The sequence below is a fragment of the Streptosporangium sp. NPDC049376 genome, assembly GCF_044466505.1.
GTDB lineage: Bacteria > Actinomycetota > Actinomycetes > Streptosporangiales > Streptosporangiaceae > Streptosporangium.
The window spans coordinates 2,429-59,379 of the sequence record NZ_JBITMT010000015.1; the positions used below are offsets into that span (position 1 = coordinate 2,429).

At 70.3% G+C, this 56,951-nt stretch carries 52 protein-coding genes (1 of these 52 cut by a window edge); 35 read left to right on the top strand and 17 right to left on the bottom strand.

Annotated features, from left to right (window positions below; translation table 11 throughout):
• A partial coding sequence (locus ACIBVQ_RS29795) for a hypothetical protein (RefSeq protein WP_399181530.1) occupies positions 1–1,344 on the top strand: 1,344 nt, incomplete at its 5' end.
• A 51-nt stretch (positions 1,345–1,395) separates the two neighbouring features.
• Here the strand turns inward: ACIBVQ_RS29795 and ACIBVQ_RS29800 are convergent.
• On the bottom strand, positions 1,396–2,271 hold the full coding sequence (locus ACIBVQ_RS29800; protein ID WP_362915984.1) for an MBL fold metallo-hydrolase: 876 nt from the start codon (positions 2,269–2,271) through the stop codon (positions 1,396–1,398).
• 162 nt (positions 2,272–2,433) lie between these two features.
• Here ACIBVQ_RS29800 and ACIBVQ_RS29805 point away from each other — a divergent pair, with 162 nt between their 5' ends.
• On the top strand, positions 2,434–2,988 hold the full coding sequence (locus ACIBVQ_RS29805) for a single-stranded DNA-binding protein (protein WP_399181532.1): 555 nt from the start codon (positions 2,434–2,436) through the stop codon (positions 2,986–2,988).
• 26 nt (positions 2,989–3,014) lie between these two features.
• Here ACIBVQ_RS29805 and ACIBVQ_RS29810 read toward each other — a convergent pair whose 3' ends face one another.
• A complete protein-coding gene (locus ACIBVQ_RS29810) occupies positions 3,015–4,361 on the bottom strand; it encodes a DUF1015 family protein (RefSeq protein WP_399181534.1) in 1,347 nt (448 codons plus the stop codon).
• Positions 4,362–4,568: 207 nt separating this feature from the next.
• Here ACIBVQ_RS29810 and ACIBVQ_RS29815 point away from each other — a divergent pair, with 207 nt between their 5' ends.
• On the top strand, positions 4,569–4,910 hold the full coding sequence (locus ACIBVQ_RS29815; RefSeq protein ID WP_352013224.1) for a tetratricopeptide repeat protein: 342 nt from the start codon (positions 4,569–4,571) through the stop codon (positions 4,908–4,910).
• Between the two features lie 25 nt (positions 4,911–4,935).
• On the top strand, positions 4,936–5,955 hold the full coding sequence (locus tag ACIBVQ_RS29820; RefSeq protein WP_399181536.1) for an HAD-IIA family hydrolase: 1,020 nt from the start codon (positions 4,936–4,938) through the stop codon (positions 5,953–5,955).
• Between the two features lie 29 nt (positions 5,956–5,984).
• Here the strand turns inward: ACIBVQ_RS29820 and ACIBVQ_RS29825 are convergent, their stop codons facing one another.
• Positions 5,985–6,332 (bottom strand): SCP2 sterol-binding domain-containing protein, encoded by a 348-nt coding sequence (locus tag ACIBVQ_RS29825; RefSeq protein WP_352013222.1) that lies wholly within the window; start codon positions 6,330–6,332, stop codon positions 5,985–5,987.
• 351 nt (positions 6,333–6,683) lie between these two features.
• On the opposite strand from ACIBVQ_RS29825, the gene ACIBVQ_RS29830 reads away from it, so the two are divergent.
• The 12 genes from ACIBVQ_RS29830 (at position 6,684) to pssA (ending at position 19,256) form a co-directional block, all read left to right on the top strand.
• Positions 6,684–6,857 carry a hypothetical protein gene (locus tag ACIBVQ_RS29830; RefSeq protein WP_352013221.1) on the top strand — a complete coding sequence of 58 codons (174 nt, stop codon included), beginning with the start codon at positions 6,684–6,686 and terminating at the stop codon, positions 6,855–6,857.
• Positions 6,854–7,672, top strand: coding sequence for a TlyA family RNA methyltransferase (locus ACIBVQ_RS29835; RefSeq protein WP_352013220.1), 819 nt, complete (start codon positions 6,854–6,856; stop codon positions 7,670–7,672). Before ACIBVQ_RS29830 ends, ACIBVQ_RS29835 begins: the two co-directional genes overlap by 4 nt.
• Positions 7,673–7,697: 25 nt before the next feature.
• Entirely contained in the window at positions 7,698–8,603 is a 906-nt protein-coding gene (locus ACIBVQ_RS29840; protein ID WP_352013219.1) for an NAD kinase, read from the top strand.
• Positions 8,604–8,693: 90 nt separating this feature from the next.
• On the top strand, positions 8,694–10,406 hold the full coding sequence (recN, locus tag ACIBVQ_RS29845) for a DNA repair protein RecN (protein ID WP_352013218.1): 1,713 nt from the start codon (positions 8,694–8,696) through the stop codon (positions 10,404–10,406).
• A 165-nt stretch (positions 10,407–10,571) separates the two neighbouring features.
• Positions 10,572–11,783, top strand: a complete 1,212-nt coding sequence (gene steA / locus ACIBVQ_RS29850; protein WP_399181540.1) for a putative cytokinetic ring protein SteA — start codon at positions 10,572–10,574, stop codon at positions 11,781–11,783.
• Positions 11,780–12,745: a copper transporter gene (locus ACIBVQ_RS29855; RefSeq protein WP_362777285.1), complete on the top strand. Its 966-nt coding sequence runs from the start codon at positions 11,780–11,782 to the stop codon at positions 12,743–12,745. Before steA ends, ACIBVQ_RS29855 begins: the two co-directional genes overlap by 4 nt.
• Before the next feature lie 5 nt (positions 12,746–12,750).
• A complete protein-coding gene (locus ACIBVQ_RS29860; protein ID WP_352013215.1) occupies positions 12,751–13,614 on the top strand; it encodes a hypothetical protein in 864 nt (287 codons plus the stop codon).
• Positions 13,614–15,317, top strand: coding sequence for a murein biosynthesis integral membrane protein MurJ (gene murJ / locus ACIBVQ_RS29865; RefSeq protein WP_399181543.1), 1,704 nt, complete (start codon positions 13,614–13,616; stop codon positions 15,315–15,317). Before ACIBVQ_RS29860 ends, murJ begins: the two co-directional genes overlap by 1 nt.
• Positions 15,310–16,416, top strand: coding sequence for a glycosyltransferase family 4 protein (locus tag ACIBVQ_RS29870; protein ID WP_399181545.1), 1,107 nt, complete (start codon positions 15,310–15,312; stop codon positions 16,414–16,416). The genes murJ and ACIBVQ_RS29870 overlap by 8 nt, the downstream gene beginning before the upstream one ends.
• 222 nt (positions 16,417–16,638) lie before the next feature.
• Entirely contained in the window at positions 16,639–17,658 is a 1,020-nt protein-coding gene (locus ACIBVQ_RS29875; protein WP_399181547.1) for a TerC family protein, read from the top strand.
• 100 nt (positions 17,659–17,758) lie between these two features.
• Positions 17,759–18,433 carry a phosphatidylserine decarboxylase gene (locus ACIBVQ_RS29880; RefSeq protein ID WP_352013211.1) on the top strand — a complete coding sequence of 225 codons (675 nt, stop codon included), beginning with the start codon at positions 17,759–17,761 and terminating at the stop codon, positions 18,431–18,433.
• Positions 18,420–19,256 (top strand): CDP-diacylglycerol--serine O-phosphatidyltransferase, encoded by an 837-nt coding sequence (gene pssA, locus ACIBVQ_RS29885; protein ID WP_352013210.1) that lies wholly within the window; start codon positions 18,420–18,422, stop codon positions 19,254–19,256. The genes ACIBVQ_RS29880 and pssA overlap by 14 nt, the downstream gene beginning before the upstream one ends.
• Before the next feature lie 72 nt (positions 19,257–19,328).
• Here the strand turns inward: pssA and ACIBVQ_RS29890 are convergent, their stop codons facing one another.
• Positions 19,329–19,970, bottom strand: coding sequence for an MBL fold metallo-hydrolase (locus ACIBVQ_RS29890; RefSeq protein ID WP_362915957.1), 642 nt, complete (start codon positions 19,968–19,970; stop codon positions 19,329–19,331).
• Positions 19,967–20,770: a maleylpyruvate isomerase family mycothiol-dependent enzyme gene (locus ACIBVQ_RS29895; RefSeq protein WP_399181550.1), complete on the bottom strand. Its 804-nt coding sequence runs from the start codon at positions 20,768–20,770 to the stop codon at positions 19,967–19,969. Before ACIBVQ_RS29895 ends, ACIBVQ_RS29890 begins: the two co-directional genes overlap by 4 nt.
• A 223-nt stretch (positions 20,771–20,993) precedes the next feature.
• Between ACIBVQ_RS29895 and uvrA the strand changes: the two genes are divergently transcribed.
• The 12 genes from uvrA to ACIBVQ_RS29955 all read left to right on the top strand — a co-directional run bounded on the left by uvrA (position 20,994) and on the right by ACIBVQ_RS29955 (position 34,117).
• Complete coding sequence (uvrA, locus tag ACIBVQ_RS29900; RefSeq protein ID WP_362777296.1) at positions 20,994–23,834, top strand: excinuclease ABC subunit UvrA; 2,841 nt, start codon at positions 20,994–20,996, stop codon at positions 23,832–23,834.
• A 152-nt stretch (positions 23,835–23,986) separates the two neighbouring features.
• Positions 23,987–24,412 carry a Rieske (2Fe-2S) protein gene (locus tag ACIBVQ_RS29905; RefSeq protein WP_399181553.1) on the top strand — a complete coding sequence of 142 codons (426 nt, stop codon included), beginning with the start codon at positions 23,987–23,989 and terminating at the stop codon, positions 24,410–24,412.
• Positions 24,413–24,560: 148 nt separating this feature from the next.
• Complete coding sequence (locus ACIBVQ_RS29910) at positions 24,561–25,010, top strand: Rieske (2Fe-2S) protein (protein WP_399181555.1); 450 nt, start codon at positions 24,561–24,563, stop codon at positions 25,008–25,010.
• Between the two features lie 130 nt (positions 25,011–25,140).
• Entirely contained in the window at positions 25,141–27,081 is a 1,941-nt protein-coding gene (uvrC, locus tag ACIBVQ_RS29915) for an excinuclease ABC subunit UvrC (RefSeq protein ID WP_399181670.1), read from the top strand.
• On the top strand, positions 27,078–27,950 hold the full coding sequence (rapZ, locus tag ACIBVQ_RS29920; protein ID WP_352013204.1) for an RNase adapter RapZ: 873 nt from the start codon (positions 27,078–27,080) through the stop codon (positions 27,948–27,950). Before uvrC ends, rapZ begins: the two co-directional genes overlap by 4 nt.
• Positions 27,947–28,882 carry a uridine diphosphate-N-acetylglucosamine-binding protein YvcK gene (yvcK, locus tag ACIBVQ_RS29925; protein WP_352013203.1) on the top strand — a complete coding sequence of 312 codons (936 nt, stop codon included), beginning with the start codon at positions 27,947–27,949 and terminating at the stop codon, positions 28,880–28,882. The genes rapZ and yvcK overlap by 4 nt, the downstream gene beginning before the upstream one ends.
• 90 nt (positions 28,883–28,972) lie before the next feature.
• Complete coding sequence (whiA, locus tag ACIBVQ_RS29930; RefSeq protein ID WP_012892507.1) at positions 28,973–29,953, top strand: DNA-binding protein WhiA; 981 nt, start codon at positions 28,973–28,975, stop codon at positions 29,951–29,953.
• Between the two features lie 293 nt (positions 29,954–30,246).
• Positions 30,247–31,251, top strand: a complete 1,005-nt coding sequence (gene gap / locus ACIBVQ_RS29935; protein WP_352013202.1) for a type I glyceraldehyde-3-phosphate dehydrogenase — start codon at positions 30,247–30,249, stop codon at positions 31,249–31,251.
• A complete protein-coding gene (locus ACIBVQ_RS29940) occupies positions 31,251–32,438 on the top strand; it encodes a phosphoglycerate kinase (RefSeq protein ID WP_352013201.1) in 1,188 nt (395 codons plus the stop codon). The genes gap and ACIBVQ_RS29940 overlap by 1 nt, the downstream gene beginning before the upstream one ends.
• 109 nt (positions 32,439–32,547) lie before the next feature.
• Entirely contained in the window at positions 32,548–33,333 is a 786-nt protein-coding gene (tpiA, locus tag ACIBVQ_RS29945) for a triose-phosphate isomerase (protein ID WP_352013200.1), read from the top strand.
• A gap of 126 nt (positions 33,334–33,459) precedes the next feature.
• Positions 33,460–33,690, top strand: coding sequence for a preprotein translocase subunit SecG (gene secG, locus ACIBVQ_RS29950; RefSeq protein WP_352013199.1), 231 nt, complete (start codon positions 33,460–33,462; stop codon positions 33,688–33,690).
• A gap of 79 nt (positions 33,691–33,769) precedes the next feature.
• Complete coding sequence (locus ACIBVQ_RS29955; protein ID WP_012892502.1) at positions 33,770–34,117, top strand: RNA polymerase-binding protein RbpA; 348 nt, start codon at positions 33,770–33,772, stop codon at positions 34,115–34,117.
• A gap of 98 nt (positions 34,118–34,215) precedes the next feature.
• Here ACIBVQ_RS29955 and ACIBVQ_RS29960 read toward each other — a convergent pair whose 3' ends face one another.
• Positions 34,216–34,896, bottom strand: a complete 681-nt coding sequence (locus ACIBVQ_RS29960) for a TetR/AcrR family transcriptional regulator (protein ID WP_352013198.1) — start codon at positions 34,894–34,896, stop codon at positions 34,216–34,218.
• 223 nt (positions 34,897–35,119) lie between these two features.
• On the opposite strand from ACIBVQ_RS29960, the gene ACIBVQ_RS29965 reads away from it, so the two are divergent.
• Positions 35,120–35,599, top strand: coding sequence for a GNAT family N-acetyltransferase (locus tag ACIBVQ_RS29965; RefSeq protein WP_362915946.1), 480 nt, complete (start codon positions 35,120–35,122; stop codon positions 35,597–35,599).
• Positions 35,600–35,844: 245 nt separating this feature from the next.
• Positions 35,845–37,005 (top strand): UDP-N-acetylglucosamine--N-acetylmuramyl-(pentapeptide) pyrophosphoryl-undecaprenol N-acetylglucosamine transferase, encoded by a 1,161-nt coding sequence (locus ACIBVQ_RS29970; protein WP_362915944.1) that lies wholly within the window; start codon positions 35,845–35,847, stop codon positions 37,003–37,005.
• Between the two features lie 184 nt (positions 37,006–37,189).
• On the opposite strand, the gene ACIBVQ_RS29975 is transcribed toward ACIBVQ_RS29970, so the two are convergent.
• A complete protein-coding gene (locus ACIBVQ_RS29975) occupies positions 37,190–37,549 on the bottom strand; it encodes a transposase (RefSeq protein ID WP_352013195.1) in 360 nt (119 codons plus the stop codon).
• Positions 37,550–37,876: 327 nt separating this feature from the next.
• Here ACIBVQ_RS29975 and ACIBVQ_RS29980 point away from each other — a divergent pair, with 327 nt between their 5' ends.
• The gene (locus ACIBVQ_RS29980; RefSeq protein ID WP_399181560.1) at positions 37,877–38,941 is read left to right on the top strand and encodes a M4 family metallopeptidase; all 1,065 of its coding nucleotides are present in this window, start codon (positions 37,877–37,879) and stop codon (positions 38,939–38,941) included.
• A 154-nt stretch (positions 38,942–39,095) separates the two neighbouring features.
• Here ACIBVQ_RS29980 and ACIBVQ_RS29985 read toward each other — a convergent pair whose 3' ends face one another.
• Positions 39,096–40,709 carry an amidohydrolase gene (locus ACIBVQ_RS29985; RefSeq protein ID WP_399181562.1) on the bottom strand — a complete coding sequence of 538 codons (1,614 nt, stop codon included), beginning with the start codon at positions 40,707–40,709 and terminating at the stop codon, positions 39,096–39,098.
• 67 nt (positions 40,710–40,776) lie between these two features.
• A complete protein-coding gene (locus ACIBVQ_RS29990) occupies positions 40,777–42,177 on the bottom strand; it encodes an FAD-binding oxidoreductase (RefSeq protein ID WP_362777313.1) in 1,401 nt (466 codons plus the stop codon).
• Positions 42,178–42,343: 166 nt separating this feature from the next.
• Between ACIBVQ_RS29990 and ACIBVQ_RS29995 the strand changes: the two genes are divergently transcribed.
• Entirely contained in the window at positions 42,344–43,378 is a 1,035-nt protein-coding gene (locus ACIBVQ_RS29995; RefSeq protein ID WP_386190418.1) for a GNAT family N-acetyltransferase, read from the top strand.
• 59 nt (positions 43,379–43,437) lie between these two features.
• Here the strand turns inward: ACIBVQ_RS29995 and pgl are convergent, their stop codons facing one another.
• The 6 genes from pgl to tkt all read right to left on the bottom strand — a co-directional run bounded on the left by pgl (position 43,438) and on the right by tkt (position 51,737).
• Positions 43,438–44,211, bottom strand: coding sequence for a 6-phosphogluconolactonase (gene pgl, locus ACIBVQ_RS30000; RefSeq protein WP_399181565.1), 774 nt, complete (start codon positions 44,209–44,211; stop codon positions 43,438–43,440).
• Between the two features lie 109 nt (positions 44,212–44,320).
• On the bottom strand, positions 44,321–45,232 hold the full coding sequence (locus ACIBVQ_RS30005) for a glucose-6-phosphate dehydrogenase assembly protein OpcA (RefSeq protein WP_399181567.1): 912 nt from the start codon (positions 45,230–45,232) through the stop codon (positions 44,321–44,323).
• On the bottom strand, positions 45,233–46,900 hold the full coding sequence (zwf, locus tag ACIBVQ_RS30010; protein ID WP_352013188.1) for a glucose-6-phosphate dehydrogenase: 1,668 nt from the start codon (positions 46,898–46,900) through the stop codon (positions 45,233–45,235). It abuts the gene before it with no gap.
• Positions 46,901–48,529, bottom strand: coding sequence for a glucose-6-phosphate isomerase (locus tag ACIBVQ_RS30015; protein ID WP_362777322.1), 1,629 nt, complete (start codon positions 48,527–48,529; stop codon positions 46,901–46,903).
• Between the two features lie 5 nt (positions 48,530–48,534).
• Positions 48,535–49,638 carry a transaldolase gene (tal, locus tag ACIBVQ_RS30020; protein ID WP_352013186.1) on the bottom strand — a complete coding sequence of 368 codons (1,104 nt, stop codon included), beginning with the start codon at positions 49,636–49,638 and terminating at the stop codon, positions 48,535–48,537.
• A 2-nt stretch (positions 49,639–49,640) separates the two neighbouring features.
• Positions 49,641–51,737, bottom strand: a complete 2,097-nt coding sequence (gene tkt, locus ACIBVQ_RS30025; RefSeq protein WP_399181570.1) for a transketolase — start codon at positions 51,735–51,737, stop codon at positions 49,641–49,643.
• 321 nt (positions 51,738–52,058) lie between these two features.
• Between tkt and ACIBVQ_RS30030 the strand changes: the two genes are divergently transcribed.
• Complete coding sequence (locus ACIBVQ_RS30030; RefSeq protein ID WP_352013184.1) at positions 52,059–53,012, top strand: heme o synthase; 954 nt, start codon at positions 52,059–52,061, stop codon at positions 53,010–53,012.
• A gap of 126 nt (positions 53,013–53,138) precedes the next feature.
• A complete protein-coding gene (locus tag ACIBVQ_RS30035) occupies positions 53,139–54,365 on the top strand; it encodes a PrsW family intramembrane metalloprotease (RefSeq protein ID WP_352013183.1) in 1,227 nt (408 codons plus the stop codon).
• On the opposite strand, the gene ACIBVQ_RS30040 is transcribed toward ACIBVQ_RS30035, so the two are convergent.
• Together ACIBVQ_RS30040 and ACIBVQ_RS30045 are read right to left on the bottom strand one after the other, a co-directional pair.
• A complete protein-coding gene (locus ACIBVQ_RS30040; protein WP_399181572.1) occupies positions 54,347–55,060 on the bottom strand; it encodes a vancomycin high temperature exclusion protein in 714 nt (237 codons plus the stop codon). The genes ACIBVQ_RS30035 and ACIBVQ_RS30040 overlap by 19 nt on opposite strands.
• A gap of 49 nt (positions 55,061–55,109) precedes the next feature.
• Positions 55,110–56,078, bottom strand: coding sequence for a heme A synthase (locus ACIBVQ_RS30045; protein ID WP_399181574.1), 969 nt, complete (start codon positions 56,076–56,078; stop codon positions 55,110–55,112).
• A 182-nt stretch (positions 56,079–56,260) separates the two neighbouring features.
• Here ACIBVQ_RS30045 and ACIBVQ_RS30050 point away from each other — a divergent pair, with 182 nt between their 5' ends.
• Positions 56,261–56,951: the 5' portion of an NAD(P)/FAD-dependent oxidoreductase gene (locus ACIBVQ_RS30050; protein WP_399181576.1), read on the top strand. 470 nt of this gene lie beyond the right edge of the window; the window shows 691 of its 1,161 coding nt (coding positions 1–691); it begins with the start codon at positions 56,261–56,263; the stop codon falls past the right edge of the window.

Below are 56,951 nucleotides of genomic sequence, written 5' to 3' on the forward strand. Positions count from 1 at the left end.
CAGGCTCGTGGTCCGCGTCCGGGGGGGGATCGTCGTCCGTTCAACCGTGACGACCGTCCCGGCGGTGGCTACCGCGACGACCGCGGCGGAGAGCGCCGTCCCTACGGCGACCGCGACAACCGTGGTGGCGAGCGCCGTCCCTACGGTGACCGTGACAGGCCTTCCTATGACCGAGGTGACCGGGGCGACCGGGGCGGCGCGTTCCGCGGCGAAGGCGAGGGTTCCCGCACGCGCTACAGCAGGAACCAGGAGCCCGGCGAGCGCGGCGAGACCCCGGCCAACGCGCGCGAGGAACTGCCTGCGATGGCTCCCGACATCACCGCCGAGGAGCTCGACAAGGAGGTCAGGGAAGAGCTGAGCTCCCTCCCGCTCGACCTCGCGGACCTGGTCTCCCGCCACCTCGTGGCGGCGGAGCGGGCCCTCGGGGAGGACGAGGCCGAGCAGGCCTACGAGCACACGAAGGTGGCTCGTCGTTTCGCGGCCCGCATCGGCGTGGTCCGCGAGGCCGTCGGCATCGCCGCCTACCGGGCGGGGCACTTCGCGGAGGCGCTCAGCGACCTGCGCGCCGCCCGCCGCATGACGGGTTCCGACTCCTTCCTGCCGGTCATGGCGGACTGCGAGCGGGGACTCGGTCGTCCTGAGCGGGCGCTGGACCTGGCCCGATCGAAGGAGGCGGAGCGTCTCGACAGGGCCGGCAAGATCGAGCTCGCCATCGTGGAGTCCGGTGCCCGTCGTGACCTTCACCAGAAGGACGCCGCGGTCATCACCCTCCAGCGTCTGCCTGAGCTGCGTGACACGCGTCCGCACCCCTGGTCGGCGAGGCTCGCCTTCGCCTACGCCGACGCGCTCGCCGACGCGGGGCACGAGGAGGCCGCCACCGAGTGGTTCGGCCGTGCCATGGCCTTCGACGAGGACGGCGAGACCGACGCGGCCGAGCGGTACGCGGAGCTGACCGGAACGATCATCGACGACATCGAGGATCTTGAGAACGACGAGGACCTCGACCTCGACGGGCTGGACGCCGACGAGGTGTCCGACCTTCCCGAAGCGGAGGACGAGGGAATCGTCGTGGAGACCGTCATGATCGACGACGCCGCCGTCCTCGACGCGGAGATCGAGGCTGAGGACGACCTTCAGGACCTTGAGCCTGTGGGCGACCTCGCCGCTGGAGAGCCGCTCCTCGGCGAGGCCGAGCTCAAGCCCGAGGGCGAGGAGGACAAGGTGACGGAGCGGATCGAGCCCGGCGTCGGTCCTGCCTTCATCGAGCCCGACTTCGGTGACACGCTCGGTGACTCTCCGGCCGACGACGACGATGACGTCACCAAGGACGAGAAGAAGAAGTGACCCGTACCCGTCCCGGGTGAGGCGCCTGCCCGCCCGGGACGGGACGTCGTCTCACGGCTGGACGCGGTCCAGCCAGTGGATGATCCCCGCCACGTTGGACGGAGCGCCGCTGAGCAGTTCGAACTGTTCGGCTGTCGCGTCGTCGGCCTGCAGTGCCGCGTATCTCTCCCGGGTGCGTTCCCTGACCATCGCCACGGCGTGGTCCAGGTCCATACCGGCGGAGTGCGCCTGGCGGGTCAGGTCCACCCAGACGCGTAGTTCCTCAGCGGAACGCTCCAGAGTCTCCTGGACGTCGTCAACGGGCCCGTAGTGGCTGAACAGTAGCCGCTGCGGGCCCAACGCCTCGAACAGGGCGATCGAGTCCAGCGCGGTCCGCAGGTCGAAGTCCGGCGGGGGAGTGGCCGGACGCAGATCTCCGGTCTGCGGCAGGTAGACCCCGGCGGCGTCGCCGACATACAGGTCGCCGGTCCCCGAGTCGATCAGTCCCACATGGTGTTTGGCGTGGCCCGGCGAGTAGTGGCTGCTGAGCGTACGGCCGTTGCCGAGGTCGACGCTTCCCGTGTCGCCGAGCGCGCGGATTCTCGCAGCCTCGGTCGGGGACATCTCGCCGAACAGGACGTCCAGCTTGTCACCCCACACCATTCTCGCGCTGGCCATCAGCCGGGAGGGGTCGGCGAGGTGTCTGGCGCCTTTCTCATGAACCACGATCTCCGCCTCGGGATAGAACCCCGCCAGATCGCCGACCCCACCGGCGTGGTCCAGATGGATGTGCGTCACCACGATTGTCGCGAGATCACCGGGGCCGACGCCGAGGGAGGCGAGGGCGTCGCGGACCACGGGAGCGGAGGTCGCGGTTCCTGTCTCCACCAGACAGGGACGATCTCCCAGAATCAGGTATCCAGCCGTGATACCTGAGTATCCCGCCATCCTTGTGTCGATCTCATAGACCTCTCCGCCGAGGGCGGTGATGTTGTCCACAGGCCACCTCAGAACTGGAACGGTTATCCCCAGAACGGCGTTCTAGTCGTTCCGGCACAGCTCACATCGTAAAGAGTGGTCCTCGGTCGGCAGAGATCGAAGGAGGATCCGATGGACCGTAACGAGGTCACACTTGTGGGTCGACTGCCCGAGGCGGTGCGCATCCGGTCACTGCAGAGCGGCGGCACGCTCGGCACCTGGCGGATGATCGTCAGACGGCAGCGCCGTGGCAGAGGAGGCCAGGTGGACACCATTCCGTGCGCGTCGTTCGAGCCTGAGGTCACCGTGACCGCAGCCGAGTGGCTCGCCGACGACATGGTGGAGGTGGAGGGAGCACTGCGTCGCCGTTGGTGGGGAAGTGAGGGTTCGAAGTCGTCGGGTTACGAGGTCGAGGTCCGCTCGGCCAGACGTCTCGGGCATCCGGGCGAGCCCGCAGGTGGAAAAGAGGGCGGAGTTTCCGGCCCGGAGCAGCCCACGCCGGTGATCACGTCGTCGTCGGCTCCGGGGCAGGCGTCTGAAGGCGGGGCCGCTCTTACGAAGGGCGCTCACGAACCGGCCTCGCCTGGGCACCCCCCGGAGGGCGTAGATCCGGTGTCCTTTCCCGGGGCCAGGAGAGCGGGGCGGGCCCGTCTGGTCACGGGCATGAGCCGATCGGATGGTGGCTGACCGGGAGTCTTCTTTCGTACGGAGCCTCAGCCGAGGGACAGCACGCGCAACACCAGTCCCGTGCGGGGTTTGGGGCCGAAGGAAGTGGACTTGCGCGGCACCCTCTCCGCCTGGGCCGCGACCGCGAGCACGTCGTCGACCGTCAACGGGTTGAGCAACACGGCCGTTCCCCCGCTCACCCGCGCGAGCCGTACGGCTGCCGCGGGGTCGTGGTGCACGATGCGTACCGTCTGTTCGTCGTCCCGCAGTCCCCAGAGTCCGGGCAGGACGAACTCCGCGAGGACGGCGGTGTTCAGCGCGCGCCATCGAGCGGAGCGATGTTCGGGCATGGCGCTGCCGAGCCGCACGGGGTCGGGGTCGGTGAGCAGATACGTGTCGTCTCCGTCCGACAGGAGAAAGGAGGGTTCCTCCGCTTGGGCCAGGGCCGCCAACCCCTCCGTGAGGTCGGTTTGCCGGCGGACTTTCCAGGCCTGCCCGGCTCGGTCCACGGCCTCCCGAAGCGGCAGACCCGGGATGACGCGGTGGATGGCCCGCAGGTTCGGCGGATAGGAGTCGGAGTCCACCAGAAGAGCCAGACCGAAGTCCCAGGGTCCCGGCTCAACGGGCTGGTCCTGTGTGCTCGCGCCCGGCGGAAAGCTGTTCATCGGGGAAACGGTGCCCGCAGAAGAGGAAGGAGCAGAGCCGGAGGCGGCGTGGTGTTCGCGCTGAAGGGCGAGATAGGTGGCGTAACGGTGATGGCCGTCCGCGATGAGGGCCTGGCGGGAACGGAGGTCGGCGTTGATGCCGGAGAGTTCCTCCGGATCGGTGACGGCCCACAGCCGGTGCCTGACCCCGTCCTGGGTCCACGCCTCGACCAGGGGCGACCGGTCGGCGGCGATCCGGTCGACAAGACGGGTGGCGGTTCCTCCCGCGCCCTCGTAGAGAAGGAAGATCGGCTCCAGGTTCGCCTCGGTCACCCGCATGAGGGCCAGGCGGTCGGCGACCGGGCCGGGCATCACGTCCTCGTGCGGCAGGATGACACCCTGTTCCGGCTCGGCCAGGCCGACGTCGCCGATGAGCCCGCGTTGCAGGACCCCGGGGCCATCCTGCTCGTAGACGTAGACGGCCGGCGTCTCGTCGGCGGCCAGCACCCCGGAGGAGAGCCACGCGTCCAGGGTCTGCCGTGCCTCGGCGTACCGGTGGCGGTCGGCTCCGGGAAGGATGAGCCGCACCACGTTGTTGGGATGTGAGGTGAGCAGGTCCTGAACGCCGCTTTCCTCGATGAGGTCGTAGGGGGGAGAGGTCACCTCCGCGGGATTGCCGACCGTGAACCGTACGCCACGGAACGGGCGAAGCACGAGCCCGTCGTGTATCGGCAGTTCAGGATTCGCCATATAGGGCATGCTGCCATAAAGGCCTGAAACGTCCAGGGGCCGCCTCGGTGATGCGGTACCCGGGTCCGTCAGGGGATCGGTCAGATCTGTCGTCTGTCGATGAAGGAGGCCTAACGCATGGTCCAAGGACGTAGCGGTCCGTCTGATTCCCCCAACCCCGAGACGGGCGCTCCGGTCGGGGACGTCTATGAATGGTTTCAACGAGGGATGAAGCTGCTGGGCGAGGGCAGTCCGGCCGCGGCCGCCGCGCTGCTGGAACGTGCCGCCGACGCGGAGCCGGAGTCGCGAAGTATCCGCGAGGCACTCGCCCGTGCCCAGTTCAACTCCAGACAGTACGCCGACGCCGCCGACAGCTTCCGATGGATCATCGACGCGAACCCGGCCGAGGACTACGCCTATTTCGGGCTCGGGCTCGCTCTGTGGCGGACCGGTGACATGGAGGGGGCACAGGAGCCCCTTGCCATCGCCGTCGCCATGCGTCCCGACCAGCGGCACTACGTGTCGGCCCTGAAGAGCGTCCGGGCGACGCTACGCGCCCGCCGGGCGTGATTCCCGCGGGTGATGGAATGGGCGGGTGGACACGCAAACGTTGATCGACCCCTATGACACTCTTCTCCTCGATCTCGATGGGGTGGTGTATCTCGGGCCCGACGCCGTGCCGGGGGCTCCCGAGGCGCTGCGTGAGGCGGTGGAACGCGGCGTACGGCTCGCGTACGTCACCAACAACGCCTCACGCACTCCTCGCGCGATCGCCCAGCACCTGAGCGCGCTCGGCGCTCCCGCCACGCCCGATGACGTGGTCACCTCGGCTCAGGCCGCCGCGAGACTGGTGGCCGAACGGGTCGATCCGGGCGCCGCGGTGCTGGTCGTCGGCGGGATGGGTCTGCGTGACGCCGTACGCGCCCATGGGCTGCGTCCGGTCAGCACCGCCCTGGAAGACCCGGCGGCGGTGGTGCAGGGCATGGCCCACGGCATCTCCTACGGCTTGCTGGCCGAGGGGGCGCTGGCCGTACGGCAGGGGGCTCTGTTCGTGGCCGCGAACGCGGACTCGACCATGCCCACGGGACGCGGTGAGGTCCCGGGCAACGGCGCGATGATCAGGGTGATCGCCACGGCGACCGGGGCCGAGCCGATCGTCGCGGGAAAGCCGGAGCCGCCACTGCACCGCGAGTCGATCCTGCGGACCGGTTCGAAGCGGCCCCTGGTGGTCGGCGACCGGCTCGACACCGACATCGAGGGAGCGACCAACGCCGGGGTCGACGGGCTGCTCGTGCTGACAGGCGTGACCACTCCGCTGGACCTGCTGACGGCGCCACCCGAGCACAGGCCCTCGTACGTCGCGGCGGACCTGTCGGCTCTGCACCTGCCCTACCCTCAGGTGCGACGGGCCGGAGACGGCTGGTCCTGCCGCGGGTGGAACGCCCGCTGGCAGGAGGGCCGTCTCAGGTTGGAGGGGGAGGGGGACCCCGTCGACGGCCTCAGGGCGGCCTGCGCCGCGGCGTGGGAGGCGGCCGGTGCCGGCCGGGCGGACGAGGACGCCGTGAAGGCCGTCCTCGGCTCCCCGCTCTCCGGCCGGACGTCCTCACCCGGGTGAGACGTCCCGAAACCGGGGGCCGTGACGGTTCACAGGAGCTTACGCAGGCGCATCAGGTCGCCGAAACTGGCATCGATCTTGACACGGCCGCCGAACACCGCGCGCCCCATGTCGAGTTCACCGTTGACCAGGGCGATCAGGTCGTCACTGCCTATGGTCAGCTTCACGTTCGCGGATCTGGCGTCACCCGGAGGAAGGTCGTCGAAGGGGCCGAGCCCTCCGTGGTGGATGCGGCCGTAGAAGGTGACCCCCAGGTCGCTGATGTGACAGCTGATGCTGCGGTCGACCACGTGCCTGGCGCGGCTCTCCTGGTCGAGTTCGTCGAACTGCTCGCCGAGTTTGCGCAGTGCCACCCGGCACTCGTCGACGGTCGCCATCGTTTGGCGCTCCCTTCTGTCCGGGCGGCCCGAACTCCTTGTCGTCTCTACGGACGGTAGCGTTCCACATCGATGTGGCACGTGATCCGGTGCGTGCGGGAAGCCTCCCGACACGGTGTTCCTGGATGACGTGAGGGTACGCACAGGCGGCCTTCCGTTCCATCAAGGTGACAACGGGCGAGACACGTACAGTAGTTCGCGGACCGCCCACTTCGGTCGGTGAGTGGCCGATGCGACGCGCGGCACGGCTTCCGATACGGTCAAGGCGACACGGGGCGGTGTGGATCCGTTCCCGTGCGACCACCACGCCGGCCGCCGAGCCGGCGGGGAACGGCTTTCGATGGGGGGCGCATGACGGACCTGCCGGGGGAGACCGGAGAGGAGCGGGTCGACACGGCGCTGGGCGGGCTGGCCCGGCTGGGTACGACGCCTGTCTCCGCGCACGCGAGTGTGTTCGAGGAGGTGTTCGCCGGGCTCGAACAGGCACTCGCCGCGGCGGACGGCACCGCGGACCAGCACCGGTGAGCCGCCGCACACGCCTCGACAGCGAACTGGTACGGCGCGGCCTGGCCAGGTCCCGCGAACAGGCGTCTCAGCTCATCGAGGCGGGCAGGGTCACCGTCGGCGGCCAGGTGGCCGCCAAACCGGCCACCCAGGTGGAGACCGCCTCCGCGATCGTGGTCGCCGAGGCCGCGGAGGGCCCCGACTACGTCTCGCGGGGGGCGCACAAGCTGCTCGGCGCCCTTGAGGCCTTCGGCCCCCGGGGGCTGACCGTCGAGGGACGCCACTGCCTGGACGCGGGAGCCTCGACCGGGGGTTTCACCGACGTGCTGCTGCGCAACGGCGCCGCGCACGTGCTGGCCGTCGACGTCGGTTACGGCCAGCTGGCCTGGTCGTTGCGGACCGACGAGCGGGTCACGGTCATGGAGCGGGTCAATGTCAGGGATCTGACCCCCGAGATGGTCGGGCAGCCGCCCACGCTGATCGTCGGGGACCTGTCGTTCATCTCGCTGCGTCTGGTGCTGCCCGCCCTGGTCGCCTGCGCCGCGGAGCGGGCGGACTTCGCGATGCTGGTCAAACCCCAGTTCGAGGTCGGCAGGGAACGGGTCGGCGCCGGCGGGGTCGTCAGGGACCCGGTGCTGCGGGGCCAGGCCGTACAGGACGTCGCCGACAGCGCGCGGGCGCTCGGCCTGACCGTGCGGGGTGTCACCGCGAGTCCGCTGCCCGGCCCTTCGGGAAACGTCGAGTACGTCATCTGGCTGGGCCGGGGAGAAGGCCCGCCACAGGTAGCGGACGTCGCGGCCGAGATCGGACGCGCGGTCGCGGAAGGTCCCCAGTAGTGCCCGCCCTCCGGGAGAGTGGAACATGACTGCCAAGCGCACCGTGCTGGTCACCGCCCACACCGGGCGGGGCGCGGCCGTCGACAGCGCCCGTCTGGTGATCGGCAGGCTGGTCAAGGCCGGGCTGACCGTCCGTGTCCTGCGAGCCGAGGCCGAGTCGATCGCGTGCGCGGGCGTCGAGGTGACGCCCGCGGGTGAGACGGCGGTACACGGCGCCGAGATGATGATCGTTCTGGGCGGTGACGGCAGCCTGCTGCGGGCCGCCGAACTGGCCCGTCCGGCGGGGGTGCCGCTGCTCGGCGTCAACCTCGGGCACGTCGGCTTCCTGGCCGAGGCGGAGGTCGAGAACCTCTCGGACGCGGTCGACTCCGTGGTGCGGGGCCGCTACGACGTCGAGGAGCGGATGACCGTCGAGGTCACCGCCCGCCTCAACGGGCAGCTGCTGGCCGACACGTGGGCGCTCAACGAGGCCACGGTGGAGAAACGCGAGCGGATGCTCGAAGTGGTCGCCGAGGTCGACGGGCGGCCGCTGTCGCGCTGGGGGTGCGACGGGGTCATCTGCGCCACGCCGACGGGTTCGACCGCCTACGCCTTCTCCGCCGGCGGCCCGGTGGTGTGGCCGGAGGTCGAGGCGATGCTGCTGGTGCCGATCAGTGCCCACGCGCTGTTCGCCAGGCCGCTGGTCGTTTCGCCCCGTTCGACGCTGGCGCTGGAGGTCCAGCCCGCGACGGCGGGGGCGGTGCTGTGGTGCGACGGGCGCCGCCGGTTCGACCTGCCCGCCGGGGCGCGCGTCGAGGTCCGCAGAGCCGACCTCCCCGTACGGCTGGCGCGTCTGCACGGGATCGAGGACACCGGGGCGCCTTTCACCGACAGGCTGGTCGCCAAGTTCGACCTTCCCGTCCAGGGGTGGCGCGGCCGGACGCGAGCCTAGATCGTCCGGGCGGTGGTCGTCCCGAACGCGTAGGATCGTGCCCGCGCACCGCACTGATGTTCGGTGAATTCGATGTGACGGGAGGGACCAGTGCGACCCAGGGTCGAGGAGGTCCGCATCCAAGGGCTCGGTGTGATCGACGAGGCCGTCCTGGTGCTCTCGCCGGGGTTCACCGTGCTCACGGGCGAGACGGGTGCGGGTAAGACCATGGTTGTGACCGGTCTCGGGCTGCTGTTCGGAGGCAGGGCGGACCCGGCCCGTGTCCGGCCCGGTTCGGACAGGGCGACGGTCGAGGGCACTCTCGTGGTCGATCCGGCGGGCCGGGTCGCCCAGCAGGTGCAGGACGTGGGCGGCCAGGTCGAGGATGGCGAGCTGATCATCTCCCGCACCGTCTCGGCGGAGGGCCGCAGCCGGGCCTGGCTCGGCGGGCGGAGCGTGCCCGTCGGCACCCTCACCTACCTGGCCGAGGATCTGGTCGCCGTGCACGGCCAGATGGACCAGCAGCGGCTGCTGCAGCCGGGACGCCAGCGCGCGGCCCTCGACCGCTACGTGGGCGAGGAACTGGTCAAGCCGCTGCGCTCCTACGAGCAGGCCTACAAACGGCACAGGCAGGTCGCCGACCAGCTGGCCGAGCTCACCGACAGGGCCAGGGAACGCGCCCAGGAGGCGGACCTGCTCAGGTTCGGGCTTCAGGAGGTCGAGCAGGCCGACCCCAGACGTGGGGAGGAGACCGAACTGCGTGAGGAGGGGGAGAGACTCGCCCACGCCGACTCCCTCAGGAGCGCGGCCGAGACCGCGCACGGCGCGCTGCTCGGCGACCCGATGTCCGGCGAGGGGGAGATGCAGGACGCCGTCACCCTGGTCGGACGGGCACGAGCCGCCGTCGAGGCGGTCCGCGAATTCGACCCGGTGCTCGCCGGGATCGCCGACCGGCTCGCCGAGGCGGGTTACCTGATCTCGGACGTGGCCACCGAGCTGGCCTCCTACGCCGAGTCCGTCGAGGCGGACCCGGCTCGGCTTGCGGCCGTGCAGGAACGGCAGGCCGTGCTCAACCACCTGCTGCGCAAGTACGGCGAGGACACCGGCGTCGTGCTCACCTGGGCCGAGCAGGCCGCGGCGCGGGTCGCCGAGCTGGAGGGCGACGACGAGCGGATCGGCGAACTCGCCCGCGAACACGAGGAGCTCACCGGCAGGCTGACCGAGCTGGCCGCCGAGCTGACCCGCGTCAGGACGGCCGCCGCCGAACGGTTCGGACAGGCCGTCACCGAGGAGCTCACCGCTCTGGCCATGCCGCACGCCAGGGTGACCGTCGTCATCACCGCCGCGGCGGAGTTCGGGCCGCACGGGATCGACGAGGTGGAGCTGCGCATGGCCCCGCACCCCGCCTCACCGGCGCTGCCGCTGAACAAGGGCGCCTCCGGCGGCGAGCTGAGCCGGGTCATGCTCGCCATCGAGGTCGTCTTCGCCGGTGCCGATCCCGTCCCGACGTTCGTCTTCGACGAGGTCGACGCGGGGGTCGGCGGCAAGGCCGCGGTGGAGATCGGCCGCAGGCTGGCACGCCTGGCGCGCACCGCACAGGTGATCGTCGTCACTCACCTGCCCCAGGTCGCGGCCTTCGCCGACCAGCACCTCGTGGTGGAGAAGGCGAGCGACGGCAGCGTCGTACGCAGCGGTGTGGTCGCCCTGGACAAGGACGGCCGGGCGCGAGAGCTCTCCCGGATGCTCGCCGGGCTTGAGGACTCCGAACTGGGCAGGGCACACGCGGAGGAGCTTCTGTCGATCGCCGCCGCGGACAAGGCCTGAACCCGTCGCGCGAAGGCTCGGCCACCGACGGCGGCGAGGTAGGAATAACGGGAGGTCTTTCGGATAGCTCAGGGGGCGGGGCCGCGTGGGGATCTTCAGTGACGAATCTGACACACCGTCAACCGCATGGCTCGGCCGGTCTTTCCCTCTGGCAGGATGGGCGTGATGAAGGTGCCGACGGACGAGCTTCAACGCAGGCTCAACGGTTACCTCCGCCGCAGGAAGGCCACGGACCTTCCCGGGGTGACGGCAGTGGCGAGAATCGATCGGCGGACCAAGAGGCTGACCAAGCGCCTCAAGGCCGGGGAAATCGCGATTATCGATCACGTTGACGTTGACCGGGTGAGCGCGGAGGCGCTTGTCGCGTGCGGTGCGGCGGCGGTGATCGACGTCGCGGCGGGCATCAGTGGCCGTTACCCCAACCTGGGTCCGCAGATCCTCGTCGAGGCGGACGTGACGTTCGTCGACAACGCCACCGCCGAGATCTTCGACCGTGTCAAGGACGGCGACCTGGTCAGGGTGCACGAGGGCGTCGTCTACCTCGACGACGAGGTGGTCGCCAAGGGCGACGTGCAGTCGGCCGAGTCGATCGAGGCCGCGATGGTCGAGGCCAGGGCCGGGCTGACCGTCCAGATCGAGGCGTTCGCGGCCAACACCATGGAGTACGTCAGGCGCGAGCGCGACCTGCTCATCGACGGGGTCGGCGTCCCCGACATCGCGACCGTCATGGAGGGGCGGCACGTTCTCATCGTGGTGCGCGGCTACCACTACAAGGAGGACATCGCCGTCCTGCGCCCCTACATCCGGGAGTACCGCCCGATCATGATCGGGGTCGACGGCGGCGCGGACGCCCTTCTGGAGGCCGGTTACGTGCCGGACATCATCGTCGGCGACTTCGACTCCGTCTCCACCAAGGCCCTGACCTGCGGGGCCGAGCTGGTCGTGCACGCCTACCGGGACGGCAGGGCACCGGGTCTCGAACGGGTGCAGCAGCTCGGCTGCAGCGCCGTGGTCTTCCCCGCCATCGGCACCAGCGAGGACATCGCCATGCTGCTCGCCGACGACAAGGGCGCCGACCTGATCGTCGCGGTCGGCACCCACGCGACGCTGGTCGAGTTCCTCGACAAGGGCCGCTCCGGCATGGCCAGCACCTTCCTCACCCGGCTGCGGGTCGGGGGCAAGCTCATCGACGCAAAGGGCGTCAGCCGGCTCTACCGCAGCCGGATCTCCACTCCGTCCCTGCTCCTGCTCGTCGCCACCACGCTGATCACCATGGGGCTGGCCGTCATCGTCTCCCCGGTGGGCAAGATCTGGCTCGACAGCGTCCGCGACATCTGGAACGGCTTCATCTTCTGGTTGGTCGGACTCTTCTCGTGATCGATTTCCGCTATCACCTCGTCTCCATCGTCGCGATCTTCCTCGCGCTCTCCGTCGGCATCGTGCTGGGCACGACCCTGCTGAAGGAGCCCGCCATCGACACGGCGGAGACCCTGGCCAACCAGCTCAGGCTGAGCAACAACGAGTTGCGCGCCGAGCTGAAGACGGTGCAGGGCCAGAACGCCGCCAACGACGCGTTCGTCACGGCCGACACCCCCAGGCTCGTGCGCGACACGCTCGCCGGTGAGCGTGTCGTCATCGTCGAGGCCCCCGGCAGTTCGGTGAGTATGCGCGAGGCGGTGCAGCAGGTGGTCACCGAGTCCGGGGCGATCGTGAGCGGCCGGGTCACCCTCACCGACAAATACCTCGACGCGACCCAGTCGGACGTCGTCGACAGGCTGGCCACCGACGCCAAGCCTGTTGAGATGACCTTCACCGCCGAGGACACGCCGTACGACAAGGCGGCCGCGGTGCTCGCGAACGCGATCGTGACCGGCGACCCCGCGCAGGTCGGCAAGGCGAACCCGGTCGCGACCGGAGTCCTTGAGGCATTCCAGCGCGGAGGTCTGATCAACGTCGCGGAGCAGCCCGCCAAACGCGCCGACCTGGCCCTGGTGATCGGCCCGGCCGAGCCGTACGCAGGGGAGACCGCCGTCGCGCAGTCGGCCGCGGTGGTCTCGATGGCCACGGCGCTCGACGAGGCGGGCCGGGGGACGGTGCTGGCCGGTCCGCTGAACAGCAGCGCCGCAGGCGGCGCCCTGGCCGCGCTGCGGGAGGACACCGTCGCCGCGGAGAAGGTCTCCACCGTGGACAACGTCGATATGCCCGCGGGCAGGGTCGTGGTGGTCTACGCTCTGCGGGAACAACTGTCAGGCTCTTCAGGCCAGTACGGCATGGGCCCCGGCGTCTCGGCCATCGAGCCCAGCGCGCCCGCCGTCCCCACGCCCACCTCCGGAGGATGAACCCCATGGCTCGTCGCGCTCTTCTCGGCGCCCTGGCCGGCGCCCTCGCCGGAGCGGCCGCCGCCAGGCTCGCCTACGCGGCCTTCAGCCGCAGGCCACCGGTCGGTGACGCGGAGACCTGGGAGAGGACCAATCACAGAGGCGAGCCGATCACCCTGCTCGAAGGGCCCGCCTTCGCCGCAGGCGCCGCCGCGGCCGCCGCGGCGCTTCCCGGGCTGCCCGTGAGGACCCGCGCGGCCGTGCTGCTCGCCGTGACGGGAAGCGGTGCTCTGGGCGCCTACGACGATCTGTACGGCGCGACCTCCTCGAAGGGCTTCAGAGGGCATCTGAACGCCCTGGCGAAGGGGGAGATCACCAGCGGTGCCGTGAAGCTGGTCGGCATCGGCGTGACGGGCCTGGCCGCCGCGGCCCTGACCGCCCGCGGCCCGGTGGACGTCGTGGTCGACGGGGCGCTCGTCGCGGGCTCGGCCAACCTGGCCAACCTGTTCGACCTGAGGCCGGGACGTGCGATCAAGGTGGGCCTGCTGGCCGGGGTTCCCCTGCTGGCGGCCGGGCTGCGCCGTGGCGACCCGGTCCCGGCGGCTCTGATCGCACTGCCCATGGGTGCGGCGCTCGCGCTGCTGCCCGAGGACCTGGGCGAGCGGGCCATGCTGGGAGACGCGGGGGCGAACGCCCTGGGCGCGCTGGTGGGCCTGGCGGCGGCCACGACTCTCGGCAGGCCTGGCCGCCTCGCCGTGCTCGGCACCGTGGTCGCGCTCACCGCGGCCTCGGAGCGGATCAGCTTCACCAGGGTCATCGCCGCCAACCCGGTGCTCAACCGCATCGACATGCTCGGCCGTCGTCCCGTGGAGCAGGCGCCCGCCGACTGATGATCAGGAAGATCGGCCAGGGGGTCGCGGGGGCGGCGCTCCTGATCGGGATCGTGACCGTCGTGGCTCGGGTGGCGGGGTTCGGCCGCTATCTCGTTCAGTCCCAGACCGTCGGCAACCTCTGTCTGAGCACCGCGTACAACACCGCCAACTACGTTCCCAACATCGTCTTCGAACTGGTCGCGGGGGGCGCGCTGGCCGGGACGGTGGTTCCGGTCCTGGCCTCGGCGGCCTCCAGGTCCGCCACCGATCCCGAGGCCAGGGCCGAGGTCGGCAGGACCACCTCGGCACTGCTGACCTGGGTACTGCTGGCACTGGTCCCGCTGACGCTGCTCATCGCCGCTTTCGCGGGGCCGGTCGTCACCCTGCTGGTCGGCGACGTCGGCGACTGCGACATGAGTCAGGTCATCGGGGTGGGCACGGACATGCTCGTCGTCTTCGCCCCTCGAATGATCTTCTTCGGGCTCGCGGTCATCCTCTACGGTGTGCTCCAGGCCCACCGGCGCTTCATGGGGCCCGCCCTGGCGCCGCTGGTGTCCAGTCTGCTGATCATCGGCTCCTACCTGGTCTTCCAGCCACTCGGCGGTGACGCCGCGCACGACCTCTCCGCCCTCACCACGGTGGGGCAGCTGACGCTCTCCCTCGGCGCGACCGTCGCTGCGGCGGCCATGGTGGTCACGGTGATCGGTCCGGTGGCCCGGTTGCGGTTGCGGTTGCGGCCGTCGTTGTCCTTCCCGCCCGGCGTCGCCGCCCGTGCCCGGCGGCTCGCGACCGCGGGCGTCGCGGTCCTCGTGGCGCAGCAGATCGCGTTGACCGTGGTCGTCCGCCTGGCCAACGACCTGGGCGGGGCGGGGGCGACGGGCGTCTACACATACGCCTGGGCGCTCTACCAGCTTCCCTTCGCGGTGCTCGTGGTGCCGATCGCGACGAGTTCGTTCCCTGTGCTCGCCACGCGGGCGGGTGAGGGGGACCTGGCCGGGTTCGACGACCTCACCGCCTCGACCACCCGGGTCGTGTTGCTGGTCACGGGGCTGGCGGCCGGGGTGATGGCGGCGGTCGCCGTGCCCGTGGCCCGGGTGTTCCTCCAGGGGACCCCGGGCGGTGATCCCGCGGAGATGGCACGGGCGGTCGTGCTGTTCGCGCCGGGCCTGGCGGGATACGCGCTGATGTTCCACCTCGCCCGGGTGCTGTACGCCTGCGGCCGGGGCAGGTCGGCCGCGATCGCCTCCGTCGCGGGGTGGGTGGCGGCGCTGGTGGCGCAGATCCTGCTGGCCGGGGCCACGGGTGAGCGGACCGAGGTGGTCGGCGACCTGGCGCTCGGCAGCACCGTCGGCATGACCGTGGGCGGGATCCTGCTGGTGTTCGCCGTGCTGCGGGCCAGGGGGACGGCGGCGCTGCACGGGGCCTGGCGGGGCCTGCTGGCCGCCGTGGCCGGTGGCGGGGCGGCCTGGGCGGCGGGACTGGCGGTCGTCACGCCCTTTCAGAACGTCTCCAAGTGGATGTGCGTCCCGGTCGGGCTGGGCGCCGCGTCGGCGGGTTGCGTGGCGTTCGCGATCGTGGCCTCGGTGATCGACGGACCGGACGCCCGGATGCTGCTGGCGCGGTTCAGACGGGCGCCCTCCAAAAGCTCTCAGGACATTCAAGACTCTCAGGGCTCCCGGGACCCGCAGGAGTCACGGGAGAGGAACGGTGCCGATGAGTGAGCGGACGGCGCTGGTGCTGGGCACCAGCACGGGCGGTGTGGGGCGGCACGTGGCCATGCTGGCCGAGGGCCTGACCCGCGAGGGACACCGGGTGGTCGTCGCAGGGCCACCGGGTACCCGGGAGGTCTTCGCCTTCGAGCGGCTCGGCGCGGTCTTTCTGCCCGTGCCGATCTCCGACAGGCCGCGCCCGCTGCACGACCTGCGGGCCGTACGGGTGCTGCGGGGGCTGCGGGGGGCGGACGTCGTGCACGCGCACGGGCTGCGGGCAGGGGCGCTGGCCGCGCTCGCCCTGGCCGGGACCGGGACAGGTCTGGTGGTGACCCTGCACAACGCCGCGACGGCGGGCGGGGCGGTCGGCACGGTTTACGCCCTGCTCGAACGGATCGTCGCCCGGCTGGCGGACCGGATCCTGGTGGTCTCCCCGGACCTGGGCGAGCGGATGACCGGGCTGGGCGCCCGGAACGTCGCGGCCGCCGTCGTCCCGGCGCCCGTCTTGACCCCATCGGGGCGATCGGCCCAGGACGTCAGGGCGGGACTGGGCGTCGGCGGGCGGCCCGTCCTGCTGACGGTCGCCAGGCTCGCCCAGCAGAAGGGGCTGGAAACCCTCCTGGACGTCGCCTCGGCCTTCGCAGGGAGGGAGAGCACCGAGGGACCGGTGTTCCTGGTCGCCGGGGACGGGCCGTTGCGCGGGCCGCTTGAGGAGCGCGTCGCCCGGGAGGGCCTGCCCGTGAGGCTCCTCGGGAACCGGGAGGACATCGGGGATCTGCTCACCGTCGCCGGAGCCCTGGTGGTGCCCAGTCGCTGGGAGGGCCAGCCGCTCGTGGTGCAGGAGGCCCTGCGGGCGGGCACACCGGTGATCGCCACCGCGGTCGGCGGAATCCCGCCGATGGTCGGGGACGCCGGGTTGCTGGTGCCGTACGGCGACGCCGTCGCGCTGCGTGGGGCGGTCGGGAGGTTGCTCGCCGACGGCGGCCTGGCCACGGCCCTGAGAGAGGCGGCCGTACGGCGAGGCCGTGAGCTGCCCGGTGCGGTTGAGGCCCTTGAGGCGGTGCGGGAGGTCTACGGCGATCTACGTGGGGATCAGGGAGGGATTACCTGAAGGATCCCATGGCAGGAGGCGGTCCGCCGTGGGAACATCCTTGTGGAACCCACCGCCGAATTGGGCACTGCCAGGCCCGGCATCTATACTGGTTTGGTTAGGGGGGGAGTATCCCTTCGTGACAGTCTCGTCATCACGGTGTTGCCTCACTCCACGGGGCCCCCGGGGCTGTCGGTTCGTGCTTGGTTACGCACGGGCGGGAGAGACCTCCGGCTGTCAGTCATGCGCGCCGCCGGAGGTTTTGTTGTGACTATTCCCGTATGGGCTTGGATCGCCGTTATTGGTGGTTTGCTGGTCATTCTTGCCTTTGACCTGTGGATCGTTGACCGGGGTGAACCCCGGGAGTTCTCCCCGCGGCAGGCCGGCTTCTGGGTCGGCTTCTATGTGACGCTCGCGGTGATCTTCGGTGTGGTGTTGTGGATCTTCGCCGGGCCGACCTCGGCGGGCCAGTTCTTCGCGGGTTACCTGACCGAATACAGCTTGAGCGTCGACAACCTCTTCGTCTTCTACATCATCATGAGCCGCTTCGCGGTGCCGAAGATCTACCAGCACAAGGTGCTGCTGGTCGGCATCCTGATGGCCCTGGTCATGCGAGGCGGCTTCATCGCCGTCGGCGCGGCCGCGCTGTCCAGCTTCGGCTGGCTGTTCTACGTGTTCGGCCTGTTCCTCATCTACACCGCGGTGCAGCTGGTCCGCCAGCACGGCAAGGACGAGGAGGAAGAGGTCAAGGAGAACCTGGTGCTGCGCTGGGCCCGCAGGGCGCTGCCCCACACCGACGACTACGTCGGCTCCCGGGTCCTCGTCAAGGTGGACGGCAGGCGCATGGTCACCCCGCTGCTCATCGTGATGATCGCCATCGGCACCACCGACCTGCTCTTCGCGCTCGACTCGATTCCCGCCATCTTCGGCCTCACGACCGACGCCTTCATCGTCTTCACGGCCAACGCGTTCGCGCTGATGGGACTGCGTCAGCTCTACTTCCTGCTGGGCGACCTGCTGCAGCGTCTGGCCTACCTCAGCTACGGTCTCGCGTTCATCCTCGGCTTCATCGGGGTTAAGCTGATTGCCGAGGCGCTGCACTCCAGCGGCGTGTCCTGGGCACCCGAGGTGCCTATCTGGCTGTCATTGTCGGTCATCGGCGTCACCATGGTGATCACTACCGGAGCCAGCCTGATCAAGGCCCGCCGCGACGCACGCGAGGGCGAGCACATCACCACCGCCGCGAGCGCCGACCAGGGCTAGCGGATTGGCCTGTGACGCGCTTTGCTTGTCTCGTTACGCCGTACCAGGGCTGAGAGACGGGTAGCATCCTGCCGGAGAGCAGGCAGACAATACCGGTCTAATGCCGCAAGACATCAAAAGGTTTCCTGTGTCCCACGATTCAGCAAGCCATAAGCCGGGCCGTGTACGGCTGGCGCGTGGCGTCTCCCCGTGGTTGCTCCCAACCGTGGCCGCCACTGCAGCGACCTCGCTGCTCAGCCGTCGTGACCGGCGCTGGGCGCTGGCGGCGGCTCCGCTGGCCGTACTCACCGGTGGCATGCTCTGGTTCTTCCGGGACCCCGAGCGCACGCCGGGTACGGCGCGGATCCTGTCGCCCGCGGACGGCGTGGTGCAGAGCATCGACCCGTGGCCGGACGGCCGCACCCGTGTGGCGATCTTCATGAGCCCGCTCGACGTGCACGTCAACCGTGCCCCGCTGGCCGGTACGGTGACCTCGATCGAGCACGTCACCGGAGGGTTCGTTCCCGCGTTCAACAAGGACAGCGACAAGAACGAGCGGGTGGTCTGGCACTTCGCGACCGAGGTCGGCGACGTGGAGCTGGTCCAGATCGCCGGTGCCGTCGCGCGGCGCATCATCCCCTACCTGACCGTGGGAGCCAAGGTGGCCAGAGCCGAGCGCATCGGTCTCATCCGGCTCGGTTCCCGGGTGGACGTCTACCTGCCCGAGGGGATCGAGCCCGCGGTCTCGGTCGGCCAACGGACTGTCGCGGGGGTGACCGGCCTTGACCACGGCTGACGCGAGCTGGCCTCTTGACGAGACGGACGAGGAGCCGAGGGGGCCGGTCGGCAAGGCCTTCCGGCTCTCCGCGGCCGACTCGCTGTCCCTCGGCAACGCGCTGTGCGGCTTCCTGTCGGTCTGCGTGCTCGCCTGGTCGGCGATCCGCGCGCTGCAGGAGCACAAGCCCTTCGCCGCAGACCCCCGGTTCTTCGGCACCGCCGTGGTGCTGTTGCTGATCGGCGCGACCTGTGACCTGTTCGACGGTCTGGTCGCGCGCAAGTTCCGCGCCTCGGCGATGGGCGCCGAACTGGACAACCTGGCCGATGTGATCAGCTTCGGGTTCGCCCCGGCGTTCATGGTGGTCATCTGGGCCGGATTCACCCCCCAGGTGCCCTTCCCGCTGGTGATGACCGCCGCGGGGTCCGTGCTGCTGGCCGGGGTCATCCGGCTGGCCAGATTCGCCTGCGTGAAGACCAAGAGCGGTGACTTCATGGGGCTGCCCATCCCGATGGGCGCCATGACCGTGGTCTCGGTCGTGATGTTGTTCGCACCGTCGATCTGGACGGTGCTGCCGATCTTCGGGATCGCCTACCTCATGGTCAGCCGGATCGAGTACCCCAAGCCCAAGGGCAACCTGGCGGCCGCGGTCCTGGCCTGGATGATGATCAACGTGGCCTGCCTGACCATCTGGGCAGCGGGCCTGGCGGGCGGTGACACGCTCATCAAGGTCGGCGCGATCATGCAGATAGCGATGGTCTCGGCCATCCCGCTGCGCGTGCTCATGTTCAAGCGGGAGAAGCGCAGGGAGCAACGCCGGGAGTCCGAGCTGTCCTCCCTGTGACGGCTGCCTGAGGGACGTTCCGTTCGCCCGGGGACCATCGGAGGTCCCCGGGCGAACGCGTTCCGGGGAGGCTCACCAGCCGCGTGCGCGCCACTGCGGCAGGGACGGGCGTTCGGCGCCCAGCGTGGTGTCCTTGCCGTGGCCCGGGTAGACCCAGGTCTCGTCGGGCAGCCGGTCGAAGATCCGCTCGGAGACGTCGGTGAAGAGCCGGTCGAACCGCTCGGGGTCCTTCTCGGTGTTGCCGACGCCGCCGGGGAAGAGCGAGTCACCGGTGAACACGTGGCCCGGCCGGTACAGGGCGATCGAGCCAGGCGTGTGCCCGCGCAGGTGGATCACCTCCAGGGTGACCACGCCGACGGTGACCCCGTCTCCGTGTTCGACCTTCAGGCCGACGGGAACCGGTAGCGCGGGCGCGTCGAGCGGATGCGCCACGACGGTCGCACCCGTCGCGGAGGCGACCTGCTCCAGGGCCTGCCAGTGGTCACCGTGCCGGTGGGTCGTGACGATCTTGCTGATCGGGTGGTCCCCGATGAGCGCCAGCAGCCGGTCGGCCTCGGCGGCGGCGTCGATGAGCACGCCGTCACCGGTCTCGTTGCACCGCAGCAGGTAGGCGTTGTTGTCGTAGGGGCCGACCGCCAGCTTCGAGATCGTCAGGTCGGGCAGCTCACGCACGTCGGCTGGGCCGCCGACCTGCACGTCGCCGGTGTACGTCATGGATACTCCTCTGGCGGGTTCGAGGGAAGGCCGGTAGGAGCGGAGCGGGCGGGCCATCCGGGCGGTGCGGGCGCTGCCCGCGCCTCCGCGGGCAGGTTGCCCGCCGTTCCCTCCGGCATCACCTTAAGCCCCGTACCCGACGCCCGGCCGGTAAGCCACCCGAGCAGGCTCCAGACGTCGCCCTGAAGCACCGGCCCCGTGCCGAGGTCCCGCCAGACCTGGTGGTGGTTCTCCCCGTCCCTGACCTCCTCGACCACGATCTCGCTCACCACCGAGAGTTCCCGGGGCCAGCACAGCATCGCGTCGTGCAGTTCTCTGCGGACGAACGCCTCCGGCCAGTCGGCGGGTCCGTACCCTGTGCCGAGGTCGGCGTGGTGCACCTCGACCTCGCGTGCCCTGCGCGCCAGCACGTACCAGGCCGGGTGGAGGACGGGGGCCGTGCCGACCGGGGCCGACCAGTTCGCGCCGGACAGGGCGGCGGCCGCCTCGGCGAAACGCGCCGTGCTGGCTTCGAGGTCGGCGAACTGTTCCCGCGCGGGCCGTCCCGCGCCCGCCTCGATGTCCAGGTCGCGCCTGCCCGGGTCGGGATACTGAGGGGTCTTTACGCCCGTCCTGGCCCACGTCAGCAGGTTGACGAGGCTGTCGGCGTTGCGGGCGAGATGAGTCAGGACGTGCCCCCTGCTCCAGCCGGGCAGCCGTGAACCGCCTGTGACGTCGGTGTCCGACAGCTCGGCGACGTCGGCCAGCAGGCGGTCGTTCGAGGCGGAGAGCTCGGCCTGGAGAACGTCTGTGACATCCATCCCTCCACTCCACCACCGCGGCGGGTGATTGGGCCAGGGCATAAAGGGCGTGTCCCGGCGGTTGACATCGACAAGCGGCCCGAAGGGCCCCCGGGAAGGCCGTAACCTGGTGAGGGCGGGGAAGGACCACCAGGCGCATCGCCGCTTGCGGATTTTTGTCGGACCCCGTGGCTAGTCTTCCCGCGACCGCTTCTCAACCCTCTACATCGACGTCGGGATCGCAGTGGCTGACCGCCTCATCGTGCGTGGCGCACGTGAACACAACCTCAAGGACGTCTCGCTGGACCTGCCGCGGGACTCTCTGATCGTCTTCACCGGGCTGTCCGGCTCGGGCAAGTCGAGCCTGGCCTTCGACACCATCTTCGCCGAGGGCCAGCGCCGCTACGTGGAGTCACTGTCCGCATACGCCAGGCAGTTCCTCGGGCAGATGGACAAGCCGGACGTCGACTTCATCGAGGGGCTCTCGCCCGCGGTCTCGATCGACCAGAAGTCGACAAGCCGCAATCCCCGTTCGACCGTCGGCACGATCACCGAGGTCTACGACTACCTGAGGCTCCTGTGGGCCCGCATCGGCAAGCCGCACTGTCCGCAGTGCGCCCGCCCGATCGCCAGGCAGAGCCCCGAGCAGATCGTCGACCGGGTGATGGAGCTGCAGGAGGGCACCCGTTTCCAGGTGCTCGCGCCGGTCATCCGCGGCCGCAAGGGGGAGTACGCCGAGCTGTTCGGCCAGCTCCAGGCCAAGGGCTTCGCCAGGGCACGCGTCGACGGCACCGTGGTCCGCCTCGACGAGCCGCCCACGCTGAAGAAGCAGGAGAAGCACGACATCGAGGTGATCGTCGACCGCCTCACGGTCAAGGAGAGCTCACGCAGCCGCCTGACCGGGTCGGTCGAGACCGCCCTGCAGCTGTCGGGCGGCACGATCACACTGGAGTTCGTCGACCTTCCCGAGACGGATCCGAACCGCGAGCGCTTCTACTCCGAGCACCTCTACTGCCCCTACGACGACGTGTCGTTCGAGGAGCTCGAACCCCGCTCGTTCTCCTTCAACTCGCCCTTCGGCGCCTGTCCCGAGTGCACGGGTCTCGGGGTGCGCATGGAGGTCGACCCCGAACTCGTCGTGCCCGACCCGGAGAAGACGCTGGAGGACGGCGCGATCTCCCCGTGGGCGGGCGGCCACACCAGCGACTACTTCGTCCGTCTCATCGAGGCACTCGGCCTGGCCACGGGGTTCACCCTGGGCACCCCGTGGGAGCGGCTGCCGAAGAAGGCCCAGAAGGCGCTGCTGTACGGCCACGACGAGCAGGTCCACGTCCGCTACAGCAACCGCTACGGCCGTCAGCGCTCCTACTACACCACCTTCGAGGGGGTCATCCCCTGGGTGCAGCGCCGCCATGCCGAGTCCGAGAGCGACGGCATGCGGGAGAAGTACGAGGGCTACATGCGGGAGATCCCCTGTCCCGCATGCCAGGGGGCCAGGCTCAAGCCCGTCTCGCTGGCCGTCACCGTCGAGGGGCGCTCGATCGCCGACGTCTCGGCGATGTCGATCGGAGACTGCGCCCGCTTCCTGGCCGGGCTCACGCTGTCGGACCGGGACATGCAGATCGCCGAGCGGGTGGTCAAGGAGATCAACGCCCGGATGGGCTTCCTGCTCGACGTGGGCCTGGACTATCTGACCATGGACCGCGCCGCGGGCACCCTCGCCGGTGGCGAGGCGCAGCGCATTCGCCTGGCCACCCAGATCGGCTCCGGCCTGGTCGGCGTCCTCTACGTGCTCGACGAGCCGTCCATCGGCCTGCACCAGCGTGACAACCAGCGGCTGCTGGAGACCCTGATCAGGCTGCGTGACATGGGCAACACGCTCATCGTGGTCGAGCACGACGAGGACACCATCGCCGCCGCCGACTGGGTGGTCGACATCGGCCCCGGCGCGGGCGAACACGGCGGCCAGGTCGTCGTCTCCGGCACCGTGGCCGACCTGCTGTCCGCCGAGGACTCGCTGACCGGCGCCTACCTGTCAGGCCGCAGGACCATCGCCGTCCCCGCCGCCCGCCGTAAGCGGGACAGGAAGCGGCAGATCACCGTCAAGGGGGCCCGTGAGCACAACCTCAAGGGCGTTGACGTCGAGTTCCCCCTGGGCGTGTTCACCGCGGTCACCGGCGTCTCCGGCTCGGGCAAGTCCACGCTCGTCAACGACATCCTCTACAACGCCCTGGCCAAGGAGCTGAACGGCGCCCGCACTGTCCCCGGGCGTCACGCACGGATCAACGGCATGGACCTGGTCGACAAGGTCGTGCACGTGGACCAGTCACCGATCGGCCGCACTCCGCGCTCGAACCCGGCGACCTACACCGGGGTCTTCGACAAGGTGCGCGACCTGTTCGCGCAGACCACGGAGGCCAAGGTCCGCGGATACGCCAAGGGCCGCTTCAGCTTCAACGTCAAGGGCGGCCGCTGTGAGGCCTGTTCCGGCGACGGGACCATCAAGATCGAGATGAACTTCCTGCCGGACGTCTACGTGCCGTGTGAGGTCTGTCACGGCGCGAGATACAACAGGGAGACCCTGGAGGTCCACTACAAGGGCAAGACCATCTCCGAGGTGCTCGACATGCCGATCGAGGAGGCCCTGGAGTTCTTCGACGCGATCCCGGCGATCAAGCGTTACCTCAAGACGCTCAACGACGTCGGCCTGGGCTACGTCCGTCTCGGCCAGCCCGCGACCACCCTGTCGGGAGGCGAGGCCCAGCGCGTCAAGCTCGCCTCCGAACTGCAGCGCCGTTCGACGGGCCGGACCATCTACGTGCTGGACGAGCCGACCACCGGCCTGCACTTCGAGGACATCCGGCGACTGCTCGGCGTGCTGGGCAAGCTCGTCGACGGAGGCAACACCGTCATCGTCATCGAGCACAACCTCGATGTGATCAAGACCGCCGACTGGATCATCGACATGGGACCGGAGGGCGGTTCGAAGGGCGGCACCGTGCTGGCCACCGGTACGCCCGAGGACGTCGCCCTGGTCGAGGACAGCCACACCGGGCGTTTCCTGCGCAAGATCCTGGGCTCCTAGGGCCTGTTCCGCGAGCGCCACCCGGGCGGTCGCAGAAGGTATGAAGATCCACAGAACGGGACCCAAGGGTCGATCCGGAGGGCGGCACTCCTCGCCAATATCCTTGACGAGGATGCCCGCCTCCCGGCCGGGCGACGTCGGGGGAGGTCCCAGTGAGCGGTAACGACGACTTCGCCGCGCCCACACGCAGACATGTGATCGGTGCCGCCGCCGTGGCGGCGTGCGGGGCGGCGCTCACCGGGTGCGCCGCCGCCGAGCCGGGGCCGGCCATCGTGCCCCCGGGCATCAAGGGGCAGGTCATCGTCAAGACCGCGGACGTCCCCGTGGGGGGCGGCAAGGTCGTCAGCAAGTGGAAGATCGTGGTCACCCAGCCGAAGGCGGGGGTGTTCAAGGCCTTCAACGCGAGCTGCCCCCACCGGGGCTGTTCGGTCGGCCGGGTCGCGGACGGCGTCATTCACTGCCCCTGTCACGGCAGCGAGTTCGCCGCCGACTCCGGCAAGTGCCTCAAGGGCCCGGCTGAGGCCCCGCTGGTGGAGTACGCCCTGAGGGTCGACGGTGATGGCATCGTCATGGTCTGAGCCCCGGTGACCGTTATGAGAGAAGATTAAATCTTCCGCATGCGTAATTCTTCACAGTCTCCTGACGGCGGGTACGGCATGCTGAACCAGCGGCGATGCGCTGGTGTGCCGGCCGTACCCGCAGGAACAGGAAGACGAAAGGACGACCATGACGGAGACGACGCGTCGCTCGGTGATGCTGGGCGCGGGAGGCATCGGGGTCGCGGCGCTGCTGACCGCGTGCGGCAGCGAGGGGGGCGGTACAGGCGGCGGCGAGCCGGTCGCGGAGACCCCGGCCTCGACGCCCTCGGGTTCGCCGGTGGCCGGCAAGAAGGAGGCTCTCGCGCAGACCGCCGACATCCCGGTGGGGGGCGGCACGGTCTTCAAGGACAAGAAGATCGTGGTCACCCAGCCGAAGGCGGGGGAGTTCAAGGCCTTCACCTCCGTGTGCACCCACCAGGGGTGTGACGTGGGGAGCGTTTCCGACGGTGTCATCGTGTGCCCCTGCCACGGCAGCAAGTTCGCCATCGCCGACGGCTCGGTCACCGACGGCCCGGCGGGCAGGCCCCTGGAGAAGAAGGAGATCAAGGTCGAGGGCGGCTCCATAGTCCTGGGCTGAGCGGCGGTCCACGCGGCGCCGGAGCAGGAGGGGGCGGCGCCGCGTGCCCGCGCCGTACCGGATGCGCGGGGCTCGCCGGGCAGGGGTCCTGTCGGTGAGGGCCGATAGGCTTTCGGGCGTGGCGAGATCTATGGGCGGTCCGGTGAGTTTCCGGCCCGAGCCGGGCACGATTCCCGAGTCCCCCGGCGTCTACCGGTTCAGGGACGCCGGTGGCAGGGTCATCTACGTGGGCAAGGCCAAGAGCCTGCGCCAGCGACTCAACTCCTACTTCGCGGACTTCGCCGGGCTGCATCCGCGCACCCAGACCATGCTCACGACGGCCGTCGGCGTCGACTGGACGGTCGTCGGCACCGAGGTCGAGGCGCTCCAGCTCGAATACTCCTGGATCAAGGAGTACGACCCCCGGTTCAACGTCAAATACCGCGACGACAAGTCCTATCCCTATCTCGCGGTCACCATGGGGGAGGAGTTCCCCAGAGTCCAGGTGCTGCGCGGCGCCAAGCGCAAGGGCATCCGCTACTTCGGCCCCTACTCCCACGCCTGGGCCATCAGGGAGACGGTGGACCTCCTGCTGAGGGTCTTCCCGATCAGGAGCTGCTCGGCCGGGGTGTTCCGGCGCGCCGCCCAGATCGACCGCCCCTGCCTGCTGGGCTACATCGGGAAGTGCTCGGCTCCCTGTGTCGGCAGGGTCACCGCCGAGGAGCACCGGGCGCTGGCCGACGACTTCTGTGACTTCATGGCGGGCAACACGGGCCGCTTCACCAAACGCCTTGAGCGTGAGATGCGTCAGGCCGCAGCCGAGCAGGAGTACGAACGCGCGGCCAGGCTGCGCGACGACATCCAGGCGCTGCGGCAGGCGATGGAGAAACAGGCGGTGGTGCTGGCCGACAACACCGACTGCGACGTGATCGCCCTGGTGGAGGACAACCTAGAGGCCGCGGTCCAGGTCTTCTACGTGCGTTCGGGGCGGATCAGGGGCCAGCGCGGGTGGGTGGTGGACAAGGTCGAGGACGCGGAGCCCGGCGAGCTCGTCGAGCAGTTCCTGCTCCAGATGTACGGCGAGGCCGCCCCCGAGGCGCTGCCCCGTGAGGTCCTGGTGCCCGCCATGCCCCCCGACGCCGAGGCGGTCGCCGAACTGCTCGGCGAGCACCGCGGGACCAGGGTGGAGATCCGCGTCCCGCAGCGTGGCGACAAGAAGACGCTCATGGAGACCGTCGAGCGTAACGCCAAGGAGGCCCTCAAGCAGCACAAGCTCAAGAGGGCCAGTGACCTGAACACCCGCAGCAGGGCGCTGCAGGAGGTCGCCGACGCGCTCGGGCTCGACCAGGCGCCGCTGCGGATCGAGTGCTACGACGTCTCCCACACCCAGGGCACCAACGTGGTCGCCTCCATGGTGGTCTTCGAGGACGGTCTGGCCCGCAAGAGCGAGTACCGCAGGTTCTCCGTCAACTCCACCGAGGGTGACGTCGCCTCGATATACGAGGTGATCTCGCGCAGGTTCAAACGCTACCTGGAGGAACGTTCCGAGACCGGGGAGCTCGACGTCGAGACGGGGGCGGCGGCGGAGGCCGGCGGGACCGGCACCGGGGCGGCTCTCGACCCGGAGACCGGCAGGCCGCGCAAGTTCGCCTATCCCCCCAATCTCGTCGTCGTCGACGGCGGCCCCGCCCAGGCGGCCGCCGCCCAGCGGGCGCTGGACGAGCTGGGGGTCGACGACGTGGCGGTCTGCGGCCTGGCCAAGCGGCTGGAGGAGGTCTGGCTGCCAGGAGAGGACCTGCCGGCGATCCTCCCCCGGTCGAGTGAGGCCCTTTACCTCCTGCAGCGCGTACGCGACGAGGCCCACCGCTTCGCCATCACCTACCATCGGTCGAAGCGGTCGAAGAGCGTGAGGGAAAGCGCCCTGGACGAGGTTCCCGGGCTCGGCCCAGCCCGCAGACAGGCGCTGATCAAACACTTCGGATCCGTGAAGCGGCTGAGTGAGGCCACCGCCGAGCAGATCCGCGAGGTTCCCGGGATCGGCCCCGCCACGGCCGAGACGATTGTGTCGGCGTTGAAGGGGGAGCACCCATGAACGACAGAGAGACCGCGTTCGTCATCGTCACCGGCATGTCGGGCGCCGGACGCAGCACCGCGGCCAAGGCGCTTGAGGACCTGGGCTGGTTCGTCATCGACAACCTGCCCCCCGGCCTGCTGTTCGCCATGGCGGAGGAGGCCGGGCGGGTCAAGCTGGCCGCGGACAAGGTGGCCGCCGTGGTCGACGTGCGCAGCCTGGCCTTCACCACCGACCTCAACGCCGCGATCGAGGAGCTCGACGGGCGCGGCGTCGCGGTGCGGGTGGTGTTCCTTGAGGCCAGCGACGAGGAACTGGTCCGCAGGTTCGAGAACGTCCGCCGCCCGCACCCGCTGCAGGCGGAGGGCCGGCTGGTCGACGGCATCGCCAGGGAACGCGGCATCCTGCGTGAGGTCCGTGCCAACGCCGACCTGGTCATCGACACCTCCAACCTCAACGTCCACGAGCTTCGCGGCAAGATCGTCGCCTTCTTCGGCGGGGAGGACCGCCCGGGGCTGCGGGTCAATGTGGTCTCCTTCGGCTACAAGTACGGCCTGCCCGTGGACGCCGACCTGGTCGTCGACTGCCGCTTCCTGCCCAACCCGCACTGGGTCCCCGAGCTGCGCCCGATGAACGGTCTGGACGCCTCCGTGCGCGACTACGTCCTCAACCAGGCGGGCGCCAAGGAGCTTCTCGACGCCTACGAGGAGGTGGTCGGCATCATCGCCGCCGGTTACACCCGTGAGGGCAAGAGCTACGCCACGCTCGCCGTCGGCTGTACCGGCGGCAAACACCGCAGTGTCGCGATGGCCGAGCAGCTCGGCGGCCGATTGCGAGATCGGGGAGGAATGGAGGTGCAGGTGAGCCACCGGGATGTGGGCCGCGAGTGAGCGAGGATCTCAAGGTCGTCGCGCTGGGCGGCGGACACGGGCTGTACGCGTCGCTGTCGGCGCTGCGCAGGGTCACCTCCGAACTGACGGCCGTCGTCACCGTGGCCGACGACGGCGGATCGAGCGGACGGCTTCGCCGTGAACTCGGCGTGCTGCCTCCCGGAGACCTCAGGATGGCCCTGGCCGCGTTGTGCGGCGACGACGATTGGGGCCGCACCTGGAGTGAGGTCGTCCAGCACCGCTTCCGCAGCGAGGGCGACCTGCACGGGCACGCGGTCGGGAACCTGCTGATCGTCGCCCTGTGGGAGCGTCTCGGTGACACGGTCGCCGGGCTCGACTGGGTCGGGCGGCTGCTCGGCGCGCACGGGCGGGTCCTGCCGATGGCCTCGGTGCCGCTCGACATCGCCGCCGAGGTCGAGCTGGACGGCCGGGTGAGCACCGTGTACGGCCAGGTGGCCTGCGCGCTCACCCCGGGCAGGGTTCGCGCGATCTCGCTGCTGCCCACCGACCCGCCGGCCTGCCCCGAGGCGGTCCAGGCGGTGCTCGAAGCCGACTGGGTGGTCTTCGGGCCGGGGTCGTGGTTCACCAGCGTGCTGCCTCACCTCAAGGTGCCCGAGCTGGCCGACGCGCTGCTGCGCACCCGGGCGCGCAGGCTGGTCGCACTCAACCTGGCCCCGCAGCCGGGTGAGACCGACGGTTTCTCACCGCAGAAACACCTGGAGGTGCTGCGTCAGCACGCCCCCTCCCTGACGATCGACGTGGTCCTCGCCGACACCGGTGTCGCCGAGGACGGTGAGGAGCTGGAGAAGGCCGCCGCCGAGCTGGGCGGGCGGCTCGTCATGGCCCCGGTCGCCGACGAGGACGGCTCCCCGCGGCACGATGCGCAACGTCTTGCCTCCGTCCTGGACGAGATTTTCCGTGAGAAGCGTTGATCCTGGTCAGCGCCGCTCAGGAGTGCGAGAAACTTCTGTGAGCCTGGTTTCTCGGCCGCATGAGGTCTGTATGGGGGAGGACGAACGCGCATGGCGATGACAGGTGTGGTGAAAGACGAGCTGAGCCGCTTGCCGGTCCTGAAGCCTTGCTGTCGTAAGGCCGAGGTGTCGACGCTGCTGCGGTTCGCCAGCGGGCTGCACCTGGTGGGCGGGCGGATCGTGATCGAGGCGGAGCTGGACACCAACGTCACCGCGAGGAGGCTCATCAAGGACATCGGAGAGGTGTTCGGGCACAAGGCGGAGGTGCTCGTCCTGGCGCCCGCCGGGTTGCGCAAGGGGTCACGCTACGTGGTCAGGGTCTACCGCGACGGCGAGGCCCTCGCCCGTCAGACGGGGCTGATCGACAACCACGGCCGTCCGGTCCGGGGCCTGCCGCGTCAGGTGGTCGCGGGGGCGACCTGCGACGCGGAGGCCGCCTGGCGGGGTGCCTTCCTGGCACACGGCTCCCTCACCGAGCCGGGCCGTTCCATGTCGCTGGAGGTGACCTGTCCCGGCCCGGAGGCGGCGCTGGCGCTGGTCGGCTCCGCCCGGCGGCTGAAGATCCACGCCAAGGCGCGCGAGGTGCGGGGTGTCGACCGCGTGGTGGTCCGTGACGGTGACGCGATCAGCGCGCTGCTGACCCGGCTCGGCGCCCACGACAGCGTGCTGGCCTGGGAGGAGCGGCGGATGCGCCGCGAGGTGCGGGCCACGGCCAACCGGCTGGCCAACTTCGACGACGCCAACCTGCGGCGCTCGGCCCGTGCGGCGGTCGCGGCGGGGGCCCGGGTGCAGCGGGCGCTGGAGATCCTCGGGGAGGAGGCGCCGGAGCATCTGGTGATCGCGGGCCGTCTGCGGGTTGAGCACAAGCAGGCCTCCCTGGAGGAGCTTGGCCAGCTCGCCGACCCGCCACTGACCAAGGACGCCATCGCCGGCCGCATCCGCCGCCTGCTGGCCATGGCCGACAAGCGCGCCCAGGACATCGGCATCCCCAACACCGAGGCGAATCTCACGGTGGACATGCTGGCGCCGTAGTCCGGTCTCCTCGTCTCGCGGGCGGTCCCGGTTCCGGGACCGCCCGTTCGCATGCCCGGCCATCGTTTTGAGATGTCTTTGCTGGTCACAGCAGTGTTGTACGGATTTATCGTGACAAGCCGGGCACTTCACTTGAATAGTGCGATACCTACGCATGAGGCAAAGGAGAAGAGACCTGCCCCCGCAAGTGGTCTAAACCAATTTGGGTCCGATAGTGTTCGTGCTTGAGGTATCAGCCCGCCCAAGTCGCCGGTCTTCTCGGCCGGCGCATGACGTACGAGGAGACCGGAACCGTGAGCATCCGCGTAGGCGTCAACGGATTCGGCCGTATCGGCCGCAACTTCTGGCGTGCGGCCGCCGCCAGCGGCAAGGACATCGAGATCGTCGCGGTCAACGACCTGACCGACAACGCCACGCTCGCCCACCTGCTCAAGTACGACAGCATCCTCGGCCGTCTGCCGTACGAGGTGAAGAGCACCGCCGACGAGATCATCGTGGACGGCAAGACGATCAAGGCCTTCGCCGAGCGCGACCCCGCCAAGCTGCCCTGGGGCGACCTGGGCGTGGACGTCGTGGTGGAGTCCACCGGTTTCTTCACCGACGCCAACAAGGCCAGGGTGCACGCCGAGAACGGCGCGAAGAAGGTCATCATCTCGGCCCCGGCCAAGAACGAGGACGTCACCGTCGTGATGGGCGTCAACCACGACAAGTACGACCCGGCCAGTCACACCGTCATCTCCAACGCCTCCTGCACCACCAACTGCCTGGCCCCCATGGCCAAGGTCATCAACGACACCTTCGGTATCGAGAAGGGTCTGATGACCACGATCCACGCCTACACGCAGGACCAGAACCTGCAGGACGGCCCGCACAGCGACCTGCGCCGCGCCCGCGCCGCCGCGCTGAACATCGTGCCGACCTCGACCGGCGCGGCCAAGGCCATCGGCCTGGTGCTGCCCGAGCTGAAGGGCAAGCTCGACGGCTTCGCGCTGCGCGTGCCGATCCCCACCGGCTCGGCCACCGACCTGACCGTCGACGTCAGCCGCGAGACCACCGTCGAGGAGGTCAACGCCGCGCTCAAGGCCGCCGCCGAGGGCGCGCTCAAGGGCTACCTGACCTACACCGAGGACCCGATCGTCTCCGCCGACATCGTCACCGACCCGTCCTCCTGCATCTTCGACGCGGGCCTGACCAAGGTGATCGGCAACCAGGTCAAGGTCGTCGGCTGGTACGACAACGAGTGGGGTTACTCCAACCGTCTCGTGGACCTCATCGAGCTGGTCGGCGCCGACCTCTGATGAAGGACCTCTCCGAGTTCGACGTGAAGGGTCGGCGCGTCCTGGTGCGCGTCGACCTCAACGTCCCCCTGGACGGGGACGTCATCACCGACGACGGCCGCATCCGGGCCTCGGTCCCGACGATCCAGGAGCTGGCGGGCAAGGGCGCGCGTGTGATCGCCTGCGCCCACCTGGGGCGTCCCAAGGGCGAGCCCAATCCGAAGTACTCCCTGGCCCCCGTCGCCAGGCGCCTGGGCGAACTGCTCGGCGCCGAGGTCGCCTTCGCCTCCGACGTGGTCGGGCCGTCGGCCCAGGCCGTCGTCGCGGGTCTTGAGGACGGCCAGGTGGCGCTGCTGGAGAACCTGCGCTTCGAGCCGGGCGAGGAGTCCAAGGACGACGCGGTGCGCGCCGCCTTCGCCGAGAAGCTGGCCGCCCTGGCCGAGCTCTACGTCGGCGACGGCTTCGGTGCCGTCCACCGCAAGCACGCCAGCGTCTACGACGTGCCGCTGCTGCTGCCGCACGCGGCGGGCAGGCTCGTCCTGGCCGAGGTCGAGGTGCTCAAGAGGCTGACCGAGGAACCCGCCAGGCCGTACGCCGTGGTGCTGGGCGGGGCCAAGGTCTCCGACAAGCTCGGCGTCATCGGCAACCTGCTCACCAAGGTCGACCGGCTGCTCATCGGCGGCGGCATGGCCTACACGTTCCTGGCCGCCCAGGGATACGAGGTCGGTCAGTCGCTGCTGCAGCGTGACCAGCTCGACCAGGTGCGCGACTTCCTCAACGAGGCGATCAAGCGCGGCGTGGAGATCGTCCTGCCCGTCGACGTGCTGGCCGCCACACACTTCGCCGAGGACGCCGACCACGAGGTCGTGGACGCCACCGCGATCCCGGCCGACCGGCAGGGGCTGGACATCGGCCCGCGCAGCCGTGAGTTGTTCGCGACGAAGCTGGCCGACGCCCGGACGGTGTTCTGGAACGGCCCGATGGGCGTCTTCGAGTTCGAGGCGTTCTCCGGGGGAACCCGAGCCGTGGCTGAGGCGTTGATCCGTTCGGAGGCCTTCACGGTCGTCGGGGGCGGTGACTCCGCCGCCGCCGTACGACAGCTGGGCCTGCCGGAGGACGGTTTCTCGCACATCTCGACCGGTGGCGGCGCCAGCCTCGAATACCTTGAGGGCAAGACACTGCCCGGCCTCGTCGCCCTGGAGGCGTAGGGGTGGACCGACGCGACGAGCGCCGTGCCGCCCGCCGTCCCCGGAACACGGGGGCGGCGGGTCCGGGACATGACCGAGACGAAGGCGGACGAGAGACGGTGAGCCACTGATGAGCACGACGCGCAAGCCGCTCATGGCCGGCAACTGGAAGATGAACCTCAACCACCTTGAGGCCATCGCCACCACCCAGAAGCTGGCCTTCGCCCTCAACGACAAGGACTTCGACAAGGTCGACGTGGCGGTGCTGCCGCCGTTCACGGACCTGCGCAGCGTGCAGACCCTGATCGACGGCGACAGGCTGCGCCTCCTGTACGGCGCGCAGGACCTCTCCCTGCACGACGCGGGCGCCTACACCGGGGAGGTCTCCGGGGCGATGCTCGCCAAGCTCGGGTGCACCTTCGTCGTGATCGGGCACTCCGAGCGGCGGCAGTACCACCGCGAGGACGACGACGTGGTCAACGCCAAGGTGCAGGCGGCCTACCGCAACTCGCTCACGCCGATCCTGTGCGTGGGGGAGGGGCTGGAGGTCCGCAGGGCGGGTGACCAGGTCTCCCACAGCGTCTCGCAGCTCGACGGGGCGCTCAGGAAGGTCCCCGCGGAGCAGGTCAGGTCGATCGTGCTGGCCTACGAGCCGGTCTGGGCGATCGGGACCGGTGAGGTGGCGACCCCGGCCGACGCGCAGGAGGTCTGCTCGGCGCTGCGTTCCCGACTCGCCGAGCTGTATGACGGCGAGGTGGCCGCCGCCGTCCGTATCCTTTACGGAGGATCGGTCAAGTCTGACAACGTCGCCGGCATCATGGCTCAGCCCGATGTGGACGGTGCCCTGGTCGGCGGCGCCAGCCTCGACCCCGGAGAGTTCGCCAAAATCTGCCGCTTTAGCGAAATGTCCGGCTGACTGGGCCATTCGGAGGGTACGACTTGACAACAGGTCGTACCCTCTTAGAGCAAGTTTGAATCGTCACGCCACAGGCGTCATCCAGGGACACACCCGGACGCGGGTCGCACACAGGGACAGGTCACGGTGACAATCGGAATCTCCATCGCCCTCATTTTGTCGAGCATGCTGATGGTGCTGCTTGTTCTGCTCCACAAGGGCAAGGGCGGCGGCCTCTCGGACATGTTCGGCGGCGGCTTCTCGTCGTCGTTTGGTGGCTCCTCCGTGGTGGAGCGCAACCTCGACCGGCTCACCGTCATCACCGGTGTGGTCTGGTTCGTGTGCATCATCGCGTTGGGCCTCATTCTCAGGCCCTGATCCGGCTACGCAAGCGTGACAGTGGTTCAGCCCCCCGCATCCAACCGAGCGCAGGGGCCATCGAGCGAGGAGTTCATCCGTGGGTAGTGGCAACGCGATCCGTGGCAGTCGTGTCGGCGCGGGCCCGATGGGGGAGGCGGAGCGTGGCGAGGCGGCTCCCCGGGTAAGGGTTCCGTTCTGGTGCGCGAACATGCATGAGACGCGCCCAAGCTTCGCCAGTGACGCCGCCGTCCCTGAGTTCTGGGACTGCCCCCGGTGCGGTCTTCCCGCCGGTCAGGACGAGGCGAACCCGCCCGCTCCGCCGCGCAACGAGCCTTACAAGACGCACCTGGCCTACGTGAAGGAGCGTCGCAGCGACAAGGACGGCGCTCAGATCCTGGCCGAAGCCCTGGAGCGGCTGCGCTCCTCCTCGCGACCCATTTACTAGTACGGCACGCCGAGAGGCCCTCGTGGAACATCCGCGCGAGGGCCTCTCGGCATGACTACGGAATGATTACGGATCTTGTCATGCGGAGATTTCTCCGCTTATATGGGGGGTGATGGCTCCGGCTGGGGCCGATCTTCGAACTCGAAGTCCGGTTGCCTGAGTGTGCGCACCAGTTCGTCCAGCCCGGCTTTCACCCGTTCGACGTCCATGCCCAGTGTCCTGCGCTGGTGCAGGTAAAGAGGAGCGGCCAGCGGGGCAAGCAGGGCGTCCGCCAGGTAGTGGACGTCCGTGTCGGGACGAAGGTTCAGCAGCAGCGTCGTCAGATGCAGGTGGTAGGCGGCGTAGGAGCCGCCGGTGTACCGCGCCTCCGGTGCGCTGGCTTCTGCGAAGAGCAGCAGGTCGGCCTGTTCCTCGGTGCGGTCGACCAACGCCTCCATGAAGGCGATGATGCGTTCGGAGGCTGGCGCCCCCGGCCCGAGCGGTGGCGGTCCGTGCAGGAACGCGGCCTGCAGGGTGCGTTCTCGCTCGTCGATCAGCGCGTACGCCAGACCGGCCCGATCCCCGAATCGCCGGTAGACCGTGCCGACCCCGACACCTGCGACCTGAGCCACTTCGTCCATTGACAAGCTCTCCACACCGCCGGAGGCCGTGATGCGCCGGGCGGCGGAGAGAATCTTTCTCCGATTCTCCGCCGCGTCGGCCCGCTCTCTGGGAGCGTCTCCGACGAGTGGTAGCTCCTTCCCCGTTACTGAGGGCTCCTTCCTGGTCGGCTCAGCCATCGAAGGCGGTTCCGGATGCGGCGCCCGTCTCCCCGGCCGCGCCCATGTCCTTCTTCATATTCATGATCGTATCTGTGTGGAGGCTCCCGCGTGTCTCGGCGGCGAAGATCCTTATATCTTCCTTTCCGGACATAGGGAACATAACGGATGCATCTCCTGTTCTTGCTGGACTGCGCTGGTTATCCGTTGGCTCCTGTCCCGGCCGGGACTGTAGGTTCCTGCCGTGACCGGCACAGAGGCGACGACGAAGATCAGGCCCGCGAACACGGCGGACGCGGCGGCGATAGCGCACATCCACATGACCTCCCGGGCGGTGACCATGCCGTACCTGCCGCCGCAGAGACGCGACCACGCCCAGGTCACCCGATGGATCGAGGAGGTCGTGCTCGCCTCGTGCCGGACCTGGGTCGCGGTGCGGGACGGAGAGGTCGTCGGCTACGCCGCCCTTGAGGGGGACATGCTCGAACATCTCTACCTGAGGCCGGACATCCGCCGCCAGGGCGTCGGCACGCTCCTGCTCGACGAGGTCAGGCGGCACAGCCCGGACGGCCTCTCCCTGTACGTCTTCCAGAGCAACGTCGAGGCCCGCGCCTTCTACGAACGCCACGGGTTCACCGTCTTCGACACCGACGACGGCCAGCGGAACATGGAGAAACTGCCCGACATGACTCTTCGCTGGACACCGTACGACGCGCACCGCTGATTCGCCCGCGAGCCGTGCGGTCACGGCATCATGGGGAAAACGGGGATAAGCCCTCGGAAGGGGGTGGAAGCAAATATCGTTTCCCGTGTCTCCGGGGGCAGGAAGGCCGGTTGTCACCCGTCGAGGCGGTGGCCGTACCCGGTGAATTGGATCTTCGTCGTGACTCCGGGTAGCGTGCGCGAGGCCGCCGGACGCTCCGGCGCGGCCCAGAGCCCGGATGACCGCAACGCTGGAAGGACACGAACATGAACGCCGGAAACCCCCGTCCCCTGCGGATGCTCGTCACCGGAGGCGGAACCGGCGGTCACACCTACCCCGCGCTGACCACGGTCGCGGCCGTGCGCGAGCAGGCCGCTGCCCGCGGCCTCGGCCTCGACGTCCTCTGGGTGGGTACGGCAAGCGGCCTTGAGGCCCGTGTCGCGGCCGAGCACGGCATCCCGTTCCGCGCGATCAAGGCGGGCAAGCTCCGGCGTTCCCCCAATCCGCGTGAACTGCTCACCAATCTCGCCGACATGTTCCGCATTCCCGTCGGTGTCCTGCAGGCCTTCGGCATCGCCGCCCGCTACCGTCCCGACGTGGTGCTGTCGACCGGGGGATACGTGTGCGTGCCGCTGGGACTGGCCTCCAGACTGCTCGGCCGGCCGCTGGTGATGCACGAACAGATCACCGCGCTCGGCCTGGCCAACCGCATCCTGGCGCGCTTCGCCACCCGCGTCGCGCTCACCCATCCCTCGTCGGTCGAGCACCTGCCCGCCTCCGCGCGGGAACGTGCCGTGGTCACCGGCAATCCCGTCCGCCCTCACCTGCTGAACGGCAACGCCCCGTCGGGCCGCTGGCACTTCCGTCTGTCGCCCGAACTGCCGCTGGTCTACGTGACCGGCGGGGCACAGGGCAGCAGGCAGATCAACACCATGATCGAGGCCGTCCTGCCGTCGCTGCTCACCAGGGCGCAGGTGCTCCACCAGTGCGGCGCGGGCTGGATCGACGGGCTCAGCCGGACCGCCGCGGCCCTGCCCCCCGAACTGGCGGAGCGCTATCAGCCGGTGGCCTACGTGGGGGAGGAACTGGCCCACGTGTTCGCCGCCGCCGACGTCGTCGTCTCCCGCAGCGGCGCCGGTACGATCGCCGAACTGACCGCGATCGGCAAGCCGTCCGTCCTGATCCCCCTGATCCCGTCGGCGGGGGACGAACAGCGGCAGAACGCCCGCTACCTGGCCGAGGCGGGGGCGGCCAGGGCGCTCCTCGACGCGGGTCCCGCCCCGGAGCACCTGCTCGCCGAACTCGGATCGTTGCTGGCCGACCCCCACGCCCGCGCCACCATGGCCAAGGCCGCCAAGTCCCTCGGCCGTCTCGACGCCGCCGACGCCCTCGCCCGCGTCGTCCTCCAGGAGGCGGCCGTCGGCTGAGCCCGCTCGGCTGAACACCCGAGAACGGGGAACGGGCGGCCGCGTCCCGGGGGTGCCGGGCCGGACCGGTACGTGCCCCGGGCACAGGATCGAGGCGTGGCGCGCCGAGGGCGCCGGGACAGGGCCGCCATGAGGCGTTCACGGCCGCGCTCGGCCGGTGGACCCGAGACGCGGTCCGCCTCGGTCACCAGTGCGCGACCTCGAACATCATGCCCGGCCGGATGTCCTGGCGCGCGGGGCGGCCTGAGCCCGTCGCCCTGTCCGGCTCGGGCACGGTCTCGCCCGAGAGCAGCGCCTGCAGGATCGTCTCCCAGGTGCCGTCCGTCGACCAGCGCCGATGGCGGTTGTAGACGGTCTTCCACCGGCCGTAGACCTCGGGGACGGCACGCCACGAGCAGTCGGCCCGGCTGCGGAAGAACACTCCGTTGATGGTCGCCCGGTGATCGGCCCAGCGATGACCCCTGCGGGGATGCGAGGGTAAAAGCGGCGCCAGCCGTACCCACTCGTCCTCGGTCAGGTCGTGACGCTTCAACCGGTTGTCCACGACCTCATGATGTACACCATTTGTGCCCACTGATCTATCCGCCACGTCTTCGCCCTGACGGGACGGCGTGTCGCCGGGGCGTATCGGGTGCCCGTTAGGCGGGCGCGCCCGCGGGGTCCTCGCCGCCACGGGGCCGGGGAAGGGACGGCGCGGTCGTTACGGGACGCCTCTCGCGAGTCGCGGGCCGCGCGGCCGGTCGTCCGAAAAGCGCCGGACATTGCCGTGCCGCTTGCGAATTTGTATTTTCCAGGAGAAAACGACCCGGGCGACGGGCGTTCTCCACGTGTCGATTCTGACGAGGAACCCCCCAGAAGAAGGAGCCGTCAGATGACCTCCAAGATCGTGCTGGGCGCCGTCGTGGTCGTGACGGCGCTGACGTCGGCCACACCGGCTACGGCGTCCGAGCCGGAGAGCCCGGTCCAGCAGGGCGTGGGCCACAGCTACTACAACGGCGATCCGGTGTCCCTGCGGACCGCGGGAGGCCCCGACCACTACATCATGAGCGATCCCACCTACTCGGGACTGAGCTGCAACGTCGGGGCGTTCGGTGTGCCCCTCGTCAAAAGTGGCAACGACTGGGGCGACAGGAGCCCGGTCAACCAGGAGACCGCCTGCGTCGACGGCATGTTCGCCGCGCAGCGGTACATGGACATGCTGCGCGACTGGTTCGGGCGCGACGGCACCGATGGGCAGGGCCGTACCCTCCCGGTGTATCTCAAGCCGGACGTGGTCGGCTCCTACCTGAGCGGGTGGGTCGCCCTGGGCCGGAACCAGGCGGGCACGAAGTGGGCCACCTCACTGGACACGGTCGGGCACGAGTACGGTCTGCGGACCTTCCTGGAGTCCGGCTCGGGCTGGAGCGGCTCCTCCGGCGGTGACGGCCAGGAGCACCAGGGACTCAACGAGTCGTCGGGTGACATCTTCGCCACGCTGCTCGAACACTACGTCGGCCACCCGGACACACTCGACGAGCCGGACTACCTGATCGGTGAGGAGTTCGACCTGAAGGGCGACGGGCCGGTCCGCAACATGTACAACCCCTCCCGGCTGGACGGCAAGAACTGCTACACCCGCTTCACCACCGACGCCGGCCCGCAGAACCACTGGTTCTACCTGCTCGCGGAGGGGACCAACCCGGTGGGCAAGCCCTCCAGCCCCGTCTGCTCCGGGCCCTCGGCGCTGAGGGGCATCGGCATCCGTAAGGCGGGGGAGATCTTCTACCGTGGCATCCAGCTCAAGACCGCCCCCTGGAACTACGCCAAGGCACGCGCGGCCACCGTACAGGCCGCCGCGACCCTCTACCCGGGAAGCTGCACCGAGGTGAACGCCGTCAGGGCCGCCTGGAGCGCGGTCGGGGTCGCCGCCAAGACCGGGGAACCGATCTGCGACTGAGATCCCGTCCCGGAGACCTCCGCATCGCTCCCGGCGGCGGTGAGGGCCCCGCCGGGGGCGCCCCGGCCGGATGAGCGGTCCGAGGTCTCCCGTCCCGGCGCCTCCGCCGGGATCACGGCCGCCCAAGCGAAACGATCGAGGTGTGGGCCGCCGGTCAGCGGTGGTAGACCTCCTCACCGCCGACGAAGGTCATCGCGACCCTGGTCCGCCAGATGTCCGCCGCCGGTTCGGTGAACGGGTCGCGGTCGAGGACGACCAGGTCCGCGCGGTTGCCGGGGGAGATGACCCCGGCCTCGTCGTCTCCGTTGATCCAGGCCGAGCCCGCGGTGTAGGCGGTCAGCACGGTGGACAGGTCCAGGCACTGGCCCGGCAGGAACGGCGTCCGGGCGGTGGGGTAGTCCACGTGGACCGAGCCGCCGGGCTCGGTGCGGTTGACCCCGACGTGCATGCCCTGGAACGGGTCGGCGGTCGAGACGGGCCAGTCACTGCCCGCGCAGAACCGGGCGCCCGAACGCAGCAGGTCGGCGAAGGGGTACTGCCAGGCGGACCGCTCCTCGCCGAGGAAGGGGATCGTCAGCTCGTCCATCTGCGCGTGATGGGTCGCCCACAGCGGCTGCAGGTTGGCGGTCACCCCGAGGGCGGCGAAGCGCGGCACGTCCGAGGGCTCGATGATCTGCAGGTGCGCGATGTGGTGCCGGTTGGCGGGGTCCGTCCCCTCGAAGCTGTCGAGGGCCTCGCGGACCGCGCGCTCGCCGATGGCGTGGAAGTGCACCTGGAAGCCGTGCCGGTCCAGTTCGGCGACGTGGCCCTTCAACAGCGCCGGGTCCACGTAGGAGAGGCCGGTGCCGCCGCAGCGGCAGTAGGGCTCGATCACCGCGGCGGTGAAGTTCTCGGTGATGCCGTCCTGCATGATCTTCACCGAGGTGGCGCGGAAGCGCTCCAGGCCCTCGGCCGAGGCACGGCGTTCGATCAGCTCGGGGATCTGCTCGGCGCCACGGGTGCGGTCCCACCACAGCGCGCCGACGACCCTGGCCCTCAGCCGCCCCGAGGCGGCGGCCGACAGGTAGACGGGCAACTGGTCGTCCCAGCCCGCGTAGGAGCCGACGATGGCGTCCTGCCAGCCCGTGACGCCCAGGGAGAACAGGTGGTTCTGGGCCTCGACGAGCGCGTCGGCCATGTCGCCCGGCGTCGGGCTCGGTGCGAGCAGCCCGACCAGGTCCATCGCGCCCTCGTGCAGCACGCCGCTCGGCGTGCCGTCCGGGTCGCGCTCGATGCGTCCGTCCGGCGGGTCGGGCGTCTCGCGGGTGATGCCCGCCCGCCGCAGGGCGAGGGTGTTGACCCAGGCCGCGTGGTGGTCGCGCTGGAGCAGGTAGGCGGGCCGGTCGAGGAAGTCGATCTGTGAGCGGTGCGGCAGGCCGCCCGGGAAGGCCGCCATGTCCCAGCCGCCGCCGTCGATCCACTCGCGGGTGGTGTTCGCCTCCGCGTAGGAGATGATCCGCTCCAGGTACTCCGGCAGGCCGTAGACCTCGGACAGGTCGCACCTGGCCCGTTCGAGGCCCGCCTGCACCGGGTGGATGTGCGCGTCGGTGACGCCGGGGATCAGCAGGCCGCCGTCCAGGTCCACGGTCTCGTGGCCGGGGGCGGCCCGCCGTAGGAGGTCGCTCTGGGGGCCGACGGCGGCGATCCTGCCGTCACGGACCAGCACGGCCTCGGCGAAGGCGTCCGCGGCCAGGAACGCCCGGCCGCCGCGGAACAGGATGTCGTTCACCGCTCCTCCGCGTACACGTGGGACGGGTGGGTCATGGCTCTCCTCTGTGTGCGGTGACGGTCGTGGCTCAGCGTCCGGTGATGGAGTCGGCGACCCGTGCCAGGACGGAGGTACGGCCCAGCCCGGCCCGCTCCCTGGCGTCCGCCCTGCGGTACAGGTCGTACATGGCGTGTACCCCGATCCAGCGCAGCGGCTCGACCTCCCAGCCTCGCACCCTGCGGCCGACCCAGGGCAGCGAGGCCAGCTCGGTGTCCCGGCGCAGGATCAGGTCCCGCAGTGTACGGCCCGCCAGGTTGGTCGTGGTCACCCCGTGCCCGGTGTAGCCGCCCGCCCAGCCGATGCCGGTGGCGTGGTCGACGTGCACGCTCGCGCACCAGTCGCGGGGCACACCGAGCACGCCGGACCAGGCGTGGGCCACCCTGGAGGCGCGCACGGCGGGGAACATGCCGGTCAGCAGCTCCCACAGCGCCTCGATCGTCCAGCTGTGCGTGTGCCCCCTGTCGTCGACGCGCGAGCCGTACAGGTAGGGCTTGCCGCGCCCGCCGAAGGCGATCCTGCCATCCGCGGTGCGCTGGGCGTACATGTAGTAGTGCGCCATGTCGCCGAGCAGCTCGCAGCCCTCCCAGCCGATCTCGTCCCACAGCTCGCCGAGCGGCTCGGTGACGATCATGGAGCTGTTCATCGGCAGCCAGGCCCGGTGGTACTGCCGGAGTTCCGCGGTGAACCCCTCGGTCGCCCTGATGACGTAGTCGGCGCGGACGGTGCCGTACGGCGTGCGGGCCCGCCCCGGCGCGATCTCGATGACGGGGGTGCGTTCGACGATCTCCACCCCGAGGTCCCGTACGGCCCGCGCCAGGCCACGGGCGAGCTTGGCCGGCTGGATGCGGGCGCAGTGCGGGCTCCAGATCGCGCTGACCGCCCCCTCGACCCGAAGGCGGGCCTCCCGTTCGGCCGGGTCGAGCAGCCTGACGTCCTCCTCCGTCCAGCCCCAGTGCCGTTCGTGCGCGAGCAGCTCACGCAGCCGCCGGTCCTGGGCGGCGTTGGTCGCCACCGTGGTCACGCCGCCCTTGACGATGTCGGCGTCGACGCCCTCCTCCCCGGCGACGGTCACGACCTCGTCGACCGCCTCGAACATCACCCGCTGCAGCCGTCTGGCCGCCTCGACGCCGTGTGTCCTGGCGTAGCGTTCCGGCGTTCCGGCCAGCTCGCCGACGAGCCAGCCGCCGTTGCGTCCCGAGGCGCCGTATCCGGCGAACTCCTTCTCCAGTACGACGACCCGCAGTTCCGGTCGCGCCTTCTTCAGGTAATACGCCGTCCACAGACCGGTGTAGCCCGCGCCGACGATCGCCACGTCGGCGTCGCGGTCGCCGCCGAGGGGGGCACCCGCCTCGGGAAGGCCGAGGGAGCGGTACCAGAAGGAGACGTCTCCGTTGACGAAGTCATCGGAGAGTGGAACACGCGTGCTCATGGCCATACATACTGCTATATCCGTCAATTAGTACGAACCTTCCAACGGAAACCGTTGTATAAACGCATCATGGGTGATATTTCATGACGTAACTGGGGTCTCACTCCCGTGTAGCGCTCCCGTAACGGAGACGCGGCAGGCTGTGCCTGACAGAGGGAGTGATCCGATGGGGTTTCTGAGGATTCGTACCACGGTTGACGAGCGTCCCGGGCGGCTGTCCTCGCTGGCCGCCGCACTGGCGGACAAGGGTGGCAACATCCTGGGCCTGAGCGTCCAGTCCGACACCGAGGGCACCGTGGACGAGTTCCTCGCCGACATCCCCTCGGGACCCGAGACGGTGCGCCGGGTGCTTGAGGAGGCGGGCGGCCGCCAGGTCCAGGTCGTCACCGCGACCGCCCACGAGCTGACCGACGAGCCGACCCGCGCCCTGCTGCTCGCCGCCGGGTTGCGCGCGGAGCCCTGGCGCCTCCCCGAACTGCTGGCCGAACTGCTGCGCGCCGAGGACGCCCGCTGGGTCGACGGCGCGGAGAGGGGCGACCTTCCTGACCCGACGCTGCTGACCGTCCCGGTGACTCCGCGCCGCTCCGTGCGGCTGCGCAGGGCCGGGCTGCCCTTCACCCTGACGGAGGCCGCCAGGGCCGCCTCCTTCGTACGGCTGGCCCAGCCGACCCTGCGGCAGCGGCCCGGCGCCGAACGGGTCGTCACGCTGTCCGACGGCACCCAGGCGCGGGTCCGCCCGCTCACCGAGCTCTACCGCGAGGCGGTTCGCGACCTGCACGACCGCTGCTCGCCGGAGTCCCGCCGCTTCCGCTACCTCACCCCGGAGCCCGTGCTGCCGCCCCAGGCCTTCGACCGGCTCTGTGACCGCTCCCGGGGCCGGTCGCTGGTGGCCGGGCACGACGGGCAGGTCATCGCCGTGGCCACCCTCGCGCTCACCCCCGGACCGGGGACCGCAAGGATGGCCCTGCTGGTCGAGGACCGCTGGCAGGGCATGGGACTGGGCGCCGCGCTGGCCAGGATGATCCTCACCGCCGCCCGCGATCTGGGACTCGCCGAGGTCAGGGCCGCGATGCTCACGGACAACGCGCGAATGCTCGCCCTGCTGGCCTCGCTGGGAGCGGCGGTCACCCCGACCGACGACCCCGGCGTGGTCGAGGCCAGGCTCGCGGTCGGCACACTGGCCGGGGCGTTCCCGGGGTGAGTCTCCAGCCGGGTGCGCGACCTGTCCGCTGACCCGCCGTCATACGACGGGGGACGGGGTCAGGGGGAGGAGATCCGGCCGAGGGAGGCGGGGATCTTGGCGGCCGCGGCCCTGTCCAGCAGGAACAGCGTCCGCTGCCTGCCGCGGGCGCCCGCCGCGGGAATCTGCACCGGCCCCGTGTCGGACAGCGCCAGCCGTACGGCGGAGGCCTTCTCCGCGCCGGCGGCGACCACCCACACCTCACGCGCCGCCTGGATGACCGGCAGCGTCAGTGAGATCCGGGTGGGCGGCGGCTTCGGCGAACCGTGCACCGCGACCACGGGACGGGTCTCGTAGAGCGCGGGCATGCCGGGGAACAGCGAGGCGACATGGCCGTCCGGGCCCATGCCCAGCAGAAGGATGTCGAACGACGGCGCGGGCCCGTGATCCTCGGGGAGCGCGGCGCGGTGCAGCTTCTCGGCGTAGGCGTCGGCGGACTCCTCGGCCGTCATCCCGGAGTCGGGGCCGCGCATCACGTGGACACGGGCGGGGTCGAGGTCGACCTGGTCGAGCAGGGAGGCACGGGCGCCGGTCTCGTTGCGCTCGGGGTCGCCGGACGGCAGGAAGCGCTCGTCACCCCACCAGATGTCCAGGTGCCGCCAGTCGATCGCGTCACGGGCGGGGCTGGCCGCGATCTCGGCCAGGGTCGCGATGCCGACGGTGCCGCCGGTCAGCACCAGGGAGGCCGAGCCCCGGCTCGACTGGACGTCGACGAGGCCGGTGATCACCCGGGCGGCGACCGCCTTGGCGAGCATGTCGGCGTCACGATGAATGATCACAGTGGGAACGCTCACGGGACTTCTCTCTCAAGAACTCTCGGCGGGTGCCACGGCCGGGCCTTCGGTATGGGAGCCCCGCCGTGAGGGCGTCCCGCAGCGGACCGCGGGACGCCTCACCCGGGTTTCAGGACTTGCGGCCGCGGGCGATCCGCCGGATCGCGGCCTCGTAGATCTCGTCCGGGTCGAGACGGCGCATCTCCTCGGCGAGCAGTTCCGCGGTCGGCCGCCTGGTCAGCGCGACCTGCCGGTCGGGCCTGCCGGGACGTGACAACGTGGCCAGCCGCCCGTCGCCACGGGTGATGGAGATGTCGCCGTTGGTGGTGGTCAGCCTGACCGCGGTCAGGCCCGGCCCCTCCGAGTCGACGACCTTGACCGGGACGCCGAGGCGCTCGCTCAGCCACGCCGCCAGCAGCAGCGCGCTCGCGTGCCCCGGTACGGCCTCGACGACCCCCTTCTTGACCTTGCTGACCGGTTGGTCGAACACGGCGGCCAGCAGGCTCCGCCACGTCGTCAGCCGGGTCCAGGCCAGGTCGGTGTCGCCGGGCACGTACCCCTTCGACCGGCCCGTGATCGCCTCGACCGAGTCGGCGGCCGACCTGGCGTCGACGATGCGGCGCTGCGCGAGCAGGCCGATCGGGTCCTTCGCCGGGATGGCGGGGCAGGAGCCCGGCCACCAGACGACCACCGGGGTGTCGGTCAGCAGCAGCGGGCCGATCACCGATTCGGCGTGCTCGGTGAGCTCGCCGTACAGGCGCAGCAGGATCACCTCGCCCGGGGTCGTCTCGCCGACCCGGATCTCGGCGTCGAGACGGTTGGGCTCCCTCTGGTCACGGGGGATGACGACCAGTATCCGGGAGGGGTGCTCCCTGGCCGCCTCGGTCGCCGCCCTGACCGCGTCGTACTGGTTGCCCTCGTCGCACACCACCACCAGCGTCAGCACCATGCCGACCGCGGGGGTGCCCATCTGGTGCCGCAGCTGGGTGAGCTGGGAGGAGATCTTCGACGCCGTCGTGCCGGTGAGCATGAAGCTCGTCATCTACAACCTCCTCCACTCGCGTCCGTCGCGGGCCATCATCTCGTCGGCCGAGGTGGGACCCCAGGTGCCGGAGGGATACTCCTCCGGCGGGCCCTGGGTGGCCCAGAAGTCCTCGATCGGGTCGAGGATCTTCCACGACAGCTCGACCTCCCGCTGGTGCGGGAAGAGCGGCGGATCACCGATCAGCACGTCCAGCAGCAGCCGCTCGTAGGCCTCGGGGGAGGACTCCATGAACGACTCGCCGTAGGCGAAGTCCATCGAGACGTCCCTGACCTCCATCGCGGTCCCCGGCACCTTCGAACCGAAGCGCACCGTGATGCCCTCGTCCGGCTGGACCCGGATGACCAGGGCGTTCTGCCCCAGGATCTCGGTGTCGTCCTTGCTGAACGGCAGGTGCGGCGCACGCTGGAAGATCACCGCGACCTCGGTCACCCTGCGGCTGAGGCGCTTGCCGGTGCGCAGGTAGAACGGCACCCCGGCCCAGCGGCGGTTGGCGATCTCCAGCTTGACCGCGGCGTAGGTCTCGGTGATGGAGTCCGGCGGGATGCCGTCCTCCTGGGTGTAGCCCGCCACCGGCTCCCCGCCCTGCCAGCCCGGCCCGTAACGACCCCTGGCGGTGGACAGCTCCAGGTCCGGCGGAAGCTGCACCGCCTTGAGGACCTTCTCCTTCTCCCTGCGCAGCGAGTCGGCCCCGAACGACGTCGGGTCCTCCATCGCCACCAGCGCGAGCAGCTGCAGCAGGTGGTTCTGGATGACGTCACGGGCCGCGCCGATGCCGTCGTAGTATCCGGCCCTGCCGCCGATGCCGATGTCCTCGGCCATCGTGATCTGGACGTGGTCGACGTAACCCCGGTTCCAGATCGGCTCGAACAGGTTGTTGGCGAAGCGCAGCGCCAGGATGTTCTGGACGGTCTCCTTGCCCAGGTAGTGGTCGATGCGGAACACCGAGCTCTCCGGGAAGACGGCGCTGGTGATCGCGTTGAGCTCCTGGGCGCTCCGCAGGTCGTGCCCGAAGGGCTTCTCGATCACCACGCGGCGCCAGGAGCCCTCCGGGGCGTTGGCCAGCCCCGTGCGCTTGAGCTGCTGGACCACCACCGGGAAGAACTTCGGCGGAACCGACAGGTAGAACCCGTAGTTGCCGCCCGTCCCCCTGGTCTGGTCGATCTCCTTGAGCATCATGGCCAGCGCGTCGAAGGCCCCGTCGTCGGTGAACTCCCCGGGGCAGAAGAAGATGCCCTCGGAGAGCTGCTTCCAGACCTCCTCGCGGAAGGGCGTGCGCGCGTGCTCCTTGACGGCGTCATGGGTGAGCTGCGCGAAGTCCTGGTCCTGCCAGTCACGGCGGGCGAAACCGACCAGGGAGAAACCGGGGGGCAGCAGCCCCCGGTTCGCCAGGTCGTAGATCGCCGGCAGCAGCTTCTTGCGTGCCAGGTCGCCCGTCACGCCGAACAGGACCAGCACGCACGGGCCCGCGACCCGGGGCAGCCGCTTGTCGCGGGGGTCGCGCAGCGGATTGGACTCGATCAGGGCCTCGGTGGTGCTGACGGTCGCCGCCGCGGACGTCTCGGCCGCGGACCGCTCGCCCCCCACGGGGTCGGCGTGCGCGTCCTCGCCGCGCACGTCCTCCGGCTCCGCCTCTGCCGGGCGGGCTCCGGACTGCTTGTCACTCATTCAGGCCTCCCGCGCAGCCTCAAGGAGGCGTGCGACACCGGCGGTGCGGTCGGTCAGGTGGAGTCGTACCGCGGGCCGTCCCCGCCCGGCCAGCGCGTCCTGGTCTCCCAGAGCCTGCGCCAGCTGCAGCCTGCCCAGCGTGTACGGCTTGCCGGGCACCTCGACGTCCTCCTCGACGGCCCCGGTGATCTGCAGGAACACACCGTTCTGCGGGCCGCCCTTGTGGTACTGGCCGGTCGAGTGCAGGAAACGGGGGCCCCACCCGAAGGTGACCGGCCGCTCGGTGCGCACCGCCAGGCGGCCGCGCAGCGTCGCCGGGTCGGCGGCGCTCCAGGCGTCGGTCATCTCCTCGAAGGAGGCGTCCTCGGCGTGCGGGGCGTCGAAGGCCGCCTCCCTGTCGAGGTAGGCCATGATCGCCAGATAGCCGTCCTCGGGGACGGCCTCCAGCAGGCGGGTGAGCACCTCGGGCAGGTCCTTGGGGACCTCGCCGCCGGGCAGCTCGCCGTACACCTCGACCGGGCCGTCGACCAGGATCGGCGTGCCCGTGGGCAGCTCCTCCCGGTCGAGCAGCCTGCCGGTGTTCTCCTTCGACTCGGCCACGTTCGGCTGGTTGAAGGGGTCGATGCCCAGCAGGCGGCCCGCGACGGCCGTGGCGTACTCCCACACCAGGAACTGGGCTCCCAGCGGGCCGCCGACCGTGACCACCCCGTCGGAGTCGATCCCGGCGACCAGCTCGTCCGGAGCCTCACCCGGGTCGGCGCCGACGACCGGCAGGATGCCCCTGCCGGACTTGCCGGTCGACTCGGCGATCAGCTGCTCGATCCAGTCGGGCAGGCCGTTGATCTCGGACAGGCCGTCCTCAAGCACGAGCTTGTCGCGCCCGGCGAGCGCGGCGGCGCCGAGGGCGGCGCCCAGCTCCAGGCCGGGATTGCCCTCGGACCGCGCGAGCAGCGGCCGCACCTCGGCGGCCTCGTCGAGTAGCCGTTCGACGTCGGCGCCGGCCAGTGCGCTGGGCACCAGGCCGAAGGCCGTCAGGGCGCTGTAGCGGCCACCGACGTTCGGGTCGGCCAGGACGACCGGGTAACCGGCCTCGACGGCGATCCGCTCAAGCGGTGAGCCGGGGTCGGTGACCACGACGATCCGCTCGGCCGGGTCGATGCCCGCCTCACGGAAGGCCTTCTCGTAGATGCGCCGGTGGCTGTCGGTCTCGACGGTGCCACCGCTCTTGCTGGCGACGACCAGGACCGTGCGGTCGAGCCTGTCGCGCAGCGCGCGCAGCACCTGGCCGGGGTCGGTCGTGTCGAGCACGGTCAGCGGCACGTCGGCGGTCGTGGTGATGACCTCGGGGGCCAGTGAGGAGCCGCCCATGCCGGCCAGGACCACGTGGTCGAGGCCCCGCTCGCGGGCCCGCTCGACCAGCTCGCCGATCTGCGGCAGCAGCTGCCTGCTGCTCAGCGGAAGGTCGAGCCAGCCGAGACGGATCGCGGCCTCGGCCGCGGCGTCCGGGCCCCACAGGGCGGGGTCTCCGTTGGAGAGGGCCTCGGGAACGCCCTCTGAGGCGAGCCGGGCGGCCGCCTCGGCGGCCTGCTCGGCGAGCTTCTCCTCGGCGAACGTCACGGAAACCGACATGTGTTTCACGCCTTCCGGAGTTCGGCGGCGACGGTGGCCAGCAGCTCGTTCCAGGAGGCCTCGAACTTCTCGACGCCCTCCTCCTCCAGCACCCGCACGACGTCGTCGTAGTCGATGCCGGCCTCCTTGAGGGCGGCCATGGTGTTCCAGGCGTCCTCGTAGTGGGGGCGGACGGTGTCACCGGTGACGCGGCCGTGGTCGGCGACGGCGTTGAGGGTCTTCTCCGGCATGGTGTTGACCGTGTTCCGGGTGACCAGCTCGTCGACGTAGAGGGTGTCGGGGTAGCTGGGGTCCTTGGTGCCGGTCGAGGCCCACAGCGGGCGCTGCGGGCGGGCCCCCGCGGCGCTCAGCGCCTGCCAGCGCGGAGAGTTGACCACGTCCTCGTAGGCGGCGTGGGCCAGGCGGGCGTTGGCGACCGCGGCCTTGCCCTTGAGGGCCCCGGCCTCGGGGGTGCCGACCTTGTCCAGGCGCTTGTCGATCTCGGTGTCGACCCGGCTGACGAAGAAGGAGGCGACCGACTCGATGCCCGCCAGGTTCAGGCCGTTGGCCTTGGCCCGTTCGAGGCCGGTCAGCCAGGCGTCCAGGACCGCGCGGTAGCGTTCGAGGGAGAAGATCAGCGTGACGTTGACGCTGATGCCCTCCGAGATCGCCTGCGTGATCGCGGGCAGGCCCTCGGCCGTCGCGGGGATCTTGATGAACAGGTTGGGACGGTCCACCATCCACCACAGCGCCCGCGCCTCGGCGACGGTCTCGTCCGTCTTCCTGGCCAGGCGGGGGTCGACCTCGATGGAGACCCTGCCGTCGACGCCGCCGGTGGCGTCGTAGACGGGCCTGAGCACGTCGGCGGCCCAGCGGATGTCGTAGGTGGTGATGGCGCGCACCGCCTCCTCGACCTCCACCCTCCGCACGGCGAGGTCGTGGAGCTGGGTGTCGTAGGCGTCGCCCTTGCTCAGCGCCGAGGCGAAGATCGTCGGGTTGGAGGTGACGCCGACCACGTGCTTGTCGCGGATCAGCGCCTCCAGGTTGCCGGTGCGCAGGCGCTCCCGGCTGATGTCGTCAAGCCAGATGGAGACGCCCTGGTCGGATAGGCTCTTGAGAATCTCACTCATGATCAATTTCCCGTCGTCTCGCCCTTGTCGGCCCCGGTCCTGGCGAGGCTTGCCTTGGCTGCGGCGGCCACGCGCTCGGCGGTGAGACCGAACTGCTCGTAAAGGGTCCTGTAGGGAGCCGAGGCTCCGAAGTGCTCCAGGCTGACCACTTCCCCCTCATCTCCCACGAACTCCCGCCAGCCCAGCCCGATTCCCGCCTCGACGGCGACCCTCGCGCGGACCGCCGGCGGCAGCACCGTCTGCCGGTAGGCGGCGTCCTGGGCGTTGAACCACTCGACGCACGGCATCGAGACGACCCGGGCGGAGATGCCCTGGGCCTCAAGGAGCTCACGGGCCCCGACGGCCAGTTCGACCTCCGAGCCGGTGCCGATCAGGATGACGTCGGGCTGCCCGTCTGAGGCGTCCTGGAGCACGTAGGCGCCCCTGGCGACCTTCTCCGCGTCGGCGGTGCCCTCGTAGACCGGCAGGTTCTGCCGGGTCAGCGCCAGCGCGGCCGGGCGGTCGGTGTGCTCGATCACGGTCCGCCAGGCGGCGACGGTCTCGTTGGCGTCGGCGGGCCGCACCACGTCGAGGCCGGGAATGGCGCGCAGCGACCACAGGTGCTCGATCGGCTGGTGGGTCGGGCCGTCCTCGCCGAGGCCGATGGAGTCGTGCGTCCACACGTAGACGACCGGCAGCTGCATCAGCGCAGCCAGCCGTACGGCGGGGCGCATGTAGTCGCTGAAGACCAGGAACGTGCCACCGTAGGGCCGGGTGCCGCCGTGCAGCGCGATGCCGTTGAGGATGGCCCCCATGCCGTGCTCGCGGATGCCGAAGTGCAGCGTCCTGCCGTAGCGGTTCCCGGGGAACTCCTTGGTCTGGTACTCGTCGGGGATGAAGGACGGCTCGCCCTTCATCGTGGTGTTGTTCGACTCGGCGAGGTCGGCCGAGCCGCCCCACAGCTCGGGCAGCACCCGTGCCAGGCTGCCCAGCACCTCGCCGGAGGCCTTGCGGGTCGCCACGGAGGCGCCGGGCTCGAAGGCCGGCAGCGCCTCGGTCCAGCCGGCGGGCAGCAGCCTGGCGGAGATGCGGTCGAACTCCGCGGCCCGCTCGGGGTTGGCCTCCCGCCAGGCGATGTAGCCCTTTTCCCACTCGGCGTGGGCGGCGCGGCCCCGCGCGACCACCTCGCGGGCGTGCTCCAGCACCTCGCCGGGAACGTCGAAGCTCTTGGCCGGGTCGAGCCCCAGGATCTCCTTGGTGGCGGCGACCTCGTCGGCGCCCAGGGCCGAGCCGTGGACCTTGCCGGTGTTCTGCTTGTTGGGCGCGGGCCAGCCGATGACGGTGCGCAGCCTGATGAAGGAGGGCTTCCCGGTCTCGGCGCGGGCGGCCTCAAGGGCCTGGTACAGCTCCGCGACGTTCTCCGAGTAGGTGTCGCCCGCCGTCCAGTCGACGGTCTGGACGTGCCAGCCGTACGCCTCGTAGCGCTTGACGATGTCCTCGCTCAGCGCGATCTGGGTGTCGTCCTCGATGGAGATGTGGTTGCTGTCGAAGACGACGACCAGGTTGCCGAGCTTCTGGTGACCGGCCAGGGCGCTGACCTCGTGGCTGATGCCCTCCTCGATGTCGCCCTCGGAGGCGATGCACCAGATGGTGTGGTCGAAGGGGCTGGTGCCCTCGGCGGCGGCCGGGTCGAACAGGCCGCGCTCACGGCGGGCGGCCATGGCCATGCCGACGGCGTTGCCGATGCCCTGGCCCAGCGGGCCCGTGGTCGTCTCGACGCCGACGGTGTGGCCGTGCTCGGGGTGCCCCGGGGTGAGGCTGCCCCACTGGCGGAGGCTCTTCAGGTCGTCGAGGGACAGTCCGTAGCCGGACAGGAAGAGCTGGATGTAGAGGGTCAGGCTTGAGTGCCCGGCGGAGAGCACGAAACGGTCCCGGCCCACCCACGTGGGATCGGAGGGGTCATGGCGCATCAACCGCTGGAAAAGCAGGTAGGCGGCGGGCGCCAGGCTCATCGCGGTGCCCGGGTGACCGGATCCCGCCTTCTCTACCGCGTCCATCGCCAGGGCCCGTACGACGTCGACCGCCCGGCGGTCAAGGTCGCTCCATTCAAGGGCTGGCACGAGTTCGCTGCTCAACTGCTCGATCTCCGGATCTATTCGTGTGATGGTGGCGCCGGTTTGGCTTTTCCCGCCCACACCGGACCCTAACGGTTCGGCATCGCTACCGTTGCGTAGGCTGAGCCGGGGCGAGTCCGCAGGAGCTTCAACAGATGTGGACACAGCCCCCCAAGGCATCACATCGTGCCGCTTCCCCACCCCATGCCGGAACCGGCCACCCCAACAACTACAGTTGATTGCTCAGGCTGGCTGGTGCCCGCATCCACGGATTCGCTCTCAATCAGAGGTTACGCGTTGACCCCGCACGTGCTGGAAGCGCCGTAAATGGTGCTGACCGACAAGCAATCGACGACCCCGCCCGCGACGGAGGCGGCCGCGTCCGACGCGCCGCGCTCGTTCGGCGACGTCGTGAAGGCCTATGTCGCCCTCACCAAGCCGCGGATCATCGAGCTGCTGCTGATCACGACGCTGCCGGTGATGTTCCTGGCGGCCAAGGGCCTGCCCCCGCTGTGGATCGCCGTCTGCACGCTGGTCTTCGGCACCCTTTCCGCAGGCAGCGCCAACGCGCTGAACTGCTACATCGACCGCGACATCGACGCGGCGATGCGCCGCACCCGGCGCCGCCCGCTGGCCCGTGACCAGGTGCCGCCGACGAACGCGCTGATCTTCGGCGTCGTCCTCGGCGTGCTGTCGACTCTTGGCCTGGGTTTGACGGTGAATTGGCTCGCCGCGCTGCTCTCGCTGGCGGCCAACCTCTTCTACGTGCTCGTCTACTCGATGATCCTCAAGCGCAGGACCCCGCAGAACGTGGTGTGGGGCGGCATCGCGGGCTGCATGCCGGTGCTGATCGGCTGGGCGGGCGTCACCGGGAGCCTCTCCTGGGCCCCCGTCGTGCTCTTCGGCGTGGTGTTCTTCTGGACGCCGCCGCACACCTGGACCCTGGCCATGCGCTACAAGGAGGACTACGCCGCGGCGAAGGTCCCCATGCTTCCCGTGGTCGCCACCGAGCGCCGGGTGGTGCTGGAGAGCCTGGCCTACACCTGGGCCACGGTGCTGTGCTCGCTGCTGCTGTGGCCGATCGCGGGGACGACGCTCCTGTACCCCGTCGTGGCCACCGTCCTCGGCGCGGCCTGCCTGTGGGAGGTCTACCGCCTCCTCGGCCGGGTCAACGCGGGCAAGACCGGTGTGGACCTGCGGCCGATGCGCTTCTTCCACTGGTCGAACGCCTATCTGGCGTTGCTCTTCCTCGCGGTCGCCGTCGACTCCCTGCTCGTCTGAGCCCGCCCGTTCCGAGGGGTCCCACCGTTTCGTGCCGCCCTGTCCGGCAATACCTCTTCGTGGCCGGTTACGGACCACCATGAGGCGAGAGGGGACACGTCGTGGCTGATCGGTTACGGTTGCCGCATGGCGAGCCGTGATCCCCGCTGGGTCTTGAGGGACCGCCCGTCCGTCGCGCTGATCGCGGGGCTCGTCGTGGCCGGTCTGTGCGCGCTGGCCTCCTTCTCCTTCGACCTGCTCAACGGAGATCCGGTCTACTTCTTCATCGCCCTGGCCCTGGCGCTCGCGCCGGTCCCCGTGCTGCTGGCGGCGGTGCTGGCGCTGGACCGGATGGAGCCCGAGCCCCGCAGCAACCTGATCTTCGCCTTCGCCTGGGGCGCCGGGGTCGCGGTCCTGGTGGCCGGTGTGGTCAACTCCCTCGGCCTGATCTACATCGAGAGCACCGTCCAGCTCGGCTACGACAGCGCGCGCAACATCGCCGCCACCTTCGGCGCCCCGGTGGTCGAGGAGACGATGAAGGGCCTGGTCCTGCTGGGCCTGCTCAGGTTCAGGCGGGCCGAGCTCGACGGGCCGACCGACGGGGTCATCTACGCCAGCATGGTCGGCCTCGGCTTCGCGATGAGCGAGAACGTCAGCTACTACGTGGCCGCCCTGCACGAGATGGGGGCCAGGGGGCTGGCCGTGACGGTCGTGCTGCGGGGCATCCTGTCGCCGTTCGCCCACCCGCTGTTCACCTCGATGATCGGCGTCGCGGTCGCCTACGCCGCCCAGCGCCGGGGGCCGGGACGCATCTGGGTGGTCGCGGCGGGCTGGGCCGGCGCCATGCTGCTGCACGGCATCTGGAACGGCCTGGCCTCCTACGTGGGCGTGGGCGGCCTGGCCGCCGCCTACCTGCTGCTGCTGGTCGTGCTGGTGGTGCTGATCTGGATCGTCTTCAGGGACCGCAAGCGGATCGTCGGGCTGATCACCACCTACCTGCCCGCCTACGGGGCGACGGGCCTGGTCGGGCCGTACGACGTGGTCATGCTCTCCTCACTGCCCGGGCGCCGCAACGCCAGGCAGTGGGCGAAGGAGAACGGTGGCGGCGCGGGGCTGCGGGCGATGCGCGACTACCAGCTCGCCGCCACCGAGCTGGGCCTGCTGCACGAGCGGGCCAGACGACACGTGATCGACGAGCACACGTTCAACGAGGAGCAGCAGGCCCTGCTGCAGTGCATGGCCGACGCCCGCTCGGCGTTCCCGCCGCCGAGCGCCCCCGGCGGTGCCGGGCCGTACGGCGCGCAGGCGCAGCCCTGGGGGCCCACGCCGTACTCACCGCACCCCCGGCAGGCCCCCTACCCGCGTCCCGACTGAGCCGCCGTACGGAGCGCGGTGTCCAGGGTGGTCTCGCGCGGCCCCGGGAAGACGGGGGAGGAGCGCAGCACGACCGCGTCCAGGAAGCCCTTCGCGGCGGCGCCGAACTCGCGGACGGCACCGGCGTAGGTGGTCGCGGCCCATCGGGTGGCCGAGTCGTCGCCGACGCCGAACGTCTCCAGGCCCGCGGCGCGGCACAGCGTCACGGCCCTGGGCAGGTGGAAGAGCTGCGTCACCACGGTGACCTTGGTCGCCCCGAACACCTGGCGGGCCCGTACACACGAGTCCCAGGTGTCGAAGCCCGCGTAGTCGAGCACGAGGGCGCGTGGGGGGACGCCGCGGGCGATCAGGTAGTCGCGCATGGCGGTCGGCTCGTCGTAGTCCTTCCTGCTGTTGTCGCCGGACAGCAGCAGGGTCCGCACCCTGCCCGACCGGTACAGCTCGGCGGAGACGTCCAGCCGCCTGGCCAGCATCGGGGAGGGACGGCCACCGGGGGCGGCGGCGCCGAGGACCAGCGCCGTGGGGGCCGGGGGGACGCCCGTGGTCCAGGTGGGGGAGGAGTCGGCGACCGCTGTGTGCCCGGAGCTGGACAGCCGGGCCCAGGTCGGCGGGGCGAGCGCCAGCACGCTCAGCAGGACGAGCCCCTGGTAGAGGCGTCGCATGGTGGGGCGTGACAGTGCCAATAAGCCGGTCATACGGCCATTTTTGCCGATACTTCCGGGCTATTTGCGATCTTTGGGTGGATCAGGAGGACGCGAGGCGCTCGGCACCGAGCGGCCCCCGCGAACGCAGCGTGAACCCCACCCGCAGCGCGTAGATCCACACCAGCGTCGAGCCGAAGACGTGCAGGCCGACCAGGAAGGCGGGCAGGGCCAGGAAGTACTGGACGTACCCGATGACGCCCTGGGCCAGCTCCACGCCCAGCAGCGTCAGCGCCGCGCGCCGGGCCGCGGCGGGCGCCCCGGTGACGTACAGCGCGAACAGCAGGGCGAAGGTGAGCCCGACCACGACGTAGACCACGTCGGCGTGGATCCTGGCCACGGTCTCGATGTCGAAGGCGAAGCGGGAGGCGGCCTCGTCCCCCGAGTGCGGCCCGGTGCCGGTCACCACGACACCCGCGACGAGCAGGACGGCCACCGCGGGCACGAGCGCGAGACCGAGCGTGCGGATGGCCGGATGGACCAGCGGTTCGGGCGCCGCGTCTCCCTCCTGGGCGCGGGCGAGGAAGACGACGGCGGCGGCGAGCATGCCGATGGAGAGCAGGAAGTGCACGCTCACGGTCACCGGGTTGAGCATGGTGCGCACGACCAGGCCGCCCCACAGCGCCTGCGCGGCCACCCCGGCCGGCTGGATCCAGGCCAGCGTCGTCAGGTCGCGGAGCCGGGGACGCAGTCGCGCGGCCGAGACCAGGCAGGCCAGCCCCACGATCAGGACCACGAAGCTCAGCAGCCGGTTGCCGAACTCCACGGCCATGTTGATCGGGGAGATGTCGGCGTGGGCGACCGGGATGAAGCTGTCGGCGGTGCACCGGGGCCAGGTGGGGCAGCCGAGGCCGGAGCCGGTGACCCGTACGACGGCGCCGGTCACCACGATGCCCACGTTGACGACGACGGTCGCCAGTGCCCAACGGCGCAGGATCGCGGGCGTGGGGGACAACACCCCGGGCAGGAAGCCAAGGGCACGTGGACGTGCCTGGTCGAGGAGGTGGTTCACGGCTCACATGCTAGGTGGCGTGGGCGGTGGTCCCGCCGCTGCCCCACGCGCTCGGGCCGGGACACGGCAGGGCGGGTGGACCGCCCGGCGGAGATCGGCTGAACTGGAGGGCGGCGGCCGATTGATCCCCCGAAAAGCATGTGACATGTTACTGGTGGGCCGATCCGGGAACGAGGTGGATCATGCCGGACGTCGTGGTGATCGGCGCGGGAGCCGTCGGGGCCGCCTGCGCCTACTACGCGGCGCGCGCGGGCCTGGACACCCTCGTCGTCGACCGGGGATCGGTCGCGGCGGGCACCACGGGGGCCGGAGAGGGAAACGTCCTCGTCTCGGACAAGGCGCCGGGACCCGAGCTCGCCCTGGCCCTGCTCTCCCGCGACCTCTGGCTCGGCCTGGCCGCCGAAGGCGGTGACGGGGGGTTCGAGTACGAGCCGAAGGGCGGCCTGGTGGTCGCCAGGACCTCCCGGGAGCTCACCGCCCTCACCGCCCTGGCCACGGCGCAGGCGGGGCAGGGAGCCGAGCACGTCGTCGTCCCCCCGGACGCGCTCGGAGACCACGAACCCCACCTGGCGGACGGCATGGCCGGAGGCGTGCTCTACCCGCAGGACGCCCAGGTCCAGCCCGCGCTGGCGGCGGCCGGGCTGATCCGGCGCGGCGCCGAACGCTTCGGCGGGGGCACCCTGATGCTGCGTACCGGCGTCACCGTCACCGGCCTGCTGCGCGCCGGGAGCCGGGTCAGCGGCGTCGCGACCGACCACGGCGACATCCTCGCCGGAGCCGTCGTCAACGCCGCGGGCACCTGGAGCGGTGAGATCGCCGCCATGGCGGGCACCGGCCTGCCGATCCTGCCCAGGAGGGGGTTCGTGCTGGTCA

What these genes read in the sequence shown, in the direction of transcription:
- whiA (WP_012892507.1), top strand. Translation starts at nt 28,973, where the DNA reads ATGGCGATGACAGGTGTGGTGAAAGACGAGCTGAGCCGCTTGCCGGTC.
- murJ (WP_399181543.1), top strand. Translation starts at nt 13,614, where the DNA reads ATGATCAGGAAGATCGGCCAGGGGGTCGCGGGGGCGGCGCTCCTGATC.
- ACIBVQ_RS29870 (WP_399181545.1), top strand. Translation starts at nt 15,310, where the DNA reads ATGAGTGAGCGGACGGCGCTGGTGCTGGGCACCAGCACGGGCGGTGTG.
- ACIBVQ_RS29805 (WP_399181532.1), top strand. Translation starts at nt 2,434, where the DNA reads ATGGACCGTAACGAGGTCACACTTGTGGGTCGACTGCCCGAGGCGGTG.
- rapZ (WP_352013204.1), top strand. Translation starts at nt 27,078, where the DNA reads ATGAACGACAGAGAGACCGCGTTCGTCATCGTCACCGGCATGTCGGGC.
- ACIBVQ_RS29800 (WP_362915984.1), bottom strand. Translation starts at nt 2,271, where the DNA reads ATGGCGGGATACTCAGGTATCACGGCTGGATACCTGATTCTGGGAGAT.
- ACIBVQ_RS29940 (WP_352013201.1), top strand. Translation starts at nt 31,251, where the DNA reads ATGAAGGACCTCTCCGAGTTCGACGTGAAGGGTCGGCGCGTCCTGGTG.
- ACIBVQ_RS29815 (WP_352013224.1), top strand. Translation starts at nt 4,569, where the DNA reads ATGAAGCTGCTGGGCGAGGGCAGTCCGGCCGCGGCCGCCGCGCTGCTG.
- ACIBVQ_RS29880 (WP_352013211.1), top strand. Translation starts at nt 17,759, where the DNA reads ATGCCGCAAGACATCAAAAGGTTTCCTGTGTCCCACGATTCAGCAAGC.
- ACIBVQ_RS29990 (WP_362777313.1), bottom strand. Translation starts at nt 42,177, where the DNA reads ATGAGCACGCGTGTTCCACTCTCCGATGACTTCGTCAACGGAGACGTC.
- ACIBVQ_RS29830 (WP_352013221.1), top strand. Translation starts at nt 6,684, where the DNA reads ATGACGGACCTGCCGGGGGAGACCGGAGAGGAGCGGGTCGACACGGCG.
- ACIBVQ_RS29895 (WP_399181550.1), bottom strand. Translation starts at nt 20,770, where the DNA reads ATGGATGTCACAGACGTTCTCCAGGCCGAGCTCTCCGCCTCGAACGAC.
- tal (WP_352013186.1), bottom strand. Translation starts at nt 49,638, where the DNA reads ATGAGTGAGATTCTCAAGAGCCTATCCGACCAGGGCGTCTCCATCTGG.
- ACIBVQ_RS30030 (WP_352013184.1), top strand. Translation starts at nt 52,059, where the DNA reads ATGGTGCTGACCGACAAGCAATCGACGACCCCGCCCGCGACGGAGGCG.
- ACIBVQ_RS29980 (WP_399181560.1), top strand. Translation starts at nt 37,877, where the DNA reads ATGACCTCCAAGATCGTGCTGGGCGCCGTCGTGGTCGTGACGGCGCTG.
- ACIBVQ_RS29960 (WP_352013198.1), bottom strand. Translation starts at nt 34,896, where the DNA reads ATGGCTGAGCCGACCAGGAAGGAGCCCTCAGTAACGGGGAAGGAGCTA.
- ACIBVQ_RS30015 (WP_362777322.1), bottom strand. Translation starts at nt 48,529, where the DNA reads ATGTCGGTTTCCGTGACGTTCGCCGAGGAGAAGCTCGCCGAGCAGGCC.
- ACIBVQ_RS29860 (WP_352013215.1), top strand. Translation starts at nt 12,751, where the DNA reads ATGGCTCGTCGCGCTCTTCTCGGCGCCCTGGCCGGCGCCCTCGCCGGA.
- ACIBVQ_RS29970 (WP_362915944.1), top strand. Translation starts at nt 35,845, where the DNA reads ATGAACGCCGGAAACCCCCGTCCCCTGCGGATGCTCGTCACCGGAGGC.
- zwf (WP_352013188.1), bottom strand. Translation starts at nt 46,900, where the DNA reads ATGAGTGACAAGCAGTCCGGAGCCCGCCCGGCAGAGGCGGAGCCGGAG.
- ACIBVQ_RS30040 (WP_399181572.1), bottom strand. Translation starts at nt 55,060, where the DNA reads ATGACCGGCTTATTGGCACTGTCACGCCCCACCATGCGACGCCTCTAC.
- ACIBVQ_RS29810 (WP_399181534.1), bottom strand. Translation starts at nt 4,361, where the DNA reads ATGGCGAATCCTGAACTGCCGATACACGACGGGCTCGTGCTTCGCCCG.
- uvrC (WP_399181670.1), top strand. Translation starts at nt 25,141, where the DNA reads ATGGGCGGTCCGGTGAGTTTCCGGCCCGAGCCGGGCACGATTCCCGAG.
- ACIBVQ_RS29840 (WP_352013219.1), top strand. Translation starts at nt 7,698, where the DNA reads ATGACTGCCAAGCGCACCGTGCTGGTCACCGCCCACACCGGGCGGGGC.
- tpiA (WP_352013200.1), top strand. Translation starts at nt 32,548, where the DNA reads ATGAGCACGACGCGCAAGCCGCTCATGGCCGGCAACTGGAAGATGAAC.
- ACIBVQ_RS30035 (WP_352013183.1), top strand. Translation starts at nt 53,139, where the DNA reads ATGGCGAGCCGTGATCCCCGCTGGGTCTTGAGGGACCGCCCGTCCGTC.
- ACIBVQ_RS29890 (WP_362915957.1), bottom strand. Translation starts at nt 19,970, where the DNA reads ATGACGTACACCGGCGACGTGCAGGTCGGCGGCCCAGCCGACGTGCGT.
- ACIBVQ_RS29825 (WP_352013222.1), bottom strand. Translation starts at nt 6,332, where the DNA reads ATGGCGACCGTCGACGAGTGCCGGGTGGCACTGCGCAAACTCGGCGAG.
- ACIBVQ_RS30005 (WP_399181567.1), bottom strand. Translation starts at nt 45,232, where the DNA reads ATGACGAGCTTCATGCTCACCGGCACGACGGCGTCGAAGATCTCCTCC.
- ACIBVQ_RS29910 (WP_399181555.1), top strand. Translation starts at nt 24,561, where the DNA reads ATGACGGAGACGACGCGTCGCTCGGTGATGCTGGGCGCGGGAGGCATC.
- ACIBVQ_RS29995 (WP_386190418.1), top strand. Translation starts at nt 42,344, where the DNA reads ATGGGGTTTCTGAGGATTCGTACCACGGTTGACGAGCGTCCCGGGCGG.
- ACIBVQ_RS29875 (WP_399181547.1), top strand. Translation starts at nt 16,639, where the DNA reads ATGCGCGCCGCCGGAGGTTTTGTTGTGACTATTCCCGTATGGGCTTGG.
- steA (WP_399181540.1), top strand. Translation starts at nt 10,572, where the DNA reads ATGAAGGTGCCGACGGACGAGCTTCAACGCAGGCTCAACGGTTACCTC.